Source organism: Bordetella genomosp. 4 (assembly GCF_002261185.1).
GTDB lineage: Bacteria > Pseudomonadota > Gammaproteobacteria > Burkholderiales > Burkholderiaceae_B > Bordetella_A.
The window spans coordinates 1-56,607 of the sequence record NZ_NEVQ01000016.1 but is presented as its reverse complement, the minus strand read 5'-3'; the positions used below and the strand labels follow the sequence as shown (position 1 = coordinate 56,607).

General features: G+C 59.5%; 52 protein-coding genes and 1 pseudogene (1 of these 53 only partly in view). 23 read left to right on the top strand and 30 right to left on the bottom strand.

Features of this window, described 5'->3' with window-relative positions:
• From CAL20_RS17010 to CAL20_RS16990, 5 genes are all read right to left on the bottom strand, one after another.
• Positions 1-771, bottom strand: partial view of a TonB-dependent siderophore receptor gene (locus tag CAL20_RS17010; RefSeq protein ID WP_254923969.1) — the start only. The gene continues 1,626 nt to the left of window position 1, outside the view; only the first 771 of its 2,397 coding nucleotides appear in the window; it begins with the start codon at positions 769-771; the stop codon falls past the left edge of the window.
• Between the two features lie 252 nt (positions 772-1,023).
• Positions 1,024-2,013, bottom strand: coding sequence for a FecR domain-containing protein (locus tag CAL20_RS17005; RefSeq protein WP_094820676.1), 990 nt, complete (start codon positions 2,011-2,013; stop codon positions 1,024-1,026).
• A gap of 8 nt (positions 2,014-2,021) precedes the next feature.
• The gene (locus CAL20_RS17000) at positions 2,022-2,549 is read right to left on the bottom strand and encodes a sigma-70 family RNA polymerase sigma factor (protein WP_094838460.1); all 528 of its coding nucleotides are present in this window, start codon (positions 2,547-2,549) and stop codon (positions 2,022-2,024) included.
• 222 nt (positions 2,550-2,771) lie between these two features.
• A complete protein-coding gene (locus CAL20_RS16995; RefSeq protein WP_094820678.1) occupies positions 2,772-4,889 on the bottom strand; it encodes a TonB-dependent receptor in 2,118 nt (705 codons plus the stop codon).
• Positions 4,890-5,167: 278 nt separating this feature from the next.
• Entirely contained in the window at positions 5,168-5,932 is a 765-nt protein-coding gene (locus tag CAL20_RS16990; RefSeq protein ID WP_217903914.1) for a GntR family transcriptional regulator, read from the bottom strand.
• Between the two features lie 161 nt (positions 5,933-6,093).
• Here CAL20_RS16990 and CAL20_RS16985 point away from each other — a divergent pair, with 161 nt between their 5' ends.
• The 4 genes from CAL20_RS16985 (at position 6,094) to CAL20_RS16970 (ending at position 10,607) form a co-directional block, all read left to right on the top strand.
• Positions 6,094-7,485 carry an NAD(P)H-dependent oxidoreductase gene (locus CAL20_RS16985; protein ID WP_094820679.1) on the top strand — a complete coding sequence of 464 codons (1,392 nt, stop codon included), beginning with the start codon at positions 6,094-6,096 and terminating at the stop codon, positions 7,483-7,485.
• Between the two features lie 70 nt (positions 7,486-7,555).
• Positions 7,556-8,566 (top strand): Bug family tripartite tricarboxylate transporter substrate binding protein, encoded by a 1,011-nt coding sequence (locus CAL20_RS16980; RefSeq protein WP_179266692.1) that lies wholly within the window; start codon positions 7,556-7,558, stop codon positions 8,564-8,566.
• A 19-nt stretch (positions 8,567-8,585) separates the two neighbouring features.
• Positions 8,586-9,089, top strand: a complete 504-nt coding sequence (locus tag CAL20_RS16975; protein ID WP_094838458.1) for a tripartite tricarboxylate transporter TctB family protein — start codon at positions 8,586-8,588, stop codon at positions 9,087-9,089.
• Positions 9,090-9,098: 9 nt separating this feature from the next.
• On the top strand, positions 9,099-10,607 hold the full coding sequence (locus CAL20_RS16970; RefSeq protein WP_094838457.1) for a tripartite tricarboxylate transporter permease: 1,509 nt from the start codon (positions 9,099-9,101) through the stop codon (positions 10,605-10,607).
• Between the two features lie 114 nt (positions 10,608-10,721).
• Here CAL20_RS16970 and CAL20_RS16965 read toward each other — a convergent pair whose 3' ends face one another.
• From CAL20_RS16965 to CAL20_RS16955, 3 genes are all read right to left on the bottom strand, one after another.
• Positions 10,722-12,104, bottom strand: a complete 1,383-nt coding sequence (locus CAL20_RS16965) for a tripartite tricarboxylate transporter permease (protein WP_094820683.1) — start codon at positions 12,102-12,104, stop codon at positions 10,722-10,724.
• 15 nt (positions 12,105-12,119) lie between these two features.
• Positions 12,120-12,581: a hypothetical protein gene (locus CAL20_RS16960; protein ID WP_094820684.1), complete on the bottom strand. Its 462-nt coding sequence runs from the start codon at positions 12,579-12,581 to the stop codon at positions 12,120-12,122.
• A 131-nt stretch (positions 12,582-12,712) separates the two neighbouring features.
• Complete coding sequence (locus CAL20_RS16955) at positions 12,713-14,002, bottom strand: hydroxymethylglutaryl-CoA reductase, degradative (RefSeq protein ID WP_094820685.1); 1,290 nt, start codon at positions 14,000-14,002, stop codon at positions 12,713-12,715.
• A gap of 203 nt (positions 14,003-14,205) precedes the next feature.
• On the opposite strand from CAL20_RS16955, the gene CAL20_RS16950 reads away from it, so the two are divergent.
• From CAL20_RS16950 to CAL20_RS16940, 3 genes are all read left to right on the top strand, one after another.
• Complete coding sequence (locus tag CAL20_RS16950; RefSeq protein ID WP_094820686.1) at positions 14,206-15,606, top strand: aminotransferase-like domain-containing protein; 1,401 nt, start codon at positions 14,206-14,208, stop codon at positions 15,604-15,606.
• 186 nt (positions 15,607-15,792) lie between these two features.
• Positions 15,793-16,050, top strand: a complete 258-nt coding sequence (locus CAL20_RS25785) for a hypothetical protein (protein WP_094820687.1) — start codon at positions 15,793-15,795, stop codon at positions 16,048-16,050.
• A gap of 14 nt (positions 16,051-16,064) precedes the next feature.
• On the top strand, positions 16,065-16,592 hold the full coding sequence (locus CAL20_RS16940; RefSeq protein WP_094838456.1) for a helix-turn-helix transcriptional regulator: 528 nt from the start codon (positions 16,065-16,067) through the stop codon (positions 16,590-16,592).
• Positions 16,593-16,597: 5 nt separating this feature from the next.
• Here the strand turns inward: CAL20_RS16940 and CAL20_RS16935 are convergent, their stop codons facing one another.
• Entirely contained in the window at positions 16,598-17,548 is a 951-nt protein-coding gene (locus CAL20_RS16935; RefSeq protein ID WP_094820689.1) for a LysR family transcriptional regulator, read from the bottom strand.
• Between the two features lie 113 nt (positions 17,549-17,661).
• Between CAL20_RS16935 and CAL20_RS16930 the strand changes: the two genes are divergently transcribed.
• Positions 17,662-18,780, top strand: a complete 1,119-nt coding sequence (locus CAL20_RS16930; protein ID WP_094820690.1) for an NADH:flavin oxidoreductase/NADH oxidase — start codon at positions 17,662-17,664, stop codon at positions 18,778-18,780.
• A gap of 186 nt (positions 18,781-18,966) precedes the next feature.
• Positions 18,967-19,350 (top strand): YbaN family protein, encoded by a 384-nt coding sequence (locus tag CAL20_RS16925; protein WP_094820691.1) that lies wholly within the window; start codon positions 18,967-18,969, stop codon positions 19,348-19,350.
• Between the two features lie 83 nt (positions 19,351-19,433).
• On the opposite strand, the gene CAL20_RS16920 is transcribed toward CAL20_RS16925, so the two are convergent.
• Positions 19,434-20,141, bottom strand: a complete 708-nt coding sequence (locus tag CAL20_RS16920; RefSeq protein ID WP_094820692.1) for a glutathione S-transferase N-terminal domain-containing protein — start codon at positions 20,139-20,141, stop codon at positions 19,434-19,436.
• A 179-nt stretch (positions 20,142-20,320) separates the two neighbouring features.
• On the opposite strand from CAL20_RS16920, the gene CAL20_RS16915 reads away from it, so the two are divergent.
• A complete protein-coding gene (locus CAL20_RS16915) occupies positions 20,321-21,577 on the top strand; it encodes a multidrug effflux MFS transporter (RefSeq protein ID WP_094820776.1) in 1,257 nt (418 codons plus the stop codon).
• Positions 21,578-21,608: 31 nt separating this feature from the next.
• On the opposite strand, the gene CAL20_RS16910 is transcribed toward CAL20_RS16915, so the two are convergent.
• The 3 genes from CAL20_RS16910 to CAL20_RS16900 form a co-directional block, all read right to left on the bottom strand.
• A complete protein-coding gene (locus CAL20_RS16910) occupies positions 21,609-23,480 on the bottom strand; it encodes a choice-of-anchor I family protein (protein WP_094820693.1) in 1,872 nt (623 codons plus the stop codon).
• 196 nt (positions 23,481-23,676) lie between these two features.
• On the bottom strand, positions 23,677-24,648 hold the full coding sequence (locus tag CAL20_RS16905) for a Bug family tripartite tricarboxylate transporter substrate binding protein (protein WP_094820694.1): 972 nt from the start codon (positions 24,646-24,648) through the stop codon (positions 23,677-23,679).
• 135 nt (positions 24,649-24,783) lie between these two features.
• Positions 24,784-25,677: a LysR family transcriptional regulator gene (locus CAL20_RS16900; RefSeq protein ID WP_254923972.1), complete on the bottom strand. Its 894-nt coding sequence runs from the start codon at positions 25,675-25,677 to the stop codon at positions 24,784-24,786.
• A 274-nt stretch (positions 25,678-25,951) separates the two neighbouring features.
• Here CAL20_RS16900 and CAL20_RS16895 point away from each other — a divergent pair, with 274 nt between their 5' ends.
• From CAL20_RS16895 to CAL20_RS16880, 4 genes are all read left to right on the top strand, one after another.
• Positions 25,952-26,656, top strand: coding sequence for a haloacid dehalogenase type II (locus tag CAL20_RS16895; RefSeq protein ID WP_094820695.1), 705 nt, complete (start codon positions 25,952-25,954; stop codon positions 26,654-26,656).
• 1 nt (position 26,657) lies between these two features.
• Positions 26,658-27,869, top strand: coding sequence for a CaiB/BaiF CoA transferase family protein (locus CAL20_RS16890; protein WP_094820696.1), 1,212 nt, complete (start codon positions 26,658-26,660; stop codon positions 27,867-27,869).
• Positions 27,862-28,281 carry a PaaI family thioesterase gene (locus CAL20_RS16885; RefSeq protein WP_094820697.1) on the top strand — a complete coding sequence of 140 codons (420 nt, stop codon included), beginning with the start codon at positions 27,862-27,864 and terminating at the stop codon, positions 28,279-28,281. Before CAL20_RS16890 ends, CAL20_RS16885 begins: the two co-directional genes overlap by 8 nt.
• 113 nt (positions 28,282-28,394) lie before the next feature.
• On the top strand, positions 28,395-29,363 hold the full coding sequence (locus tag CAL20_RS16880) for a Bug family tripartite tricarboxylate transporter substrate binding protein (protein WP_256981584.1): 969 nt from the start codon (positions 28,395-28,397) through the stop codon (positions 29,361-29,363).
• 135 nt (positions 29,364-29,498) lie between these two features.
• Here CAL20_RS16880 and CAL20_RS16875 read toward each other — a convergent pair whose 3' ends face one another.
• The 4 genes from CAL20_RS16875 to CAL20_RS16860 all read right to left on the bottom strand — a co-directional run bounded on the left by CAL20_RS16875 (position 29,499) and on the right by CAL20_RS16860 (position 34,252).
• Positions 29,499-30,479: a tripartite tricarboxylate transporter substrate binding protein gene (locus tag CAL20_RS16875; RefSeq protein ID WP_094820698.1), complete on the bottom strand. Its 981-nt coding sequence runs from the start codon at positions 30,477-30,479 to the stop codon at positions 29,499-29,501.
• 90 nt (positions 30,480-30,569) lie between these two features.
• Positions 30,570-31,823, bottom strand: a complete 1,254-nt coding sequence (locus CAL20_RS16870) for a CaiB/BaiF CoA transferase family protein (RefSeq protein ID WP_094838487.1) — start codon at positions 31,821-31,823, stop codon at positions 30,570-30,572.
• A gap of 83 nt (positions 31,824-31,906) precedes the next feature.
• Positions 31,907-33,046 (bottom strand): acyl-CoA dehydrogenase family protein, encoded by a 1,140-nt coding sequence (locus CAL20_RS16865; RefSeq protein WP_094820699.1) that lies wholly within the window; start codon positions 33,044-33,046, stop codon positions 31,907-31,909.
• Positions 33,047-33,055: 9 nt separating this feature from the next.
• Entirely contained in the window at positions 33,056-34,252 is a 1,197-nt protein-coding gene (locus CAL20_RS16860; protein WP_094820700.1) for an acyl-CoA dehydrogenase family protein, read from the bottom strand.
• A gap of 178 nt (positions 34,253-34,430) precedes the next feature.
• On the opposite strand from CAL20_RS16860, the gene CAL20_RS16855 reads away from it, so the two are divergent.
• Positions 34,431-35,363 carry a LysR family transcriptional regulator gene (locus CAL20_RS16855; RefSeq protein ID WP_094820701.1) on the top strand — a complete coding sequence of 311 codons (933 nt, stop codon included), beginning with the start codon at positions 34,431-34,433 and terminating at the stop codon, positions 35,361-35,363.
• Between the two features lie 172 nt (positions 35,364-35,535).
• On the top strand, positions 35,536-35,754 hold the full coding sequence (locus tag CAL20_RS16850; RefSeq protein WP_094820702.1) for a SlyX family protein: 219 nt from the start codon (positions 35,536-35,538) through the stop codon (positions 35,752-35,754).
• A 10-nt stretch (positions 35,755-35,764) separates the two neighbouring features.
• Here CAL20_RS16850 and CAL20_RS16845 read toward each other — a convergent pair whose 3' ends face one another.
• The 4 genes and pseudogenes from CAL20_RS16845 to CAL20_RS16830 form a co-directional block, all read right to left on the bottom strand.
• Positions 35,765-36,181: a DUF4168 domain-containing protein gene (locus CAL20_RS16845; RefSeq protein ID WP_094820703.1), complete on the bottom strand. Its 417-nt coding sequence runs from the start codon at positions 36,179-36,181 to the stop codon at positions 35,765-35,767.
• Positions 36,182-36,314: 133 nt separating this feature from the next.
• Positions 36,315-37,591 (bottom strand): annotated as a pseudogene (locus CAL20_RS16840) (RNA polymerase sigma factor).
• Positions 37,588-37,998, bottom strand: a complete 411-nt coding sequence (locus CAL20_RS16835) for a VOC family protein (RefSeq protein ID WP_094820705.1) — start codon at positions 37,996-37,998, stop codon at positions 37,588-37,590. Before CAL20_RS16835 ends, CAL20_RS16840 begins: the two are co-directional and overlap by 4 nt.
• Positions 37,999-38,198: 200 nt before the next feature.
• Positions 38,199-38,552 (bottom strand): YciI family protein, encoded by a 354-nt coding sequence (locus tag CAL20_RS16830; protein WP_094820706.1) that lies wholly within the window; start codon positions 38,550-38,552, stop codon positions 38,199-38,201.
• A 238-nt stretch (positions 38,553-38,790) separates the two neighbouring features.
• Between CAL20_RS16830 and CAL20_RS16825 the strand changes: the two genes are divergently transcribed.
• On the top strand, positions 38,791-40,458 hold the full coding sequence (locus CAL20_RS16825; protein WP_176456471.1) for a SulP family inorganic anion transporter: 1,668 nt from the start codon (positions 38,791-38,793) through the stop codon (positions 40,456-40,458).
• Between the two features lie 114 nt (positions 40,459-40,572).
• On the opposite strand, the gene CAL20_RS16820 is transcribed toward CAL20_RS16825, so the two are convergent.
• On the bottom strand, positions 40,573-41,193 hold the full coding sequence (locus CAL20_RS16820; protein WP_094820707.1) for a DUF937 domain-containing protein: 621 nt from the start codon (positions 41,191-41,193) through the stop codon (positions 40,573-40,575).
• A gap of 202 nt (positions 41,194-41,395) precedes the next feature.
• Between CAL20_RS16820 and CAL20_RS16815 the strand changes: the two genes are divergently transcribed.
• Positions 41,396-42,253 (top strand): hypothetical protein, encoded by an 858-nt coding sequence (locus tag CAL20_RS16815; RefSeq protein ID WP_094820781.1) that lies wholly within the window; start codon positions 41,396-41,398, stop codon positions 42,251-42,253.
• A 123-nt stretch (positions 42,254-42,376) separates the two neighbouring features.
• On the opposite strand, the gene alkB is transcribed toward CAL20_RS16815, so the two are convergent.
• The 4 genes from alkB to CAL20_RS16795 all read right to left on the bottom strand — a co-directional run bounded on the left by alkB (position 42,377) and on the right by CAL20_RS16795 (position 46,635).
• Positions 42,377-43,027 (bottom strand): DNA oxidative demethylase AlkB, encoded by a 651-nt coding sequence (gene alkB / locus CAL20_RS16810; protein ID WP_094838455.1) that lies wholly within the window; start codon positions 43,025-43,027, stop codon positions 42,377-42,379.
• Between the two features lie 178 nt (positions 43,028-43,205).
• Positions 43,206-43,535 carry an I78 family peptidase inhibitor gene (locus tag CAL20_RS16805; RefSeq protein WP_094820709.1) on the bottom strand — a complete coding sequence of 110 codons (330 nt, stop codon included), beginning with the start codon at positions 43,533-43,535 and terminating at the stop codon, positions 43,206-43,208.
• A 208-nt stretch (positions 43,536-43,743) separates the two neighbouring features.
• Positions 43,744-45,828 (bottom strand): acetate--CoA ligase family protein, encoded by a 2,085-nt coding sequence (locus CAL20_RS16800; protein ID WP_094838454.1) that lies wholly within the window; start codon positions 45,826-45,828, stop codon positions 43,744-43,746.
• 3 nt (positions 45,829-45,831) lie between these two features.
• Positions 45,832-46,635, bottom strand: coding sequence for an enoyl-CoA hydratase/isomerase family protein (locus tag CAL20_RS16795; RefSeq protein ID WP_094838453.1), 804 nt, complete (start codon positions 46,633-46,635; stop codon positions 45,832-45,834).
• 184 nt (positions 46,636-46,819) lie between these two features.
• On the opposite strand from CAL20_RS16795, the gene CAL20_RS16790 reads away from it, so the two are divergent.
• The gene (locus CAL20_RS16790) at positions 46,820-47,620 is read left to right on the top strand and encodes an IclR family transcriptional regulator (protein WP_094820712.1); all 801 of its coding nucleotides are present in this window, start codon (positions 46,820-46,822) and stop codon (positions 47,618-47,620) included.
• 99 nt (positions 47,621-47,719) lie between these two features.
• Here CAL20_RS16790 and CAL20_RS16785 read toward each other — a convergent pair whose 3' ends face one another.
• Positions 47,720-48,847, bottom strand: a complete 1,128-nt coding sequence (locus CAL20_RS16785) for a 3-deoxy-7-phosphoheptulonate synthase (RefSeq protein ID WP_094820713.1) — start codon at positions 48,845-48,847, stop codon at positions 47,720-47,722.
• Positions 48,848-48,910: 63 nt separating this feature from the next.
• The gene (gorA, locus tag CAL20_RS16780) at positions 48,911-50,269 is read right to left on the bottom strand and encodes a glutathione-disulfide reductase (RefSeq protein ID WP_094838452.1); all 1,359 of its coding nucleotides are present in this window, start codon (positions 50,267-50,269) and stop codon (positions 48,911-48,913) included.
• A 216-nt stretch (positions 50,270-50,485) separates the two neighbouring features.
• Here gorA and CAL20_RS16775 point away from each other — a divergent pair, with 216 nt between their 5' ends.
• The gene (locus CAL20_RS16775; protein WP_094838451.1) at positions 50,486-50,782 is read left to right on the top strand and encodes a hypothetical protein; all 297 of its coding nucleotides are present in this window, start codon (positions 50,486-50,488) and stop codon (positions 50,780-50,782) included.
• A 59-nt stretch (positions 50,783-50,841) separates the two neighbouring features.
• Here CAL20_RS16775 and pdxR read toward each other — a convergent pair whose 3' ends face one another.
• Entirely contained in the window at positions 50,842-52,347 is a 1,506-nt protein-coding gene (gene pdxR / locus CAL20_RS16770; protein WP_094838450.1) for a MocR-like pyridoxine biosynthesis transcription factor PdxR, read from the bottom strand.
• A 71-nt stretch (positions 52,348-52,418) separates the two neighbouring features.
• Here pdxR and CAL20_RS16765 point away from each other — a divergent pair, with 71 nt between their 5' ends.
• Positions 52,419-53,141: a GNAT family N-acetyltransferase gene (locus tag CAL20_RS16765; protein WP_094838449.1), complete on the top strand. Its 723-nt coding sequence runs from the start codon at positions 52,419-52,421 to the stop codon at positions 53,139-53,141.
• 35 nt (positions 53,142-53,176) lie between these two features.
• Here the strand turns inward: CAL20_RS16765 and CAL20_RS16760 are convergent, their stop codons facing one another.
• On the bottom strand, positions 53,177-53,512 hold the full coding sequence (locus tag CAL20_RS16760) for a thioredoxin family protein (RefSeq protein WP_094838448.1): 336 nt from the start codon (positions 53,510-53,512) through the stop codon (positions 53,177-53,179).
• A 292-nt stretch (positions 53,513-53,804) separates the two neighbouring features.
• On the opposite strand from CAL20_RS16760, the gene CAL20_RS16755 reads away from it, so the two are divergent.
• Together CAL20_RS16755 and CAL20_RS16750 are read left to right on the top strand one after the other, a co-directional pair.
• Positions 53,805-55,661 (top strand): phosphoenolpyruvate carboxykinase (GTP), encoded by a 1,857-nt coding sequence (locus CAL20_RS16755; protein ID WP_094820719.1) that lies wholly within the window; start codon positions 53,805-53,807, stop codon positions 55,659-55,661.
• A 140-nt stretch (positions 55,662-55,801) separates the two neighbouring features.
• The gene (locus CAL20_RS16750) at positions 55,802-56,344 is read left to right on the top strand and encodes a DNA-deoxyinosine glycosylase (RefSeq protein WP_256981580.1); all 543 of its coding nucleotides are present in this window, start codon (positions 55,802-55,804) and stop codon (positions 56,342-56,344) included.
• Positions 56,345-56,607: the final 263 nt, after the last annotated feature.

The following is a 56,607-nucleotide window of genomic DNA, read 5'->3' as shown; positions in this document are numbered from 1 at the left end:
CATGAGTTTGACGCCCGCCTGGAATTCTGGGGTGGGACGCTTACGGACGAGATTAACGGTGGCCGACGGGTTACCCGATCCGCGCAGAATGCCGGCGGCGCCGCGCAGTACCTCGACGCGATCGAGGACGGCTGTATCGGGTTGGATAAAGGTCGAGCCCGATTGGTAGACGTTCAAACCATCGATCTGCAGAGAGTCGATCTGAAATCCGCGCGAATAATAGGTCACGCGCTCGCTGTCGGTGTAGTCCACCGTGACGCCCGGCGTATTCTGCATGACGTCGTGCAGGTCCGGCATATCGCGATCGTCGATGAACTGACGCGAGATGATGGTGACAGGCTGCGGCGTTTGGCGGATCGATGTTTCGCCTTTGAATACCGAGGTCGTGTGGCCGCCGTAGTTGCCGGAATTTTCGGTCGAGGCGAGGGACGAGGCAGTTACTGTGACGGGGGCCAGCGTGACATCACCGCTGCTGCGAGGCGCAGGCTTTCGTTCAAGCACGTAGGCGCCATTGGCGCTGCGCCGTGCTTGCCAGTTCGAGGCAGCGAGTACCTGCCGCAGGCCTTCGTCCACCGTGTAGCGTCCTTGAACGCCTGGCGAAGTCTCGTTCTGCAGCGCATTGGCGTCGAATGTCAGCGCAATGCCAGCCTCGGACGCAAACTGATTGATGGCGGGCAGCAATGGGCCCGCCGCGACGTGATAAGTCCGCACGGCGACCGATTCGGTTGCTGTGGCAGCGTGGACGGCGAGCGGTGCGACGTTGAATGCCATGGCCGTGCTCAGCATGAGCAAGAGCCGGGCTTTGGGGAATACGCGTGTGGATGAAGACGAGAAAGTTGGCTTCGTGGGCAGGTGTCGGAGCGGCATATTGGACGTTGATCGTCAATGTTCACGGATATCAAGGAGGCCGAATGACGCCGCGATTTCTTGCAAGCTAATTTGTTTCCGGTTGAAACTGCGCCACGGCTTTTTTCACCAGAATGGCGTCACGAAGCTCGAAATGCGGTGGGTGCGAGAGCCTATTCAGACCCGGGGCTCGATCCAGGTGAGATAGCGCGTCAGCCGCCGTACCTGCACGGGATAGCTGTTTTCCAGGGCAGCCAGCGCCAACTCCGGTTTGAATAGCGGAAATATGCCGGAGACCTCTACGTTCGCCAGACTGTCGTCCAGGAACAGATAACCGCGCTGATAAGCCTGGAACCGCTCGACGAATTGCGACAGGCGCATATTGGTAGCGACCAGCGAGCCATTGCGCCAAGGTGCAAAATTGTTCGCACTCAGCGCATCATGCTTCTCTACAGGCCCGCTTTCCAGGCCGCGATCCTCGAATGTCGCGCGATGACCCGCCTGAATGATCATCGGGTTGTCGGGCGCACCCTTCGGCGTAACGCGCACTGCATGCTCGTTGACCCAGACCTTGCTGTGCGTGTCAGTGACGCGGACCATGAACTCGGTACCCAATGCTTCGACCTCGCCATGGCGGGTCTGCACAACAAAGGGCCGCGATCGTGCGGCGTTGTCGGCATGGGTTTTGGTGTAGAGACGGCCGGCGCGCAAGACAATACGACGGACATCGGCAGTGAAATCTACATCTGCCGCACTGTTGGTATCCAGGACGGCCACGGTGCCATCAGTGAGGGGCAGGGGAGCGACCTCGCCGACAGCAGTACGAAAATCAGCCGTCCATCTGGCACGGTGAGCGTCTTCACTCATCCATATCCCCAGCGGCAGTAGCGCCCCGCTTGCAGCAGCCCAACCGAGTAGCCGGCGTCGACCGTGACCGACGTTCTGTAATGTCGGCAGCGCGACATGGCCAGGCACTGCTGCGAACTGTTGCTGCACTGCCTGCACTTTGGACCACGCGTTGCGATTCTCGGGGTGGCGCGCCAACCAGGCCGACCAGGCTGCATGTGCGGCCTCATCTGACTGTGAGGCTTGCAAGCGGGCGAACCAGCGAGCCGCTTCCTTGATGGCGGCGCGTTGTTCGGCAGTGGAGGAGAACGAGACGGTCATGATTGCGCTCAATCCATCAGCAGGCAGCAGCGTTCCATGGCCCGCGTCATATAGTGACTGACGGTCCGCTCCGAGATGCCCAGGCGCTGTGCGATGGCGGGATAGGTGGCGCCCTCGATGACCGATAGCAAAAAGGCTTGCTTTACTTTGGCTCCCAGGCCGTTGAGCATGCGGTCGAGCTGGGTGAGTTGTTCCTGGATCAAGGCTTGGGCTTCGAGCGACGGTTGGTGCTCGACCGGTAATGTCTGCAGAACTTGCAGATAGGCTTGTTCCAACGCACGTCGCCGCCACAGGTCCACGACCAAGCCGCGAGCGATCGTAGTCAAGTAGCTTCGTGGCTCTTGTATGCGGTCAGCCAGGCGCGATTGCATTACGCGCACGAACGTGTCGTGCGCGACGTCGGCCGCATCATGTTGATCGCCCAGTTTGCGACGCAGCCAACTGTTCAACCATGGATGATGGCTTTGATATAGCGTGCCGACGCATTCAGTGGCTGAGGGAGGCGACGATCGTGCAGGGACGGCAGGCAAGGACATCGGGCATGCGCGGTTAAGTTTTGTAATGAGAACGTGTCTTATTAGTGATTATATAGAGGTTCATTGCGCAGGTGCTGACTCTGTGCCCAACCATGCAGCAGCCCTGGCTGCGCCATGTTGCGGGGTAACCAGTGAAGCGAGAGGAAATCGTCGAATATGCACCGTATTGGTGCGCCGGCAGGCCACAAGAAATTGAACGGCGCGTTGCGGCCGGGCCCGGCGTCAGAACTGATAGCTGACGCTCAAGCCTGCGCTCCAGTTGCGGCCCGGGGCGGGTTCAAAATAACGGTCATTGCCATCATTGACGATGACTGAGCCTACGTAATCGCGGTCGAACAGGTTGTCCACGCGCGCATAGGCGTTCCATTCCCACGGGCCTTGGCGCCAGAGATAGCCAGTAGACACGGAGGCGACGAAATAGCCAGGAGCTGTGTCGCTATTGGCGTCGTTTACGTAGATCTTGCTGAGGTATCGGCCCTCGATGCCGGCGCGCCAGCCTTCGTCGGGAGCCCAGGCGAGGGCACCGTATAGCATTTGGCTGGCGATGCCGGGGATTTTGTTGCCGGCGCGAATGTCCGAGTTGTCGACGCTATCGCGGTAACGCGCATTGATCCAGGTATAGGCCAGATCGGCACGCCAGTTCGAGGCGACAGTGCCGCTCCAGCCCAGTTCTGCACCATCGCGGCGAGTCCGTCCAGCATTGCGATACGAGGTCCGTCCATTCAAACTGCCTGCTGAAACGATTTCGTCGCGGGTGTCGATATGAAAGGCGGCGAGAGACAGAATGCCATTGCCGAGCTCGGTCTTTATCCCTGCTTCGTAGTTATTACTTAATGCGGGGCGCAAGCCCAGATTCAGGCCCGATTCGCCATCAGGGCGATAGGATAGTTCGTTGGTGGTCGGCGTTTCGAAGCCGCGGCCATAGGAAACATAGGCCATGGTTTTCGGCGTGAACTGATAACGCAGCGCCGCCATGGGCAGCGCCTTGCGGTAACGCGCCGAGCCGCTGTCGTCACCGTTGGCCGCGTTTACGTAATGGTCGTCGGAGTCAAAGCCGACGGTGCTGTATCGAAGTCCGGCGTCCAGCGTCCAGTCTGGTGCGAATTGCCACGAGGCCTGTAGATACGGATCCAGGCTGTCGACGTCGTTGGTCTCGTTGCGACGCAGTGCGCCTTTGACGCCGAGCTCAGTCGGGTTGCTGGCGCTGCCCAGGAAATTTTCATAGCCTTTGCGCCGTTCGCTCAGCGTGTCATACGACACACCGCCGATCAGGGTAAAGGGTTGGCCTGCCAAGCTCAGATGCGACGTCCAGCGCAGATCAGCGCCAGCGTATTCGCGCCGCAGATCGATGACGCCGCCGGCTTGTTGAGGATTGGCTTGGACGATGGCTGGAATGGATTGATATTGCACGGTGTGGCGTTGGCCGTAATACACCATCGCGCGCAATTCGTTGTCCGCGTCCATTTGCCGTTCGTACACCAGGCCCCCTTGGGTTTGCTGAACGGTTTTGCGAGTGTTGTACAGGTCGGCTTGCGGCGTGGCCTGCCGCGGATCGGATTCGTATTGCTCGCGAGTCAAGCCCAGGGGATCCTGAGCCGTCAGGTCGACACTGTTGGCCACGACCGTCAGACGGCTGTCGTCATCGAGTTGGATACCCAGCTTGGCATTACCCAGGTTCTTGCGTGAGCTGCTGTGATCGCGATAGCCGTCGGTAGTAAAGCGGTTGGCGCTGACCACGTAGTCGAACTGGTCCGTTGCGCCGCTGGCCTTGACGCCATAGTGATATGTGCCGTAGCTGCCAGCGCCGAAGTTGGCTTGGAGAGTGGGAGGCGCTTTACCCGTTTCGGTTTCTACCAGCAGCACACCGCCGGAGGCATTGCCATAGAGCGCGGAAAATGGCCCTCTCAGGACTTCGACGTGATCCGCCGATGCAATATCAATGTTGGATGTCTGACCTTGGCCATCTGGCATGGTGGCCGGAATCCCGTCGACAAAGATCTTTATTCCTCGTACTCCAAAGGTCGAGCGCGCACCAAAACCGCGTATCGAGAGCTGCAGGTCCTGGGCGTAATTCTGCCGGTTCTGGATCTGCAATCCGGGGACGCTGCCCATGCTGTCGGATAGATTGATCTGTAAATTGTCTGCACGTAATTGAACGCCGTCGACAATATTGACCGAGGCGGGCGTGTCCAGCACATTGGTGTCATAGCGGGTGCTGGTCGTGATGACCGGCTCCAGTGTAGGCGTCTGTGCCAACGCGGCCGAAGCGCTGAACCACAGTGTGCTGTGGCAGGCTAATCCAAACCATGAGAATCGTTGGGCTGACGGTGAATGAGGCATGTGTGGATGCGTGATGACACCAGGCACTGCAGCCTAGATATGAGACGGCCGTATGTCCAAAAAAGACGAGCATCCGCAAGAGACGTGCCCGGTATTTTTCTGGATGAACGGAAATCGTGAAGGGTAGAGCCGAACAGCAACTCTACAGCGAGTCAGGCGATACATGAGACTTGCCAAGCGTCAAATTGTGCCTTTGCACCGAACTCATTCATGGGAAAACCATGCAACCCATCTGGTTATTGAGTGTGCGTTAGATAACGCTGGCACATCCAACGTTGCTATTTGCTTCGCTTTGACGCTGTTGCGTTACGGCGTTGCTGTCGGGTGCCGGTCGTTGAGACGTCAGTGGCCGACAGTGTTTCTTCCAGCACGCCGCGCGACACGACCCAACCTGCTTTGTGGTGCCTGCGCAGCATTTCGCGCAAGACCGGTCCCGCACGGTCGCGCAGGGCGTTGAGCATCTCGCCATGTTCGCGCACGGCTTGATGCCAGCGTGCGGGCTGTTGATTGCCGGCGTAGCGATAGCGGCGTATGCGCGCGCATTCCGCGGCGTAGATACGAGAGAGAACGGGGTTACGTGCAGCATCCACCATGTGCTGGTGAATGGTCTGATTGATCTGAAAGTACGACATCAGGTCGCCTGCGTCGTGGGCCGCCACCATTTGCGCGTGCAGCGCCTCTATTTCTGCGACCTCCCTATCTGTGATCAATTCACAGGCGGGCTCGGCGGCCAGAGCTTCGAGCCCGCTCAATACCTCGATCGCGGCTTCGACTTCGAGCAGCGACAGGGCGGTGACTACTGCGCCGCGATTGGGCTCCAGGGTCAACAGTCCTTCGGCCGCCAGGATCTTGAATGCCTCGCGTAGGGGGGTGCGGGAAATCCCCTCGAATTGCTCTGACATGACGCGTTCGGACAGGCGTTGTCCTGGCGGCAGGGCGCCTGACACGATCAGTTTGCGCAGCTGTGCGGCGACCTGGTCGGTGCGCATGCCATCCCGGCTGGAAGGTTTCGCCGGCGCCAGGGTTTCAGTATCTGGTTTCATCTCGTAATCAGCGTTTTTCTGCAAAGTGCATGCAATCAATCAATTTTTGGCCTAATATTCGGCCTGTCATTCAACTGAAATGCCAAGATTACATGCAAAAGTGCATGTAATTTGCGTTTCCTTAGAAGCGCATTGTCGCTTAAGCGTGCTTATTTCACTCCATGGACTATCTGCATCGTTATCACGGCGTCACTCAGCCTATCGAAGTTTGCGTCATCGGAAGCGGCGGCTTCGGACGGAGTTTCCTCGCGCAATCCCGGCGCGTGCCGACGATCAGTGCTCGCGTCGCCGTCGATCTGACCTCGGCCATCGCGGCAGATGCCTGGATTTCGATCGGCGTCGACGCTGCCCAGATCGCGCAGTGTGACACGGCAGAGCAGGCCGTGAAAGCCTGGGAGCAGGGGTTGTTCATCGCAGCGAGCGATGCCGCTGCCGTCGTGGGTTTGCCCTTGCAGGTCATGGTGGAAGCGACGGGTCACCCGGAGGCGGGTGCCCGCCATGCGCGTCTGGCTATCGAGGCGGGCCTGCATGTGGCGCTGGCCTCGAAAGAGGTTGATAGCGTGGTCGGCCCGGAGCTGTCGCGCTTGGCGCGCGCCAAAGGCCGTGTCGTGACTCCGGTCGATGGTGACCAGCCGTCCTTGCTGATCGGCTTGGTGACCTGGGCGCAGGCGATGGGCTTTGAAGTCCTCTCTGCGGGTAAATCCAGCGAATACGACTTCGTTTTCAACGCCGAGGCGAACCGCATGGACAGCAATGGCGTGTCCATCGATGTGCCCGGCTTTGGCGATCACTGGGTGATGCCCGAGGGCAAGGCGGCTGAGTGCGTTCAGGCGCGCGCCGCTATTTGCTCGGCATTGCCGCAGCGGGCTGTGCCTGATTTGTGCGAACTGCAGGTCGTGGCAAACAGCACCGGCCTGGGCGTGGATACTGCAGCCTTCCATGCGCCTATTGCGCGCCCGAGCGAAGTCCCCGATTTGTTTGCCACAGAGGCCGAGGGTGGACTGTTCCAAGCCAACGGCGTAGTTGACGTATTTCACTGCCTGCGCAAACCTGACGAGTTGAGTTTTGCTGGCGGCGTGTTCGTCGTGATTCGCTGCGACGACAAGCCGACCTGGGATCTGCTGTTGGGCAAGGGACACGTCATGAGCCGCGATCAGCAGCGCGCCATGATGTACATTCCCCGACATTTGCTGGGCCTGGAGGCCTTCAGCAGCGTGTTGGATGCAGCCGTTTATGGGTTGTCGAGCGGCGCCCAGGCACCTGAACCGCGCCTGGATCTGGTAGCTCGCAGTACACGTGCGCTGGCTGCCGGCACTGTCTTGACCATGGGTGGCCATCATCACACGATCGACGGCACTACGGCCGAGTTGGTATCCGCGGCTCCCTTGGCCGCGGGCGTGCCCGCACCGTTCTATCTCGTTGGCAATCGTAAGCTCGTGCGCGATGTGGCTGCCGGGCAATTGATCTGCTTTGACGATATTGAGATCGACCCGGCGTCGGAGTTGCTGCTGTTGAGACAGCAGCAGGATGCTGCTTTTTTCCCGGCGGCCTGAGCCGCTGCACGTTTGCAAGCAGTACGACAAGACTTTGTTTTCATTAATAAATCGCTATACAGGAGACAACATGCGTAGCGCATTTCGTTTTGCTTCTTTGGCTGCCGCCTCGATCGGCGCCTTTGCTGTCACCATGCCGGCCATGGCCGCGGATTGGAAACCCACGCGTCCCGTAGAGTTCGTCGTGACGGCGGGGCCTGGTGGCGGTACGGACCAGTTTGCTCGCGTGGTGCAGGCGGTGGTGCAAAAGCACAAGCTGATGCCTGTGCCCATCATCGTCACGAATAAAGGCGGCGGCGCCGGTTCCGAGGCTTTGGTCTATTTGCAGTCGTCTGAAGGTGATCCCACTCGCCTGGTGTTCTCGACCAATCTGGCTTACCTGATGCCGATGATCACCAAGGTGGGTTATCAAATTGAAAACATGACGCCGATCGCCATCATGGCGGCCGACGAGTTCCTGCTGTGGTCGAATGCCGACGGCCCCTATCAGGACGTCAAGAGCCTGTTGGACGCTGCGCGCGCCAAGCCGGGTTCGATCAAGGTGGGCGGTGCACAATCCAAGGACACGGATCACATCCTGACCCGCCAGATCGAAATGGCGACCGACGTCAAGGTCACCTACGTGCCGTTCAAGTCCGGTGGTGAAGTGGCTGCGCAACTCTCGGGTGGCCACGTCGATGCCAACCTCAACAATCCGTCGGAGAACGTGTCGCACTGGCGCGCTGGCAAAGTGCAACCGCTGTGCGTGTTCACCAAAGAGCGCATGACCATTGCTGGCAAGGTGCATGGCGACAAGGGCTTTAGCGATGTGCCGACCTGCCATGAGTCGGGTATTGCGATCGAGACGTTCAATATGCCGCGCACGGTCTGGGCAGCAGGCGGATTGACCCCGGAGCAGGTCAAGTACTACGAGGACGTCATGGCCAAAGTGCGTGAGCAGCCCGAATTCAAGGCATGGATCGAGCGCGGCTTGCAGACTGAGATGTTCCTGACCGGACAGGCATTGAAGGACTACATCGTCGCCGACGGCAACAAAAACAAAGCCCAGTTCGAAAAAGACGGCTGGTTGGTCAAAGACTAAGCCCCGCGGGTGACTCAGCATGAATGGCAAGTCTATATCGATTCAACGCCAAGCCATGGAGGTCACCATGGCTGGCCTGCTGGCTGCGTTTTCCGCAGTGGTCATCTACGGCAGTCTGCAACTGAACTCCGGCTGGAGTAGCACGGGGCCTGAGGCGGGTTATTTCCCGCTGCGGTTGAGCGTGTTGCTATTGATCGTCAGCGTACTGCTGCTGATCCAGGCTGTGCGCAAACCCGTGCAGGAAGTGTTCGTCACGGGCGAGCAGTTGCGCCGCGTCATGTCGCTGTTGATTCCTACGGTGGTGCTGGCGGTTGCCGCACCGTTTCTGGGTTTCTACGTGGCTTCGGCCATCTTTCTGGTCTACATGTGCCGGGCGCATGGCGGTTTTGGCTGGGGGCGTTCGCTGTTGGTCGGTGTAGGCGCCGTGCTCGTGCTGTACGCCGTATTCGAACTGTGGTTCAACGTGCCGCTGGCACGCGGGCCACTGGAAGACTGGATTGATACCTGGCGCATTGCCGCCTAGAGATTTGCCATGCTAGATCAACTGAGCTATCTCGCGTCGGGCTTTGACACTGCGCTGAGTCTGTACCACATTGGGTTAATGGCGGCGGGCGTGCTGCTGGGCATTCTGGTCGGCGTGCTGCCCGGCCTGGGTGCGCCGAACGGCGTGACGCTGCTATTGCCGTTGACGTTCACGATGGAGCCGGTGGCGGCCATCATTCTGTTGTCCTCCATGTACTGGGGCGCGCTGTTTGGCGGGTCGACAACGTCTATTCTCTTTAACATTCCGGGCGAGCCATCGTCGGTGGCGACGACCTTCGACGGCCATCCGATGGCGCGCAAGGGTTTCGCGCCAGAGGCCCTGGCTACCGCGTTCATTGCGGCGGGCTTCGGTGCCATGACAGGGGTGGTTGTCGTCACCCTGATTGCCAACGCCATCGCGGATTTTGCGCTGAAGTTCGGTCCGCCCGAATTCTTTGCCGTGTATCTGTTGACGTTCTGCAGCTACCTGGTGAGTGGCGGTTCTCCGCTGAAAACCCTGGCCTCGTTGTTGATCGGCTTGATTCTGGCAACCGTGGGTATGGACACTGTGTCGGGCGAAATGCGCCTGACCTATGGTTCCAACACGCTGGTCAGCGGCATCTCGTTCCTGGCTGCTGTGGTGGGCTTGTTCGGCATTGGCGAATTGCTGGTCACGATTGAGGAAGGCCTGAAATTCAATGGTCTGCGGGCGCGTATGAGTTGGGGCGTGGTGTGGCAAGCCATCAAGAAAATGCCCAAGCATGGCGTAACGCTCATTCGTTCGACGATCGTGGGATGCTGGATGGGGATCACGCCCGGCGGTCCGACGGCGGCATCGTTCATGTCGTATGGCTTGGCCAAGCGTTTTTCCAAGTATCGCAACAACTTTGGCAAGGGCGAACCGGATGGGGTCGTGGCTCCCGAGGCCGCAGATCACTCGGCGGGTGTGTCGGCGTTGCTGCCCATGTTGGCACTGGGTGTGCCCGGCTCGGCAACCGCTGCAGTGATGATGGGCGGCCTGATGATCTGGGGCCTGCAGCCCGGACCCATGTTGTTTATCGAGCAGCCTGATTTTGTCTGGGGCCTGATTTCGTCGATGTATGTGGCCAATATTGTGGCTGTGGTGTTGGTGTTGGCGACGATTCCGCTGTTTTCGTCGATCCTGCGCGCGCCATTTGCCGTGATAGGGCCGTTGATTATTGTCATCTGCCTGATCGGCGCCTACACGATCAGCGGCAAGATGTCGGATGTGTACATCGCGTTGGTGTTCGGTGTGGTCGGCTATGTCTTTAAAAAGCTGGACTATCCGATTGCACCCTTGATTCTGGCCATGGTGCTGGGCGACAAGACCGAGGACGCTTTCCGTCAGAGTATGCTGCTGGCAGATGGCTCGCTGGGTGTGTTCTTTGAAAATGGTCTGGTCGGCACCATCATGACGGCAGCGCTGCTGTTGTTGGTGTGGGGTTTGGTAGGGCGTCTGTTTACCGGACGCAGCAAGCAACCGATTGCCGAACAGTAGTGCCTTGAATCGCTAATGGCAGATGAAAGGACAAAGCCCCAGCTCAATGAGCTGGGGCTTTTGCCATGTGCGGGATGATGTTTTGGGGCACGCGCTGGATGGGCCCCGGTTGGTCTACAGCAGCTTGACCAACGCGGGCACACTCAGCACAGCGGTGTAATACCCCATGAACTGCACGCCGGTGTTAAAGCCGAAAATACGCGACAGCAAACCGCCCATCAGGCCCATGGTCAAGATGACCAACAAGCCTAGCAGTTGCCCTTCCCACACACTGATGACGATGATCAGGCCGACAAAGGTAGCAATGATGGCCTCGTGGCTCACTTTGCGCGAGACGAACAAGGCTGCGCGGCGCGCATAATTCATCGCGAACGGGTATGACACGACCGCTGCCAGAATCACGGCCAGCATGCCATAGCCCAGGAATTCCCAGTGGTTCATCAAGTTGTGCAGATTGTGTGTCTGACCCGTTGCGGAATCCACGGTAAATCGGGGCGGAGCATTGAACAGCGGTGCGGCAGGGCCCGCGGCGACGGGGCTTAGCGGCAGACCAAATGCGATCAGGGGGATCAAAGCCTCGGCAATGTAGGTGGCCTCGGTGACGCCATTACGCGCGCTCAATACGGTGGTGAGCCGGTGGTAAGCGTGTTTGATCCGCGATCCGACGATTTCGCCCAGTACGACCGTCATGGCCACAGGGCTGAATACAAAGGTCGCGCTCGATACGAGTGCCGTGCTCAACGTCCATCGTGTCTGGCTGCGATCGAGCACTTTGAAGGGGTTCGGGAAATATCCCGACCAGCCTTTGACATCTGGCGCCAAATTGAATTTGCGCACATTGTCGCGTGACATCCGTTGACGGCCCGCAGGCGACAGTACCGTGAACAGGTCGGCGATCAACGGCCCGATGGCAATGCCAAGGAAATAGCTGATGCTGAGTTTGACGTCATATTTCGCGGTCAGACTCTGCAATGCCAGAATCACTACGACAAATGGCACCAACAGCGCGACAGATGCCCAGCGGCCTGCGGAAAAATAGGCGATCAATATCGCGGCGGCCAGGAAAATCCAGGGAGCCGTTTTCGTGATGAACGCACCAAAAGGCGCCAGCATGACGGCAAACAGGACAGCCAGGGGCACCGCGACAAATGCCGCGATGATGGCGCCAGAAACCATTTTGCGCAGGGCGATATGCGGCACGCCCAGTTTGCGTAGCAGGTTCGCGTCCTGCAGCAGCGGCATCGCCATGGTGTCGCCGGGAATGCCCAGCAAGGCCGTGGGTACCGCGTGCGTCATGTGTTTGGCGACGGCGCCAGCCAAGAAAAAAGTGAATACGCCGGCGGGCGGTACGCCCAACAACACCGTCAGCAATGTCAGCGGCGCGAGCGTCGTTGTTTCATCGGTGCCAGACACCAGGCCGATGGCTGCAAAGACCACGGCGCCGATCAGGCCCATGCCCGCGGCTACTGCAATCTGTTCGATCAGATGAGGATCCATGAAGTGATTCCTTGTTCAGCGGCTGGCGGGGACGTTGCGCACCGAAGACTCGGCGTCGGCAAACAGGTCGTAGAGTTTGAGTTCTTTCAACTCTTTGGTGACCGTAGGCGGCAGGTCGGCGATCGAGCCCATGCCGCCAGAGGTCATGGCTAGCTCGTCCAGGACTTCTTGACGCCATTGCGGGTCAATGGAAATTTCCGTCTCAGTGACTTCCCGTTTTGGGGGAAATGCTTTTGCGCAAATCACGCCGGCGATGATGCAACCTGCCAGGCCCGCCAACATGGCGTAGGCATGGGCCAGTTGTTTGGACTCGACGACCGATGTCAGCCAGTGGCTGGCGACGTAAAAACCAAAGATGCTGATGCCAATGCCGATGCCGATTGCCCAGGCTAAGTGTTTCAGGTCTACGGTGTCGCCCCAAACTTCGGCGAACCGGCCTTGCGGGGCGGGCTGAGAGCCTTGATGCTCGGATGTCATGGATAAGTCTCCGTGAGTGTCAGTTGAGCCGTTACGCTGGCGGCTCTTTTTCGTTTTCGATGCGAGTGGGTAATAACCGCCACTCGAATGCGGGCTCGCAGGGCTATGAACCCGAGCCCGCATCAGGGTGTCTAGCCTTTGGCGCGCAGTTCTTGCAGAACCTCAAGCGCACGGTCAGTGCGTACGTCGTGTTCGGCAGCCAGGCGTTTTGCAACTGCGTCGACCTCGTCGCCGACCGCGCCCGCCACCAGCGCGATATTGCGCGCGTGCAGCGCCATGTGGCCGCGCTGGATACCTTCGGTCGCCAACGCTCGCAGCGCACCCAGGTTTTGCGCCAATCCGACCGCTGCGCAGATTTCGCCGAGATCTTGCGCCGATTTGACTTGCATGATCTTGAGCGCCAGGCGGGCGAGGGGATGCGTTTTGGTGGCGCCGCCGACCAAGCCGACAGGCATGGGCAACTCGATCGTGCCGACCAACGCGCCGCTGTTGTCCTTTTCCCAGCGCGTCAGCGAGGTGTAGCCGCCTTGGCGGCTGGCGTAGACGTGTGCGCCGGCTTCGACGGCGCGCCAATCGTTGCCGGTGGCGACGATGATGGGATCAATGCCGTTCATGATGCCCTTGTTGTGCGTCGCAGCACGATAGGGATCGATGGCGGCGAAAGTATAGGCGTCCAACACGCCTTCGATGATGGCTTCGCCGCTGCGTTCTTTGGTGGCCAACGTTTGCGGAGTCAGGCGGACACGCGCGCGGGCCAGGCGCAAGTCAGCCAGGTTCGACAGAATGCGCAGGCGCACTGAGCCGCCGGTCAGTTCCTCGACTAGCGGTGCGACCGATTCTGCCATGGTGTTGACCGTGTTGGCCCCCATGGCGTCGCGCACATCGACGATCAAATGCATGACGATCATGGGCCCACGCGGCGATTCGGGGAATACATGGACTTCGATGTCCTTGCAGCCGCCGCCTAGACCGATGAGCACTTTGTCGCGGCTGTTTGCACGCTCGATGATTTGATCGCGTGCTTGCAGCAGCGCGATGCGCGAGCCGTAGGGATCGGAGATACCCAGGACTTGTACCTGCGCGCGCATGAGAGGCAGCGTACTGGACGTCTGAAACCCGCCATCTTCGCGTGCCAGTTTGGCCATGTACGACGCGGCCGCGACGATCGAGGGTTCTTCAACAGCCATGGGGATCAGGACATCCCGGCCATTGATCTGGAAATTGCTGGCGATTCCCATGGGCAATTCAAAGGTGCCGAACACATTTTCAATCATGCCGTCGGCAATGTTGACGGGCAGGGCGCCTGGTTGCTTGAGCAGCGCCCGATCGTCGTCTGTCAGGCCGCAGGCGTTGGCGAGGAAATCCCAGCGCTGGGCAGGATTGAGGGCACGGAAATTAGGCAAGCGGGAATCGGCAACCACGACAGCACTCCAGAGGATTGAGGCCCCGTCCGCGTCTTTGGCTGACGCAGCCCGGCGACCCAAAAAGTAGACAATGCGAAACAATGGAGCGCACTGTATTAAAGGTGCTGCATTTATAAAAGGTACAGTTTGCACAAACAGTATCATTGCAATGCAACATTCAAGGCGTTGCGGCGCCAGGAAAAATAGAGGATCAACGAGACATGCGCGTGCAACGTTCCGCCACGATTGCCCAGAAACTCGCCGACGTCATCGGCCAACAGATTTCGGACGGGGTATATCAACCCGGGGACAAACTGCCGTCGCTGCGCGAGTTGGCACGATTGCATCGCTACGCGATCAATACGGTGGTCTCTGCGTTCGACATCCTGGTCTCGCGCGGCATGATCGAGCCTCGCCGAGGTGCAGGTTTTTACGTGTCGGCCCAATTTCGTCGAGCGGAGGAGGCCGAGGACGAACCCGGGCAGCTGCATCGCGCCATGGACACGGTATGGCTGATGCGTGAACAGCTCAAAACCCATCCCGATACGACGGCGGTCGGAGATGGATTTCCGCCTATCGAATGGTTGGCGGATATGCGTATGGACCGCTATCACCAAAAAGTCGTGCGTACGGGGTTGAGTTCCTTGTTTCGTTATGGACATCGTTATGGGTACGCTCCGTTGCGCGACAGCCTGGTTCGCAAGCTGGGCGTGCTGGGACTGGAGGTCAGTACCAATCAATTGGTGCTGACGCAGGGGGCGAATCAAGCGCTGGATCTGGTGATTCGTTATTTCGTTCCGCCGGGCGCCACGGTGCTGGTGGATGAACCTGGGTATTACCTGTTGTTTGGCAAGCTGAAGCTCGCCGGCGCGCGTGTCATCGGTGTGCCGAGGTTGGCCGATGGGCCGGATCTGGCCGCGTTGGAAAACATCTTGACGACGGAGCGGCCCAGGTTGTTCTTTACGCAATCTGTCGCTCACAATCCCACAGGATCCGATATCAGTGCGGCCAAGGCTTATCGCGTGTTGCAGTTGGCCGAGCGCCATAATCTGTTGATCGTCGAGGACGATCCTTTTGCCGATTTCAAGCCTCCGTCCACCGTGCGTCTGTCTACGTTGGATCAGCTCGAGCGTACGATTTATATCGGCAGCTTTTCCAAATCATTTTCCGCGGCGCTACGGGTCGGGTTCATTGCCTGCAATACGGCATTGGCCAGTGATCTCGCGGATCTCAATGCCCTCATTCACGTCAGCGGCTCTGAATATTGTGAGCGGATGGTTGACATCATGCTGCGCGAAGGGCATTACGAGCGTCATCTCGTCAAGCTGCGGCAAAAGTTGAGCACGGCATGCGCATCGGCGCAGCAGTGGCTGGACGAACATGATTGCGAAGTCTTTGCCCGTAGCGGCCAGTCGCTTTATTTGTGGGTAGCTTTCCCGGGAGTTCATGATTCGTTGCAGTGGGCGGAGGACCTGCTGGCGCGTAACGTCAAGATGGCGCCCGGGCGCGTGTTTCATCTGGACTCGGCCGCTATCTCGCGCTGGTCCCGCTGCAACGTTGCCGCCATGCTGGACCCTCGATTTCAGCGGGCGGTGGAGGCATTGCTAGGCACAGTGAGATGACGGATTTATCACGTATGGCGTTGTGAACACGCCGGACGACACATACACTATTCCAACGGATTTAAGAGCTCGCGCGGCGAGACCGCACCGGCGAAAGCGGTGCGTGCTTCTCGATAGCCAGCCGTTGTTTGTTTGTTAGGTTGTCAATTGACAACTTATTGATGTGCTTGTACAGTGGGAGCATTGATGGTTCGTCGGATTCACCCCAAAAAGGAAATCGAACAAGTACTCAGATACGCAGAGCAACAAGGCTGGCGAATCGTCGTCGGGGGCGGTCATGCTTGGGGCAAGATGTATTGCCCCTATAACGACGACGAGTGTCGTTGCGGCGAGTTCTGTATTACCTGCATATGGAGCACACCCAAAAGTCCGGCCAATCACGCACACGCTTTATGCCGTGTCGTAGAAAACTGTTCAACGCATCGCAGAATGCTTTTGTCTTGAGCTAAGGAATCTTGATGGAATATGTTTTTACCTTGAAATATCAGCTCGCGAGAGACGATCGAGATATGGACGACATCGTCGAACGCCTCGGAGAGGCGGGCTGCGATGACGCGTTGGTCGGTATCGGTTTGCCTGGACGATTGGCCTTGGAATTCACCCGTGAGGCAGAGAGCGCTGAGGCTGCCGTCCGCAGCGCGTTGGCTGATGTTCAGCGGGCGATCCCTTCGGCACGACTGATCGAGGCCACGCCGGATCTGGTCGGGTTGACCGACGCAGCCGAACTGGTGGGTGTGTCTCGACAGAACATGCGCAAATTGATGCTGACGCATTCGGGGACTTTTCCGGCTCCCGTTCATGAGGGCAGCTCGGTGCTGTGGCATTTGGCCGATCTGCTGACGTGGCTGCAATCAAGGGGGGGATATACCTTGTCGCAGCCCATGATCGAGGTGGCGAAAATGACCTTGCAGGTCAATATCGTTAGACAACAGCAGCGCGTGTCGCGCCGGCTCGCGACGGGGCTGCGTACCTTGATCGCCCGTTAGTTTTTTTAGCGTTTCGCGCTGCGTTTGGCGAGTTCAGTCTTGGCCCGAGAGCCAGATGGTGCGGGGTGGCGATTTCGGGGGCGCTCTGACGCGATGTGTCTTTTCAAGTAATCGACTATATAGGCCGCGCGAGCCGACAGTGGCCATTCTGCGCGGTGGATCAACCACAACGTATCGACGACAGGTGCGCCGCATTCAACGACTCGGATAGCCTCAGGGCGGGGGAATGCCTGGCGAGCATGACGATGCAATACGGTGAATCCGAGGCCGCGTGCCACCGGTTCCAACATCAAGCCAATCTGATTGCTGAAACCGTGTATGGATAGGCTGTGCATTCCTGGATTGCCGGGAAACCGACGCGCCAGCAGGCGGGTGGCCATGGCTTGGCCCTCAGGGTGGTCAATAAATCCCAAGCCTGCCAAATCTGCCCAACTGTCTACGCGTGCAGAGGCCGGCACGATGAGTTCCAACGGTTCTTCTGAAAATTTTTCCGATGCCAGGCGAGGGTCGTCCGGGCGCAGCGTGACCAGTCCCAATTCGAATTGTTTGCGCAATATCGCATCGAGCGTTTCCCAGTCAGGCGCGAAACGATGGCGAATACTCAGGCCTGGCCGCGCACGTTGCAAGTCCAGCAATACGGGATAGAGGGACAGGCCGATACTGCCGGGCGTGATCAGGCTGATTTCACCATGCTCTGTGTCGCCATCGCTCAATCGTGCCTGCAGGCGGCGGTCTGCTTGCTCAATGTCGTTGCAATATTCCAGCAGTGCCATCCCTGCCGGGGTCAACTCGATCTGACGAGGACGCCGGATCAACAACGGGCCGAGTTCAGTTTCCAGATGACGAATGTGTTGACTGATGGCGGCCTGGGTCAGACCCAGCTTAATGGCAGCGCGGGTAAAGCCCCCCGCCTCGCTTACAGCCGAAAAGGTCCGGAGCCATTGCGGATTTAGCATAACGATATTTTATCGAAGGGATAATGATCCATTAGATCAAATTTCGGTGTGCGGAGGGTAATCTAGCAGCGTTTCCTATCTATCTAGTTACCGTCTTTTTAAAAGAGAATCTGATGTCGTCTGCATTATTCACGCCTTTCACACTCAAGGACGTCACACTGCGCAACCGGATTGCGATACCGCCCATGTGCCAATACAGCGCCGAGGACGGATTCACGAACGACTGGCATCAGGTGCATTACCCCAGCATTGCGCGTGGCGGTGCCGGGCTGGTGATTGTCGAAGCGACTGCTGTGTCGCCCGAAGGGCGGATTACGCCCGCCTGCACAGGCCTGTGGAATGACGAGCAGGCGGAGGGGATGGCACGTATCGCGGCCAGTATCAAGGCCGCTGGGGCCGTACCTGGTATCCAGATCGCTCATGCCGGCCGCAAGGCGAGCGCCAATCGTCCCTGGGAAGGCGACGATCACATCCCCAATGATGCTCCGGGCGGCTGGCAGACCATCGCACCCTCGGCAGTGGCGTACGGCGGCGAGTTGCCCAAGGTGCCGACAGAAATGAGTCTGGCCGATATTGAGCGGGTCAAAACAGACTTCGCGGCCGCCGCTCGCCGTGCCCGCGATGCCGGATTCGAATGGCTGGAGCTGCATTTTGCACACGGCTATCTGGCGCAGTCGTTCTTTTCGACCCATTCCAATCGGCGTACGGATCAGTATGGAGGCAGTTTCGACGGGCGCAGCCGCTTCTTGTTGGAAACGCTGGATGCCGTGCGTGCAGTATGGCCGGAGCACTTGCCGTTGACGGCGCGTTTTGGCGTGCTGGAATACGATGGGCGCGATGAGGAAACGTTAGCCGAATCGATCTCGTTGACGCGCGCAATGCGCAGGGGTGGGCTGGATCTGTTGAACGTCAGTGTCGGCTTTACGATTGCCGAGGTCGATATCCCCTGGAAAACGCCCGCATTTCTGGGCCCGATCGCAGAACGCGTGCGCCGTGAGGCCGAAATCCCCGTGGCTTCGGCTTGGGGCATGGACGATCCTCTCATTGCACAAGGCTTGGTTGAGAAAAACCAAATGGACTTGGTGATGATGGGGCGTGCGCATTTGGCAAATCCGCATTACACGTATCATCTGGCTCAGGTGCTTGGCGTACAGGATCCGGACTGGGTGTTGCCAGCCCCTTATGCCCATTGGTTGTCCCGTTATCGCGGCGCAGGCAAGAAATCGGCTTGAAGCCGGGGCAGGGCCCGTCATTGGTATGATGTCGTGGATGACGTTTCGAACGTTATTGAGGTCACGTTACTTCTCCCGATCAAGAACCCATGACGCCCTTGCACTTCCTGAGCCCGCCTGCGATACAGCAGCCTGAGTACCAGGTGGTGGCAGTCGAGGGCGGCGTGCAAACGTGGCCGCGTTTTTATGGTCGCTAGGCATCGCTGGGTACGCCGCTTGTACTGGGCGTTGGGCATGCTGATGCTCGTGCTGGCTGTCATCGGAGCCGTATTGCCGGTGATGCCCACGACAATTTTCGTGATTCTGGCGGCGGCATGCTTTGGCCGTGCCTCGCCGCGCTGGGAAGCCTATTTATTACAGCATCCCCAGTTCGGACCGTCCTTGGTCGCGTGGCGAGAGCAGGGTGCTATTTCTGCGCGCGGCAAGGCGTTTGCTGTGACAGGGATCGCCGTGGGGGTGGCCGTGTTTTGGCTGACCGTTGATCCCGTCTGGTGGTTGGGCGCAGTGGTCAGCCTGTTTATGGTGGGCTGCGCGGTGTGGCTGCTGACCCGTCCCGCGCCGAAAGCGTAGCGGCGTTTCGCGCTCCTCACTTCACGCCGAGAGCTGCGCGATGATAAGCGCCCTCCCGACGTGCTGTGTCCGAATGCAATGGCTCAGTTCGGCGCGGCGGGAATGGTCAGCCCCCGCTGAACGGCGGGACGCGCGACGAAAGCATCCAGCACACGTTGTACGTTGGCAAAATCGCCAAAGCCCACCAGATCGCCAGCCTCATAGAAACCCACCAGATTGCGTATCCATGGGAACGTGGCGATATCGGCAATGCTGTATTCGTCGCCCAGGATCCAGGCGCGATCGGCCAAGTGCCCATCCAGAACCTGCAGCAGGCGCCGCGATTCCGCGACGTAGCGATCGCGTGGACGCTTGTCCTCGTATTCCTTGCCGGCAAATTTGTTAAAGAAACCCAGTTGGCCAAACATCGGGCCGATGCCGCCCATCTGGAACATCAGCCATTGCAGTGCCTGAAAGCGGCCCGCGGTGTCCTGCGGAATGAATTGCCCGGTCTTGCTGGCCAGATAAACCAGGATCGCGCCCGACTCGAACAGCGCCAGAGGCTGGCCATCCGGACCGTTGGGGTCCAGGATCGCGGGAATCTTGTTATTGGGGTTCAGTGACAAAAACTCTGGAGAAAACTGATCCTGCGTGTCGAACGCGACGCGATGCGCTTCGTAGGGCAGGCCCGTTTCCTCGAGCATGATCGATACCTTGACGCCATTGGGCGTGGGCAGGGAATACAACTGAATATGGTCCGGGTGGCGGGCAGGCCATTTGCGGGTAATGGGGAAAGCGGACAGGTCAGCCATGGATCGATTTCCGTAGTGATAAGGGGCGTTGGAATCGTACCCGATGGCGGGCGATTTTCTGTATTGGCACGGAGGCCTTTTTGTCAGATATATGATTTGCGAGACGGCCTTCCTGATAGGGCCCAAGACGGCGACAGATTCTTTGATATACAATTAATTGATATGTCATGTATTTGCCGATGGACTCTACTACGTTGCCACGCGGTGTGACGCACGACGAACGCTCGCCGTCGCCAGCCTCCGATCTCTCTGATGTACCCGCTGTGGCGCATGTGCCGCTCTGGTTATTAGCCCTGTTCACCTTTAGCGGTACGCTGGCGATGCATATTTTTGTGCCGGCGCTGGCGATGGCGGGTCAAGATCTGCAGGCGGGTAGCGGCGCGATGCAGATGACGGTCAGTCTCTACATCATCGGGTTGGCGGTGGGACAACTGATCTATGGCCCGCTGTCCGATCGGTATGGGCGCCGCCGCGTGTTGATGGCGGGGCTGGTGATCTATACCTCGGCGGGACTGGCCGCAGCGTTGGCGCCCGATGTCTATGCCTTGATCGCCGCGCGTCTGTTTCAGGCTTTGGGAGGTTGCGCAGGTCTGGTGTTGGGTCGTGCCATCGTGCGTGATACCGCGGCGCCTGCCGAGGCAGCAAAACGCTTGGCATTGATGAGTTTGATGGTGACGGTCGCGCCCGGTGTTGCGCCCATTGTGGGCGGAGCTTTGGCCACATGGCTCGGTTGGCGCGCGGTGCTGTTGAGCCTGTGCGTACTAGGCGTGGTGAATTTCCTGCTGGCTTGGCGCATGCTGCCGGAAACGGGAGCACGGCTGGCGCAGGTGACAGCAGCAACACTGATGCGTCATTACCGGCAATTGCTCGCCTCTCGCGTGTTTATCGGCTATTCGATCGGGGGCGGCTGCGCCACTACCTCCATGTTCGCCTTTGTCGCCTCGGCGCCGTTTATTTTTGTCAACGAGCTGCATCGGCCCGCGAGCGAAGTCGGTCTTTATCTGGCTGTGCTGGTGTCGGGCGTGTGGCTGGGGTCTATGGTGACGTCGCGATTGATCGGCAAGGTGCCTATGGATCGTGTGATGGTCGCCGGCAATGCATTGAGCGCCCTATCGGCGGTGGCGTTCTTGGCGTTGGTGTTGTCGGGCTATGCCTCTGTCGCACCGATCGTGGCGTTGATGTTTTTCTATACGTTCGGCTGCGGTATGGCAGGCCCGATTTCTCTGACGCTGGCGGTCGGCGTGAATCCGTTGGTGATCGGCTCGGCGTCGGGTTTGTATGGCGCATTGCAGATGGCGGTAGGCGCGCTGTGTACCGCGTTGGCAGGCTTGGGCTCGTCTCCTGCACTGTCGACCGCGTTGGTGCTGGCTGGCGCCGGCCTGACGGGGCAGTGCATGTTCTGGATGGCGTCGCGAGGGCGTACGTCGCGGAGTTGAGCGATGCTCAACCCCGCGATGCGCTCTACGATCAGTTTGCGTCGTCGGCCAGGACAATGCGATAGATCGAAGTAGTGCCGCTGACTTCGTTACCCACGATCAACAGGGGCTGGCCGTCAGGCGAATCCTCGGCGGATACGAAGGCCAAGCCCTCGGGTCCCAGGTCACCTGCGCTTGCCGGATTTTCGGCCGAATCCACGCTGAAGTCGCGCGAGTTCACATAGGTGGTGAATACAGGATTCGCGGGATCGCTGATGTTGTAGACCATGATGCCGCCCATACGCTCCAGACCGACGAAGGCATAGGTTTTTTCACCGATCTTGCCCAGCGTGACGCCTTCGGGTTCCGGGCCCTTGTTGTCGCTGCGATCGTCGAAGATCGTTTCGTCATGGCCCGAGTTGAACCATTCCGGGTATCGTTCGGCCGTGATTTTTTCGAATTGATCGCCCGAGTCCCAGACCAGTTTGCCGTTGGCATCGCGGATCGAAAAGGACCGCGCGCCGTAGGCGTATAGCGTGTCATAGACGAGGCGGCCATCGGCGCTCAGTTGCGGTGTGCCGTCGGCGTTCTGTTTGTAGCCCATGGTCCAGGTCACGGTCAGACGGCCCAGGTTTTCGTCTTCGCGGCAATCGCCCGGATCGGTGTCGGCGGCGCCACAATAGGCAAAGACAGTGGGGTCAAGCAGGCCGCCCGGTGCGAGTTGACGCAGTTGGGGTGGCAAATCGTCGCCAGCACGGCGATCGAAACCGCTTTTATGCACCAGGTGTTTGACGCGGAACTCATCGACAAAACCGGGCGCTTCGGAGGCATCGAGGCCCAGCCAGTTGCCGTCGGCATCGCGGCCCCAGTTCCAGTAGGCGTCGTTGTCTTCGCCCCAGGCGCGGCCATCGCCCTCGTTGGCGGTGACGATGTACGTGGCGCCGCCTACGGTATAGGACGCGATGCCGTCAGGCATGTATAGGCCCTTGACGCCGGCCCACGGACGGATGTTGATGGCTCCATCGGTGTCGCTGACGTCCAGGCCATTGCCTTCCACCCCATGGTCCTTGGCGCCCAATGGCAGGATGTCTGTGATGCGGGCGCTGGCCACGTCCAGTTTGGCCAGTGCGTTGTTTTCCTGCAGAGCGACCCAGGCGGTGGCGCCGTCGTCCGATACCGTGATGTATTCGGGCTCAATATCCTGTGCAGCTGTCGCGCGCGGACCCACCAGACGCACACCCTGCGTGCGCAGTGCGGCCTCTTTGCCATTCCATTCCGTGAATCCAGCAGTGCGTGCCGTCAGTGCTGCAGGGTTAGTTACATCGATGACGCTGACCGAGCCTTCGGGGTCGATCGTGTAGTCATCGGAGGGTTCGCCTTCGTTCGCAACGAGCACGGTCTTGCCGTCGGGGGTAAAGGTCACCATGTCAGGCAGGGCACCGACTCTAACTGAGCCCAGCAGAGCCAGCGAGGCGGCATCGTACAAGGCGACATAGCCCGGATCGGTCTTGACCGGCGCTTGGACAGCGACGGCTACCATGCCGTTTTTGACGGCGACGCTGTTGATTTCGGCGCCTGCCAGCACGGCTTCGGCATCGAGCGTGCCGATATGGCTGGGCGTTGCAGGTATCTGCAGATCGAGGATGTCGATTTTGCCGGAGAGGGCGTTGACGACAAAGACGCGCTTGGTTGCCGGATCATAGGCGGGAATCTCGGCAGCACTGACGCCATAGCTGCCGGCCTCATAGCGACCGAGGAAATCTACCGAGGTGATGTGTTGAGCGACTTCGGCGGCGGGCGGTGTGGGAGGCGGGACCTCGGTGTTATCACCATTATTGTCGTCGCCGTCGTCGCTGCTGCTGCCGCAACCCAGCAGGGCTAGAGGCAACAGGGCAGCTGCCGCGGCCAGTTTCCATGTTTTCATTTTCTTGTCGTCCACTTCAGGAGTTCGTAAGAGCGGACAGACTAGGGGCGGTTTGTTTCGGCTTTGTTACAAAGAGATGGTCAGTCGGCAAAAACGGCGGAGGGCGATGTGAGCCTGCCGCATTCGGGAAAAATGCGACAGGCTTACATCGCCCGCTTCATGCGTATTACCAGCCGCAGTGGCGGCATTGGGGCGTTTAATCCAGTGTGATTCCTACGCTCTTGACCACTTTGGCCCAACGATCGCGCTCAGTCGTGTAGAACTTACCTAGCTGCGTCGGATCGTAGGTGACGACTTCTGCGCCCTGTTGGTTGAGCTTTTCGACGATCTCGGGTTGCTTCGCAATGTCGGCCAGGATTTTGGCCAGACGCTCCGCGGTCGCAGCGGGCAGGGTGGCCGGGGCCATGATGCCTTGCCAGGTGCCTGATTCGAATCCGGCAACGCCTTGCTCGGCGATCGTGGGGATGTCCGGAATCAATTGCATGCGTTCGCGCTTGGAAATGGCGATAGCGCGCAGGTTGCCGCTGCGGATGTGCGGCAGGGTCGCCAGCAAACCATTCATGATGACTTCGGTCTGGCCGCCCACCGTATCGGAGATCGCCTGTGCGCCGCCCTTATAGGGGACGTATTCCCATTTGGCGCCGGTGGCTTGCTGCACGGCGACCGCGGCCAGGTGAGGGGCGCTGCCGATGGCAGTGACAGCGAAATTGACGCGCTGCTTTTTCGAGAGCTCGACAATCTCGGGCAGCGTCTTGGCGGGGAAGCTGGGGTGAACGGCCAATACGTGAGGTGAATACGCCAGCATGCTGACGGGGCGCAGATCTTTCGACGGATCAAAGGTGAGTTTGGTGTAGACCGACGGCGTAATCGCCAACGCGCCGATGTCGCACAGCAGGAGGGTATGACCGTCGTCAGCCTTGGCCACGATGCCGGTGCCCAGGTTGCCGTTGGCGCCCGGACGGTTTTCTACGACGACGCTTTCGCCTAAGGCTTTGCTCAGCTCAGGCGAGATCAGGCGCGCGATGATGTCTGATGACCCACCGGGGGTGTAGGGCACCACAATACGCACGGGACGCGTCGGCCATTTTTCCTCGGCCGCATGGGCGTGGGCAACAAGGCCCGTCAGGGGTAGCGCTGCGGCGGTGCGCAGAAAATCACGGCGTTGCATTGTGTAAATCTCCTTGGGGCATAGGCCGAACAGCCTAAGTGCCCATCTCGTTATGGTCGTATGTTGTCGTACAACTTATCGTAGTGGAAGATTAACCGGGAGATTACCGTTTTGCAATCTTTCCGAGACCGGTACTCATCGCAGCGATGCGGCGGCCGCATCAATAATGAGTTGCATCATCCAGAAGTGCGCTTTGCTGTGCGCATTCCTGTGATGATAATAAATTCGCCATTCGAACTCCGGAGATTCAAACGGCAATGGCTTGCAGACAATGCCTTGTGACGTAAACCGATTTCCGAAGCGTTCTGAGACCACTCCTAGAAAGTCTGTCTGTCTTAGCATCTCGGGTACCAATAGCCACTGGGGAACATTGACAGCAATCTTCCTGCTAAGGCCTCGCATAGCCAGCTTGCTATCGACAAATCGCAAATCTGTTGGGCTCATTGCAACGCGCAGGTGGCGCGCATCAAGAAAGCGCCTTAGCGTCAGGCGTCCTTTGCTCAATGGATGTCCTTCCCTCATCGCGCAAACCATTTTGTCGGGTAACAGGGACTCCGAGCGAATTGATCGTCCATGAGCAAGCTCAAAGCTCACTGCGAAATCAAGCTGCCCTTCCTCCAGCGCACGAATGGAGCGCTCGGGGGCTATATGCAGCACATCGAGCGAAATTCCAGGAGCGAGCGATGCAAGCCGATGCATGCAGCCAGGAAGCAATAGCGTTCCCACCAGATCCGACATACGGATGGTGAATGCACGTTCCGACGTTGCCGGCTCGAAGAGCGCAGCACTATGCATCAATCGCTCAGCTTGCAGCAAGATCTGGTGAACGGATTCACCGAGTTCCAGCGCCCTTGGAGTGGGTTCCATGCCCTGAGCCGTACGTACGAACAACTCGTCTTTGAAGAGCGCTCGCAGCCGGGTCAAGGCATTACTCATCGCCGGTTGGCTCATCGCGGCACGGGCGGCCGCGCGTGTGACATGACGCTCCAACATCAGCGCGTCGAATATGACGAGAAGATTCAGGTCCACAGAACGGAGATTGATTCGCAAGAGATACCGCCATTCATGAGATCAATAAAATGATCCTTCCATATTCATTCCACCAGCCGCTTTCGTCAATGCCGACACCGGCCGCTACTTTCGAGCGGATATCCAATATTGAGCCGTGAGGCCAGCCGGTGTCTGTATTATTGATTTAGTCAATAATTCTATTCCAATCATCCATTGGACCGATTGATCTCCCGATCTTAAATTTGATTTCAAGCGAACAACGCTTGTTTTCTCTATGAATCGGAGTACTTCAATGGCATCTGTGGACGTTCTGAAGAACAAAATCAAAGTCGTCATGTTCGACCAATACGGTACGGTGGTCGACATGCAAAAGGGCTTGACCGAGGCATTCACGCCTTTCCTTACGGCCAAAGGCTGGCAGGGGAAACCTGGTTCCCTCGTGACGTGGTACCGCCGCACGCACTTCGAGAACTCGATGATCGACGGTTTGCTGCATAAGGAGCACACCCCGTACCGCGAAATCGGCGAACGTGCCTTGGACTACACCCTCGAACGGGCCGGCATCGAACACACTGACGCCGAAGTTAAGGATCTGATTAGCAACATTGAGCGTCTCAAGTGCTTTCCGGACGTGCCGGCTGCGCTGGCCAAGCTGCAGACCAAATATAAGATCGTCGTCTTGTCCAATGGCGATGTGGACATGCTCGAAGCCGCCAGGGAACATCACGGCATACCCTTCGACAAGGTGATTTCCGTGGCCGAGGCCGGCTCGTTCAAGCCTCATGTCGCCACCTATACCAAGGCCGCCGAGATCATGGGCGTGCAAATGGATGAAGTGCTGTTCGTGGCGAACCACGCGTTCGACTGCCTAGGCGCCAAGGCGGCGGGTATGCACAGCGCCTTTATCGATCGCCGTAAGCGTCCGTTCGGCCGTAGCCCCCATCAACCAGACATATGGGTTGACGACATGAAGTCGCTCGCCGACGTCATGGTGTGACATGGGAGCGCTTACCGGTATTCGTGTCCTTGACCTGAGCCGGGTGGTGTCCGGTCCCTTCTGCAGCATGCTGCTAGGGGATCTGGGCGCCGAGATCATCAAGATCGAAGAGCCCGAGCATGGAGATGATAGTCGAGCATTCGGACCTCCGTTCGTCGGGGGCGAAAGCGCATACTTTCTTTCCATCAACCGCAACAAGCGCAGTTGCGCTATCAACCTGCGGGATCCGGCTGGCGTTTGGCTAACCAGGCAACTTGCTGAGCAATGCGACGTACTGCTCGACAATTTCCGCCCCGGGACAATGAAGCGCCTGGGTCTGGATCACCGCGAGTTGCGGGCGATCAACCCCAAGCTGGTCAGTTGTTCCATCACGGGATTTGGAAGTACCGGCCCGGACGCCCAGCGCCCGGGCTACGACCTGATCATTCAGGGCGAATCAGGGGTCATGGACATAACAGGAGATCCGGACGGGCCGCCGACTAAAGTCGGGACGTCGATCGGCGACCTGCTCACTGGCCAGTTCGCCACGCAAGGGATCATGGCCGCATTGCTGGAGCGAGTGCGCACCGGCGTAGGCCGTCATGTGGACGTATCCATGCTAGACAGCATGGCGTCGCTCCTGACGTTCAATGCCGGCATTTACTTCACCACGGGCCAGAGCCCGAAACGCCGCGGCAATACGCATGCCACCATCGCACCCTACGAGACGTTCCAGGCATCAGACGGCTGGGTCAATATCGGCGTGGCCAATGACAAGTTCTGGCAATTGTTCTGCAAGGTGATTGAGCGGCCTGATCTCTCTGCCGAATCACGGTTCGCCAGGGCGGCGGATCGCGTCAAACTGCGAGGTGAGCTGGTTCCCATTGTGGCCCAAATCATCTCAACCAAGCCCCGTCGCCATTGGATTGAAGCGTTGTCCCGGGCTGGTGTGCCCTATGGCGACATTCGGTCGGTGCAGGAGGTATGCGAAGCCGAGCAGCTCGTTACGCGGAACATGATTATCGAGATGCAGCATCCTACTGCGGGGATGGTCAAGAACATCGATAGTCCCCTCCGCTTCGATGACAAGAACGACGACGTCCATTCGGCTCCTCCCCTGTTGGGGCAACACACAGCGGAAATCCTGATCGATTTACTCGGGCTGAATCAAGCCCAATTGGATGATCTAGCCAACAGACGAGTTATTCGCTGTGAGGAGGTAAAGCATGAATAAAGTCGCAGCGAGGCAAGCGTTTGAACAAGCGCTGAACAATCATCGGCCCGATTTTGAAGCGTTTTTCCTGGCGCGATTGCTGAACCTTCGCTTCGAGTATCCGGATCAGCACTGCGTGATCACGTTCGAGCTCGAGGATTTCATGTTCAACCCTCAAGGCTCATTGCATGGAGGAATCATCGCGACCGTCATGGATATATCAATGGGCCACCTGCTAAATCGATTGCAAGGCCCCGGCACCACTCTAGAGATGAAGACGCAGTATGTGAAGGCGGTGCGGACCGGAGCAATACGTTGTTGCGGCGAGTTGATCAAATTGGGGCAGGGAATTTCTTTCTTGCGCTCGACGATGACTGACGCTGAGGCAGAGGTAGTGGCGTTCGCGACCGCTACTTGGAAGCGTCTGAAATAGAAGCTCAGCGCGTCCTAAAAAACTGATGAATTTGCTGCCAGAGCGACGATCACGGCATGGTCCATCGCTGACGGCGGCTTCCTCATCTATTGATATCAGTGAAGGAGACAAAAATGAAATGGATAGTAAATGCTGCTGTTGCGGGTGCATTGTTAGCTGCGTTGCCAGGCATGGCAATCAGTGCAGATTGGCCCGACAGACCAATTAGGGCCGTAGTGCCTTATTCGCCCGGAGGAGGCGTCGACGTATTCACGCGTCCCCTCGCAGCCGCGCTGTCGAAAGAATTGGGTCAGTCCGTGGTCGTCGAGAATCGCCCTGGCGCAGGCGGCATCATCGGCGTTCGGTATGCCGCCTCAGCCGAAGCAGACGGTTATACATTTCTGTCCGGCGGCGTACATCAGCCGATGGCTGAAGGGTTGTACCCAGATCGCAACTACGATCTCGGCAAAGACTTCACGCCAATAGCGCTTACCGCGCAGGTCCCAACCGTTTTGGTGGTCAACATGCAGGCACCCTTCAATTCGGTCGAAACGCTAATTTCCTACGCGAAGAAAAATCCCGAAAAAATGAACTATTGCTCATCGGGCGCGGGTACGGCACAACACATCGTGGCAGAGTCGTTCAAGCGGTTGACGGGGCTCAATATGACGCATATCCCCTATCGCGGTACTGCGCCGGCCATGACTGATCTTATCGCCGGTCAGTGCCTGCTCATGTTTGATGGGCTCGGTACGTCTGCCCCTCAAATACAAGGGGGGAAAATTCGTCCCCTGGCGGTCCTGACCGCTCGCCGCAGCTCGCTGTTTCCCGATATTCCGACGATCAACGAGGCCGGCGGTCCGGATATGGACGCTACGATCTGGTACGGTTGGTGGGCTCGGGCAGGAACACCGTCCGCAATTGTGGAGCGCATGGCCAAGGCCATTGGCGTGGCGCTGAATGATCCGGCCGTAGCCGAAGCATGGAAGCAGCAAGGGGCGGAAGTCCCCGATATGTCATTCGAGGACACCGGGCCATATGTGCGCTCCGAGATTTCCCGATGGATGGAGGCTGTCAAGGAGCTGGGGATTTCGTTGAATTGAGAGATCTCCCCGGAGAGATGGCGCAGGGGCCTCGCGAGTGGATGGCCTATTCGGATCCTTTTCCGTTGTCGGGCGTAGAGTCCGAATAGGAGGTGGCGTCAGTACGTCGCGCCGCGTTGCGGGACGATGAGCGATCTATTTCGCCATCAGGCCCAGATGCTCAATCAGGGTCTTGTCTTTTGCGTAGGTGGCGATGGCCCATTCGCGGTAGTCGTCGCTATTGCGATAGACGGGCTCTTGGTTGAGCTGCTTCATGATCTCCATGCTTTGTGCGGAAAACAGGGCGGTTTTAAAGGCATCGTGCAGTTTCTTGACCACGGCGGGATCCATGCCTTTGGGGCCAGCCAGGCCATAAGGCGACGTCGATGTGACGCCATAGCCCAGTTCCGCTGCTGTCGGGACATCGGGCCAACGCGTGGTGCGTTTTTCGCCAAAGGTCACCAGCAAACGCATTTTGCCGCTATCGACAAATTGATCCCATCCGCTGGCATCGCTTTGCGCCATGACGTGTCCGCCCAGCAGCGCCTGTTGCATGTCGGCGTTGCCCTTGAAGGGTACGTGCGTCAATTTCACTTTGGCATTGATGGCGAGTTCTTCCATCAGGAGGTGGGGGGACGACCCTACGCCTGTGGATCCATAATCGATTTCGCCCGGTTTGGCGCGAGCCGCGGCAATGTAGTCGTTAAAGGTCTTGAATGGCGAATCTGCACGGACTGTGAAGCCAAAGGTATAGCCGGACAGGCCCACGATGAAGGTGAAGTCTTTGATCGGGTCCCAGTCGGTTTTGTGCATGTAGGGCATGCGCAGCATGCCTAATGGATAGAGGCTGATCGTATAGCCGTCGGGCTTGGCCGATCTGGCCATGTTGCCGGGCGCCATGGTGCCGCCCGCGCCCGGACGGTTTTCGACGACGACGTTCTGACCCAGCGATTTGCTCGCCTCCGCCGCGACAGCGCGCAGATGGCGATCTGTGGAGCCCCCAGCGGGAAAGGGCACAATCAATGTGATGGGCTTGGTGGGAAAATCGGTCTGCGCCATGGCGGGCCATGCGATGGCCAGGTTCAATAGGGCAGCCAGTGTCAGCCGAAAGCAGGCACGGCGGGTAGTCGATGGCATGATGGGTTGTCTCCGTTAGCGGTACTGATGGAATGCCGCGTTGGACCGGGTCTGATCTTTGTCATGATCCCGAGTTCGCGGTTTGCTTTGTCATTCAGCCGGGGTTTCTCCCGGCAGGGTCAACACGCCTTTGGCTTGCAAGGCGCGTAATTCGGATTCGGATAGCTGCAGCAGCCGCTGTAATACGTCTTTGGTGCCTTCGCCCAAGGTCGGCGGCGCATGACGGATGGGCAGGCGCTGGCCGTCGAGCCGATAGGGTGGGGCATAGACGTGGGTGGATCCCGCGACGGGGTGCGGCAGGTTTTGCAGCAGGCCGCCCTGGCGTGTACGTTCGCTGGTGAGTGCTTCGTGCAAGCCCAGCACCTTGCCGCAGGGAATACCGCATTCGTTCAGGCGTTGCAGCAAGAGATCGCGGGGAAATTCGCGGAGCAAAGCCGTCACCATGGGCAGCAGGGTCAAGCGATTCTTGGCGCGTTCGATATTCGTGGCATAGCGTGGATCCTCGACGATGTCGGGGCGTATGACGACTTGGCGGCAGAATTTGTCGAACTGCGTATTGGTGCCGACGGCGATGATAAAAGGACCATCGGCGGCCTCGAACATGCCGTAAGGCACGATGGACGGATGCGCGTTGCCGTAGCGTTGCGGATCCCGTCCTAGCAGCAAGGCGTCGAGCCCGTAGTAGCTCGTCACCATGATGCCGCAGTCGTAAAGCGCCATTTCGATCAGGCGCCCTTTACCGCTGCGTTCACGCCGGAACAGCGCTGCCAATACGGCTTGTGCGGCATACATGCCGGTCATCATGTCGACCGTCGCGACGCCGAATTTCAAAGGCGGCTGGCTGGCTTCGCCATTGAGGGCCATCAATCCGCTTTCGCCTTGGATGACGAGGTCGTAACCCGGTCGAGTGGCTTCTGGGCCGGCGCTGTTATAGCCGCTGATCGCGCAATAGATGAGGTCCGGTTTGTGGGCTTTGAGTTGCTCGTAGCCCAGGCCTAATTTGTCGGCGCCGCCGCATTTGAAGTTGTGCAGGACCACGTCGAACTGGGGCAGGAGATCGTAGATGAGGGCCAGGCCTTCGGGACTTTGCAGGTCCAGCGTGATGGATCGCTTGTTGCGATTCATGCTGTTGTAGTAGGTCGTCTCGGTTTTGCCGATGCGCATACCCCAATCGCGCGTGTCGTCGCCGCGGACGGGATGCTCGACCTTGATCACCTCGGCACCAAAGTCGGCCAGGGCCTGGCCGCACAGCGGGCCGGCAAAGACGCGCGAGAGGTCCAGCACGCGTATGCCTTCCAGCGGCAGGTCTTGATCGTAGGTGTGGGCGGTATGTGTGTCTGGCATGGCATCAACTCGGTTGGCGGGCCGCTGCGATGCATTGGCCCAGGTGATGGTTTGTGTCAGCACAGTCTGTGCATGGCATGTCGTCAACCGGACTGGTTAGCCAAGGCGATATAGCGATTCAGGTGATGATCTTCGTCACCCAACTGATGATCGATCATGATCAGCCGTTTGGCGTAGTGCGCGAGGGGCAGTTCCCATGTCATGCCGATGCCTCCATGCAACTGGATGCATTCTTCGGCGACCAGCGTGCCAACGCGGCCGATGGTGTATTTCGCAGCGGACAGGGCGCGTTCGCGTGTGATCCGGTCGGCGTGATCGAGTTGCGCGGCCGCGTTGATGACTGCGGAGCGGACCTGCTCGATTTCCAGCAGGACGTCGGCCATACGGTGTTGCAGCGCCTGGAACCGACCGATAGGGACGCCGAATTGTTTGCGCGTTTGCAGATAGTCCAAGGTTGCGTCCCGGGCTGCGTCCATGGCGCCGAGGGCCTCTGCGCACAACGCGAGGACGCCTTTGCCGACGCTGCGTTCCAGGGTGGCGTATCCCTGATCGATCGTGCCCAAGACTGCATCGTCCCGTAGTGCGAGGTCGCGTAACGTGATATCGGCCGCACGTCCGCCATCGATCAATGGGTAGCCGTTGATATGCAGGCCGGGCGTGGTTGCCGGTATCAGAAACAGGGTGATGCCTTGTTCGCTTTCTGCGTCGCCGGACGTGCGTGCCGATACGACGAATACATCGGCATGTTCGGCTTGGGCGACGACGGCTTTGTGGCCGTTCAGCGTCCAACCGTTCTCGTTACGTACCGCATAGGTGTCAACGTGGGCCAGCTCGTAATAGGCTTGCGGTTCCGTGTGCGCCAGTGCGATTCGCGTTGCGCCGGTTTGCACGCTTTCCAGGATGTCTTTTTGGGCCGAGGTTCCTACGGCAGCGATAGCGTCGCCGGCCATCAGAGTATCGAGAAATGGCTCGACAACGAGGCCTCGCCCCAATGCTTCAAACACCACAGCGATGTCAAAACCATGGCCGCCAAATCCACCATTGGCCTCGTCGAACAAGGCGCCGATCGCACCTAGTTCAGCATAGCGTTGCCAGAACTCCATGCTGTAGCCTTCGGCGGAATTCGCAATACGGTCGCGCACGGCAAAACCGTATTGCTCGGCCACAAAGCGCGTGAGCATATCCGACAGCATGCGCCGGTCTTCGGTATGGTTGAAATTCATGGCGGCTCCTTACAGGCCCAGAATCATCTTCGAGATGATGTTCTTCTGGATTTCGTTTGAGCCGCCAAAGATCGACAGCTTGCGGTTGTTGAAGTACTGCGCAGCGGCGCTGTCCGCGCCTGCCGGGCCGATGCTCAGATGCTGGTTGCCATCCTCGAGCGCCTCAGCCACATAGGGGCGTGCATAGGGGCCCATGGCGCGGCGGTTCAGCGATGAAATTTCCTGGCGGATCTGCGTGCCGCGGATCTTCAGCATCGAGCTTTCTGCGCCGGGTGCGCCGCCGTTGGCTGCGGCAGCCAGGACGCGCAGATTCGTGATGCGCATGTTGTCCAGGTCGATTTCGATACGCGTCAGACGGGTTGCGAAGGCGGGATCTTGCAGCAGGGGACGGCCGTTTTTCTGTTGTCGAGCGGCGACTTCCTTCAGCTGTAGCAAGGCCGCTGTCGAGAAACCGATCCCTGCAATATTGGTGCGCTCGTAGGTCAGCAGGTACTTGGCGCAGGACCAGCCACGATTTTCTTCGCCCACCAGATTTTCGACGGGGACGCGGACATCGGAAAAGAAGACTTCGTTAACCTCGTGACCGCCATCCAGGGTGACGATGGGGCGGACTTCGATGCCAGGGGTGTTCATGTCGATCAGCAGAAAGCTGATGCCTTCTTGAGGCTTGCCGTCGGTGCGCGTGCGCACCAGGCAGAAAATCATGTTGGCGTACTGGCCCAAGGTGGTCCAGGTTTTTTGGCCGTTGACGATGTAGTGATCGCCATCGCGTACGGCGCTGGTCTTCAGCGACGCGAGATCCGAGCCCGCACCGGGCTCGGAATAGCCCTGGCACCACCAGTCCTCACCATTCAGGATGCGCGGCAGCCAATAACGCTTCTGTGCTTCGTTGCCGTATTTGATCAGCACTGGCCCCAGCATGCTCAGGCCGAACGGCACGATCCGCGGGGCGTGGGCGAGTGCGCATTCGTTTTCGAAAATGAATTTCTGCACAGCCGTCCAGCCCGTGCCGCCGTATTCCTGCGGCCAGTGGCTGGCGAGCCAACCTCTGGCGTTCAAGATCGCATGCCAGGCCTCCATATCGGCTTTGTGCAGATGGCGGTGTTCACGCACCTTGCGAGCCAGGGACTCGGGCAGTTCGGCGGCCAGGAATGCACGCACCTCGGTGCGAAAGGCCTCTTCTTCGGGAGTGAAAGTCAGATCCATCAGGGATTCTCGCGATCAGTAAATTGCAAACAAGCCGGCGCGGCTACACGCGTACAAACCTCCTGACGGGAAGAGGGATATAGGCCGCGGCAGCGTTCTATTCTTCATCAGTAAGCAAGGCTTGACAATTACATCTACAGTTGACATTGCGTTCAAAAAAATTTGACAATTAGTCCTTATGGACACGAAATCACTGACGCTGCTGGTGGAAATACTCGACGCGGGTAACCTGAGCGAGGCCGCGCGTCGCCTGAAAATGACGCGAGCCAATGTGAGCTATCACCTGAGTCAATTGGAGCGGGCAGTAGGGATGCAACTGGTGCGGCGTACGACGCGCCGCGTCGAGCCCACCGAGATCGGGCTCAAGCTCTATCAGCATGGTTGCAGCATCCGCGATGAGCTCGCCGCTGCTCAGGAGTCCGTAGAATCATTGGGTAGAACGCCGCAGGGGCGCGTCCGCTTGAGTGTGCCCAGCGGCTATGGCCAGTTCGTCATGACGCCGTGGTTGCTCGAGTTCAAACGCAGCTACCCCGATATTGTGTTGGACGTTCTGTTCGAGAACAGTGTCGAGGACCTGCTGCGTGACGAGGTGGATATCGCAGTGCGTATCATGTCAGAGCCTCCCAGTCACCTGGTGGCGCGCGAGCTGGGACAAGTGCGTTACGTGGTCTGCGCGTCGCCGGCTTATCGGGCACGTCATGCTCTGCCGCGTAACCTCGATGATCTGTCGGGGGCGCCAGTAATCAGCGCGGCGGTGATCGGCCGGCCATTGAGGCTGTCGGCTTATCAGGGCAATCAACGCCAGCAGGTCACTCTGGACCCGACGATTGTGTCACGCAACTACGCGTTTTTGCGGGATGCCGCGCTGGCTGGCTTGGGCGTAGCGATTGTCCCGGACTATGTCGTGTATGAAGATATTGTCCAGGAGCGCCTGCTGACGGCGCTGGATGACTGGCGCTTGAGCATTTTTGGACGGGGAATGTATTTGCTGGCAATGCCGAGCCGGCATCAACCTCGCGCATTGACGCTATTGATCGAGTTCATTATGGACAAGGCCCATGCCGCGCATGTCGGGCGGCCGGGATTGTTGCTGCCGCGGGCGAGCAGATGAGGTATGGGCCGAGCCAGACCTGCGATAATGTCCTTCAGCGGCGCGCTAGTGGACGCGGACGCTCGAAGTGAGCCTATGGGCGTTGATGTCGATGACTGATGCATCGATAGCAGGTCATCGGATTATCGATGCGCACAGAGCACATGCCGCAGACTGTTTAAAGTGAATCAAGATGAATGCTGCTACTGATACCGACCGTCGTCTGGCGGATCTGGAAATCAAACTGGGCTTGGCCGAGGATATGCTCGATCAGTTGAACCAGTCGCTGTTTCGCCAGCAACAACTGATCGAGCGGATGGCGCGTGAGCTGGCGGATTTACGCCAACAAGCGCCAGATAATGCGGGCGGGTCTTTTCGGAGTCTGCTTGACGAGATTCCGCCGCACTATTGAGCGCGAGGGCTCACCGAGGCGCCGTACCGCCTGCGGGCGCGTTTTTCTGAGCCATGTCGATCACGCGCTGGCGTAGTTGCGGATCTTGTTCGACGGCTTGACCGATGCCGTTGAATTCATCCACCGTCAGACCATCGGCTTGCACCATCTTTACCATTTTGTCATCGGCTTCGCGATAGACCTGTTGGCGAGCGGGTTCGTCCTTTGCGGCTTGCAGCTTCGGGCGATACTCGTCGGCAACCATGGCGACCTTTTGCGAGGCGCTGGCGAATTTCTGCAGCTGTGCTTCAGTCGGCTTGATGGCAGGCTGCATTTGAGCAGGGGGTTGCGCAGCCGGTGCCTGTGCCGTTTGGGCCAGAACCGCTGCGGGCGACAGGCTCGCGGCGAGTACGGCTGCGGCAAAGAATGCGTATGTAGAACGCGGCATGGAGACCTCCTTCATAGTTTGAACGTCGTACCCCTCCATGATGACAAGCCCACCGAGTATGGTTCAAGCTTTCGGATGTTTGCGCATGTGACTGTCCGCAGGGACCTCGCGTTACGGGGCGTTTCAAGGCGGTTCAGGACTTGAGCGCACGCGCTCGGGACAGTAGAAACTCACGTTCACGCGCGTTGCGAGTGAGGGCGGCGGCGCGGTGGAATTCCGCGTCAGCTTCGTCGCGGCGGCCCAGCTTCTCCAGGAAATCGGCGCGTACGCTGGGCAGCAGGTGATAGTCGGCCAGAGACGATTCAGTCAGCAAGGCATCGGTCAGCGCGAGCCCGGCCTGCGGGCCGTACGCCATACCTACCGCGACCGCCCGGTTGAGTTCGACGATAGGCGAGGGGGCGGTTTGCACCAATGCGTCATACAGCGCAACGATCTGCGGCCAGTCGGTGTCCTCGGCACGAGCGGCGCGTGCGTGGCAGGCAGCGAGCGCTGCTTGCAGGGCGTACGGGCCCAATGTGTCCTGCTGGCTCTGTGCGCGATGCAATGCGGCCAGGCCGCGTCGAATTTGCAGCGCATCCCAGCGGCTGCGGTCTTGGTCCATGAGCAAGATCGGGTGGCCTTGTTCATCGGTCCGAGCCGCCAGTCGCGAAGCCTGCAGTTCCATCAACGCTACCAGACCGTGAACCTCGCTTTCTTGTGGAGCAAGTGAGACAAAATGCGGCCCAATCGCAGGGCTTCATCGCAAAGGGTGGGACGCGTCCAGTCCTCGCCTGCCGTGGCGGCGTAGCCTTCGTTGAAAATCAGGTAAATCACTTCCAGCACTGAAATCAGGCGCGCCGCCAAGTCCTTTCCACGAGGAACTTCGAATGGGACTTGTGCCTCGCGCAGGGTCCGCTTGGCGCGGACAATGCGCTGGGCGATGGTGGCTTCGGAAACGAGGAAGGCGCGGGCAATTTCATCGGTACGCAAACCACCCAGCAGACGTAGCGTCATCGCGACACGTGCCTCGGCTGACAACACAGGATGGCAGGCCGTAAAGATCAGTCGCAGCAAGTCGTCGCCGATCTCGTCTTGGCGGGCCTGGTCCAGTGCGTCGACGAAATCGGGTTCGACATGGGTTTGCAACGCGTCCATTTCATAACCCAATTGCTCGTGCTTGCGTTCATGCAATGCGTGCTGCCGCAATCGGTCGAGGGCGCGGTTCTTGGCCGTGGTCATCAGCCAGGCTCCTGGTTTGTCAGGAATGCCGTCGCGGGGCCAGTGCTCCAAGGCCGTGACCAGCGCATCTTGAGCGAGTTCTTCGGCCAGGCCCACGTCGCGCACGACGCGCGCGACGCTGGCGATGACTTTGGCGGACTCGCTGCGCCAGACGGTCTCGATGGCCCGGTGGACGGCGTCGCGTGAACTCATTGCTGCGGCATTTCCGCGTTGGGATCCATATACATCAGTTCCCAGATATGGCCGTCCAGATCTTCGAACGCATGCCCGTACATGAAGCCATAGTCTTGGGGTTCGCGAGGTACCGAGCCGCCCGCGGCGACGGCGCGAGCGACCAGATCGTCAACCTCGGCGCGGCTCTCGCACGACAGGCAGATCAGAACCTCTGTGCTTTGCTTCGGGTCGCACAGGGGTTTATTGACAAACGTCTTGAAGTAGTCGCGCGTGAGCAGCATGGCGTATAGGTTTTCACCCAAAACCAGGCAGGCTGCGTTCTGATCGGTGAACTGGGGATTGAAGTCCAACCCGAGTTTGCGGAAAAAGGCCATGGCTGCGGGCAGATCAACAACGGCGAGATTGACGAAAATTTGCTTGTGCATGGTGGACTCTCAAAGTGGGAGGTCGAGTTGGGAGGTACGTGGCAGCCAGGTTGATTGCGGCTGTTATGGCTACGACGAATCAGATTTCCTGCAATCGACAAGAAAATTGAATTTAAGGGAAAACCCTAATCAATCTGTATGCAATCGGCATCGCAACGCCAAGTGGCAACTCAAACTTCCCGCAGGCCCGTTGCCGCAAGCTAAGCAAAGCAGGGGCCTAGTTCGCGTATTTCTACCGTGCACCACTGGGCGGCGGGGCATTCGGCAGCGATAGCGATCGCCTGCTCGCGCGTGTCGCAGTTCAGCAGAAAGAAGCCGCCGATCATTTCCTTCGCCTCGGCATACGGGCCGTCCAGCAGGCGTTGCCGGCCATCTCGCACTTGCAGTCTCACGCCTTCTCTTTCTGACTTGAGGGATTGTGCGTCTTGCAGCAAGCCGCGTGATTTCAGATCCGCTGCGAATTGCATCATGCTGTCGTAGGCGGCATGACCTTCCTCAGGCGAGCGTTGCGCCCGTTGGCCGATCGGCTCGACGATGAGCATCATAAAAGACATGACAGTCTCCTGAATAGGCGAAGAATCGCAGTCTAGCCGGGCAGTGGGGCGAATGGAAGTGTCATCTGTGCCGTGCTGGAAAGCGCTGCCCGCGGAACGCTGAATGCGCGTTGTTTGCGCTTTGTCAGTGCCCGTCCTGTCGTGGCAGTAGAGCATCGCACGGCCATAGCAGTAGACTGTGTCATTCTGTATTTGCCCCCTGGGTGGGGCGTGCTGTTTATTCCAAAGGATCGACGTCGTGATCGCGTTGCGGGAAGCTTATCGGGCGGGGCTGTTTCAGCGGCGGCAGTGGTTGCCGAATATCGTGTCTGGAGTGATTGTCGGGGTAGTGGCGTTGCCATTGGCGATGGCATTTGCAATCGCGTCCGGCGTGAAGCCCGAACAGGGTTTGTACACCGCGATCATTGCCGGGTTATGCGTATCGATATTTGGGGGGAGCAGGCTGCAGATTGCGGGTCCCACCGGCGCGTTCATCGTGATCCTGGCTGCCATCGTGGCCGAGCACGGGGTGGCAGGGTTGCAGATTGCCACCCTGATGGCGGGCATCATTCTGCTGTTGCTGGGCGTGGCTCGTATGGGAGCCGTGATCAAATTCATTCCGGCGCCTGTGATTGTGGGCTTTACGGCCGGTATCGGCGTCATCATCTGGGTCGGGCAGTGGAAGGAGTTTTTCGGTCTGCCCAGTATCACGGGTACGCATTTCCACGAGAAATTCTGGCAGCTATTGCAGGCTTTGCCCCAGTTGCATGTGGCGACGACGGCGCTAGCCTTGATCAGTCTGGCGATCTTGATTGTGTCGCCTCGGGTGCCATATCTGAGGCGCGTGCCAGGCCCCTTGATTGCGTTAGTGGCTGCCACGGTGCTGCAGGCCTTGTTTGGTTTCGACGGCGTTGCAACGATAGGGTCAGCCTTTGGCGGCGTACCTCAGGGGTTGCCCTCGTGGCATTGGCCGGAGCTCACCTTGTCGCGTGTGGTCGAGTTGATCGGTCCGGCGTTTGCCATTGCCATGCTGGGGGCGATCGAGTCGCTGCTGTCGGCGGTGGTGGCCGACGGGATGGCGGGCACGCGCCACAATTCCAACCAGGAACTGATCGGTCAAGGTATTGCGAACATTGCCGCACCGCTATTTGGCGGAATTGCGGCGACAGGCGCGATCGCGCGCACGGCGACCAACATCCGTAATGGTGGCACCAGTCCCTTGGCGGGCATCGTGCACGCCGTGACCTTGGTCGCCATCGTCGTGCTGCTGGCGCCGTTGGCAGAGTATGTGCCGTTGGCAGCCTTGGCGGCGATCTTGTTTATCGTCGCCTGGAATATGAGCGATTTGCGGCATTTCGGCAAAATGCTGCGTCGCGCGCCTCGGGCAGATGTGGTGATCTTGCTGGTGACCTTTGTCTTGACGGTGTTCGCCGATTTGGTCGTAGCCGTCAACATTGGCGTGATCCTGGCGACATTGCATTTTCTGCGTCGCATGGCGTCCAGTGTGGGGGTTCAGCAAATGGGCCGCGATGAATTGAGCCGGGAGCTGGCAGTCAATGCAGGCATCGATGTCCCGGATGGGGTGCTGGTCTATACCATCGAAGGGCCATTGTTTTTCGCAGCGGTAGAGAATTTCGAACGAGCTCTCGACAACACGAATACGGATCCCCGCGTCCTCGTACTTTGCCTGCGCCGCGTGCCGTTTGTCGATGTGACAGGATTGCAGGTGCTGGAGGACGTGATTGTCCGGTTACGTTCGCGGGGGGTGCGTGTGTTGCTGGCTGAGGCAAATACCCGCGTGCAAGGCAAACTGCGTAAAGCCATGATTGCCGATTTGGTAGGGCCGCAGGGGATGTTCGATACGCTGCCACAGGCCTTGTCGGCTGGGGGCGCACCGCAGATGCGGGACGCTGTCGCGAGAGCGTAATAAAGCTGGGCAGAAGCGTCAGGCGCTGGACGGCGCGTCCAGCGCCTGACGAAGGCCGCAAGGGGCAATCCGGCAGGTGCAGTAGAGGCCGGGCTGCATGCGCGCTTACGGAATCTAGTTTTTACCGAAGAGTCCGCCGCCCATTTTCAGCAGGTCACCCAAGCCGACTTGGCCATCGCCGTCTTGGTCCAGTAGCGAGCCCAGCAGGCCACCACCCACACCGCCTTGTTGTTGGGCGGCGTCGCGTTCCTGGCCGAGTTGGGCGCCGAGTCCGCCGGCGTCCAGGTTGTTGCCCTGCATGCGATTGGCCAGAAAGGCCATGACGATCGGGGCCAGGATCTGGAGCAGGTTCGACGCATTGCCGCCGCCCAGGCCGGTGGCTTGGCCGAGGTTTTCTTCGGCGCGTTGCTGGTTGCCGCCAAAGATGTTACCTAGAATGCTGGCGCCGTCGGACTGGCCTGTGCCGGCAGCACCGCCGCCTAGCAACGAACCCAACAGTCCACCCAGATCGGCGCCACCGCCGGCATGGTCACGCTGCAGTGCGCCAAACAGGGCTTCGGCGCCTCCGGGTTGCGAGGCGTTCTGGCCCAGCGTGCCCAGCAGCATAGGCAGCGCGGCGCTGACCGCGTCTTGCGTTTGAGCCGTATCGGTCCCCAGTTGTTGAGAGATTTGTTGCATCGGCCCGCCTTGTAACTGCGCGAGCAATTCGTCGGAAAGCGTAGTGGGGGAGTTCATGGTGTGTTCTTCCTGGTTAAAGGTGGACTAAGCGTACCACCGGATAGCGTCGCAGGTGTGTTCTTGACAGTTGTTGATGATTGGTCCGGGCGCAGGGGAGCACCATCCTTTGTCGGACGCATCTCGCCAGGCGGCAGCCGTATCGCGAGGCCAATGTTCTAATAGCGGTCGCGCAGACGAAATACACGCCAAAATCGCTACGATGACGATCCAGATTAACGAAGAGTTACGAACTTATATCGACCCGCTGAGCGCGGATGAATACGAGGCGCTCGAGCGCAGCCTCCTGGCCGAAGGGTGCCGCGATGCGCTCGTGTTGTGGGGCGATGTCCTGGTCGACGGACATAACCGCTATGCGCTGTGCACCAAACACGGCATCGAGTTCAAGACCACGCAAAATACCCGCTTTAAATCGATGGACGATGTGCGGTTATGGATGATTGAAAATCACCTGGGCCGACGCAGTGTCTCGGATTTCCAGCGAGGGGTGTTGGCGTTGCGCAAGAAAGAGATCTTGCAACAGCGGCAGCAGGAGCTGGAGGCACAGCAGCAGGCGGACGCTGGCTCAACCGACGAGGCGGCAACTTCCGCACCATCACCGGCCGAGCCGGTGGTGATTCCCAATCGCCAGGCACTGGCACGCGCGGCACGAGTCAGCAGCAATACGCTGGGCCAGATCGAAAAAATTCAAAAAGAAGCCGCGCCAGAACTGGTGCGTGCGGTCAAGTCCGGCGAGATTTCCATCAATGCCGCTGCAGCCGTTGCCGAAATGCCGGTCGACAAGCAGATCGCCGCCGCAGCCGAAGGGCGCAAGGCATTGAAAGAGCTCGCGCGCCAAGCTCGCGAGGCGAAAGCCAAGGCAAAAGCACCGTCAAGCGACACAGATGTCGGGGAAGGCGAGTCGGAAACAGAGCCCCCCGTTGAGGCCATCGAGGACTATCCCGCCGAGGTGGCACGCCTGCGTCGATTGGTGGCGGCATTGACTGAGGAGCGTGACAGTCTGAAAAAGAAAGTCATGCACTTGACCGTGGCATTGTCTGAGGCGCGTCAGGACAAATAAGAGGAACGGCGCGGCGCCTCGAACGAAGGCAAAACGAAAGACGTCAGGTCGCGGCCGATCCATGGGGCGCAACCTGGCTTGGCAGACGAGCCTGCAGCTATCCCGACGAGCGCGTTAGCTGTTTCAGCCTGCCCGGCGAAACGTCAGATTGATACGCATGGCGCCCAACAAGGGGTGCGTGGCGTCTTTCAACTCGGACACGCCGTGATATCGCAGTCGATCCTGGCCTCCCCATACAGCAACATCTCCGTGCTGCAGCGGCACGCGTTGCGCGCGGTCACCGCGTTGGTCCCCGCCGAACAGGAAGGTCGCGGGGATTCCCAGCGACACCGATACGATGGGTGCGCTGAAATCCCGTTCGTTCTTGTCTTGATGCAAGCTCATGCGGGCCCCCGGCAAATAGCGATTGATCAGGCACGCATCGGGCAGAAAATCCGGAAAACCGGCAGTTTCTGCCGCCTGCTGCGCCAGCCGCACAAACGACGCGGGTAAGGCGGGCCAGGGCAGGCCGGTTTGCGGATCCAGTTGGGTATAACGATAGCCACTCAGATCTGTTGTCCACCCGAGCGAGCCGCAGTTCGTCAGCGCGACAGACATCCGAAATCCCCCGGGGGTCACCATATGGCGTAAAGGCGCCGCCGCGAATATGGCCTTCAGCTCGGCCAATATGGCATCAACATAAGGCAGCGCCAAGCCTCGCAATACAACGGCTTGCGCACCCAGTTGCACGTTGGCTGGGGCGAAGTCTTCGGGGGCGAACAGGTCCAGGTTCATGGCACGGCTGCGTCGGCGTGGGATTCGTGTTTTGTCGTGCTGGCCGGCGGCTGGCCATGGCAGTCACGCGGCCATGGGCGGCGGGGCCGGAGTGTGCGTCAGAGTCGGGTATGACTCCAATGTAGGCATCCTTGCGATGCTCAACACTCCGGCTTTTGCGCTTGAACTCGTTTGGTGCTCAGCCGCAGCGCAATGCGCTGATCGAGCCGTCGCTTTCGACGATTACGTTCAAGCGCGTGGGGTTGTATTCCATAGTCATGACCTCGCCGGGCTTCAGCACACGCAGTTGCGTCGCATTGGCGCCCGAACTCAGCGTGCGGTTGAGCGACTCCGAGTATTTCTTGCCCACCTGATCTTGTACCGATTGCGCATCGCAGGTGGTGGCCGTGCCGGACGACGCGCCACTGCCGCCATACGTACTGGTATCCGATGAAGTGTGCTGCGTTCCAGAGGAGGCGCAGGCGGTGAGGCCGGCGACGAGGATAACGGGAAACAGCTTGCGCATCATGAGAGAAACTCCTTCTTGCAAATTAGTCGTCAATGATAGACCAGCTTGATCATCGATTTGTTTGCATATGATTCCACGCCGGGCCGGCAGTTCTGTTATTCGCCGGGTGTGTCAGGATCAGAAGGCTGTCATTGCACCTGAAATTTCCATTGTATGGAATTTCAGGTGGCGGAACGCAAGCTGGTCTCGTTTCTCCGTCTCTCGGTGCTCAGGCAAGCACGGCAATACCGTCCGCGGCACGTACGCCTTGAGCTGCAGGCAGAACGAACAGGGGATTGATTTCGGCCTCGATCAAGCGGTCGCCCAATTGTGCGGCCATTTGCGAGAACGCAACGATGGCGTTCGCCAGCGCGTCGAGATCGGCCTTGGGCCGGCCGCGAAAACCATCGAGCAGGGGCCAGGTCTTTAATTCGCGCACCATGTCGAGGGCATCTTCGCGGCTGAGGCCTTCATTGCTCGATGGCAGCAGGCGCATCGTGGTGTCCTTGAACAGTTCGGCGGTGACGCCGCCCATGCCGAGCAGTATGGCCGTGCCGAGCGGATCACGATGCGTGCCGAGAATCAGCTCCGTGCCGCCGGCGACCATTTCTTGTACAAGAAAGCGCTGAGGCTCGATGCCGGTCTTGCTTTGTACTTCGTCCTTCATTGCCTTCAGTCGATCACCGATCTGCTCGGCAGTGAGGTTGACGGCGACGCCGCCGACGTCGCTCTTGTGCGTAATTTCACTAGAGAGGATTTTTAGCGCGACACGCGAATTAAAGGCACGCGCAGCTTGTTCTGCGTCGGTGGGCGTTGTCACCACGGTTTCTTGCGCGCAGGGCACGCCAAAGCGCGCGAACAATTGCTTGGCTTGCGATTCGTCCAGCGAGCCTGCAGGCAGATCTGCTACGTCAATCGGCGCGGCAGGAGCCGAATGTGTCGGCTCCCTCCACTGCGCGTGCTGCAGCATGCCGGACAGCGCGACGGAACACGCCTCTGGGATGGCGAAGGCTGGGACGCCCCGTTGCGTGAGAAGGGCGCCGACATTTGGGGCGTGAGGGCTGACGAAGGCGATCACGGGCTTGTCGCTTTCGGGTAGGCAGTCCTGGATGGCGCCAGCCATCAGCTCCGGCATGGCGAGGCCCGAAGACCCCACAATGATGGCGAGCGCGTCATAGCTGGGACTTGCCAGCAGCGTTCGGATAGCGCCACGTAACAGATCTGGTTGCAGGCCGGCCAGGGTGACATCGATGGGATTGCGATCCAGCGCGGCGTGATCGCCCGTCTGTAGCGCGCGCAATTGCGCAGCGGTATCGGCATCCGGGGCGGGCGTCTCAAAACCCGATACGCCCAGGCTGTCGGATACCAGTGTGCCGGCGCCACCGGTCGAGGTCAGTATCGCGACGCGATTGCCGCGCAGCACGCGGTTTGTGGCCAGCGCAGCAGGAATATCCAGCAAGTCGCTAAAAGTCTGTGCACGAATAACGCCGACCTGTTTGAACAACGCGTCGTACATGCGATCGGCGCCAGCCAGCGCGCCCGTGTGGGACACCGCCGCTTTTGCGCCGGCTTCCGAGCGGCCGATCTTGAAGGCGACGACCGGCTTGCCGGCGCGTGCAGCCTTCAGGGCTGCAGCGCGGAATTTTTCCGGATTGCGCACACTTTCGACATACAGCGCGATGACTTTGGTGGCCTCGTCGCCAGTCAGGTAGTCAATAAAATCGGCCAAATCCAGATCCACCTCATTGCTGGTCGAGATGAGCTTGGACAAGCCGATTCCGCGAGAGGCCGCGCGGGATAGCAGTGCACCCAGGATGCCGCCGCTTTGCGAGACCACGCCGATGGAGCCAGCGGGAAAATGGTCCATCTCCAGCGCACCGCTGGCCGACAGCACGATGTTGTCGGTCAGATTGACCAGCCCAATTGTGTTAGGTCCGAGGATGCGCATGCTGCCTGCGGCCTCGATGAGCTCGGCTTGCCGGCGCGCGCCTTCTGCACCGACTTCGGTGTAGCCGCTGGCCAGGACGATCGCTGCCGCTGTACCGAGCTGTGCGAGCTCTCGTACGGCCAAGTGCGCGCGTTCGGCGCCCAACAGTACGATGCCGACATCGGGGACCGACGGCAGCGATGCGATGTCGGGATAGCAGGGCAGGCCGTCGATATTGTCGACTCGAGGATTGACAGGATAAATATGGCCGGTAAAGCCGTGTTTGCGCAGATAGGCGACAGGGCGGCCAGCGGTCTTTCTGCTATCGGCGGAGGCGCCGATGACGGCTACGCTGCGTGGATTGAGGAGGCGGGAAATGGGGCTCATGCGTTACTCTTTGCTGGTGCGCTTTTCGGCGGCCTTGGCCAGGAAGGCCATGACCGATTCACGGTGCTCAGTGCTCGTGTAGCAGATGCCTTGGGCCTGGCTGCCTTGTGCGAACACTTGCTCAGCCGACATTTCGAAGCTTTGGTTGAGAATAGTCTTGCCCAGAGCCAATGCGGTCGCGGAGCCTCGGCTCAGCTCGGCAGCCCAGGCCTGCGCATCGGCCAACAACTGTGCTGCGCTGGTGGTGCGATCCACGATACCTAACTGCAGGGCTTCGTCGCATTCGACTTTTCGGCCGGTGAAAATCAGCTCTTTTGCCTTGGACAAGCCCACTCGGCGCGGCAGGAAATACATGCCGCCACCGTCAGGGACGATGCCGCGATTGATATACGACCAGGTAAAGCTCGCGGCATCGCTGGCGATGATGAAATCGCAGGCCAGTGCGGTGTCTGCGCCCAGGCCCGACGCAGCGCCATTGACGGCAGCAATGGTCGGCTTGGGCATGGTGTGCAGCAATGATTGCGTATAGTGCACGCGCTGCTGGCGATGCCAGCCGTTGAAGGCGATTTCCCCTGCGGGGGCGTTCATACGCCGTTCCATCCCCGCTACATCGCCGCCGGCGCAGAATCCCTTTCCGTTGCCGCTGAGCACCAATGCGCGGATCGCTTTGTCGGCACTGATGCGTTCCAGCGCCGCGATGAATGCGCTGCGCATATCGTCGCTCATGGCATTGCGTTTCTCAGGGCGGTTGAGCAGCAGTGTGGCAATGCCGTCGGTAACGGTCAGTTCGATCAAATCCGTGGTCATGTCGCGAGTTTTCCTTGAGTCGGCTCAGTCGTTGGCAATGTGGCTTTTCTTGATGCGTTTTGCGTCAAAACACTGGTTGCCTTGTGCTGGGTAGTTTAGGTGTCCAAGCCGGAATATGTATCCCCGAAATTCCATTGGGTGGAAATGGTGCTAAGCTGCTGCGTCGCTCTCATTTCGCTACATCATGTCCGATTCTTCTCCCCAGGCCGTGCGCCGCCAGCATCACGAAGACCCTGTGTTGAACCGTTCGTTGGTGCGTGGGGTTGAGATCCTGCGCGCGTTTCGCCCAGGCGCGGATCAACTCGGCAATGGGGAGATTGCAGAAAGGACTCAACTTTCGCGCGCCACGGTCAGCCGTCTGACGCAGACGCTGGTTGAATGCGGGCTGCTGGAGCATGATCGCGTGAGGCGGACTTACCGTTTGGCCACGCCGGTGTTGAGTCTGGCCCACGCGATGCGTGCAGGCTCGCCGGTGTTGAATGCGGTCGCGCCGTTAATGCGTGCCATGGCCGAGAAAATGCGGATCAATGTGGGGTTGGCAACCGCGGATCGCGACGAGATGGTCTATCTGGAATCCTTTCGGTTTAACCGCAAGGTGGCATTGCGCAGTGTCGTCGCGGGGCAGCGTGTGCCGATGGAGCTCACCTCGCTGGGCAGAGCCTATCTGGCAGTCGTGGATGATGCGCAGCGGCAGGCGTTGCTGGAGCAGTTTCGCCAACGGCGCAGTACTGACTCGCGCCGCCTGCTTGAGGAAATCGACGCCGCCAAGCTCAGCGTCGATACCAAAGGCTATTGCGCCGCTTCATGGCAGCCGGAGGTCGTGGCAATGGCAACGCCGCTCGTGCTGCCGGACCGCCCCGTTTATGTATTGAATGTCAGCGTCAGGACCACGGCCAGTATGTCAGAGACGCAGAAGCAGCTGGGTGGCCCGTTGCTGGAACTCCGCGAGAAGGCGACAGCCGCATTGCTCACTGCCGACGGGTGAGCAGTGCGGCGGCGGCTGCAATGGCAACTGCTACTGTGTCAACGCCGCTGCGCTATTGCGGTGTGGACCACAAGCACAAACCGGGCGCAATGACGTTGATCAAGCTGCCTTGCGCGCACGCCGTTTGCGTACAGCGTCAGCCAGATCGGCCAGCACCGGCTCGGTTTGTGTCCAGCCCAGGCAGGCGTCGGTGATCGACACGCCATGACGCAACGGCACGCCGGGTTTCAGGTCCTGGCGGCCAGCCTCCAGATGGCTTTCGATCATGACGCCAATGATGCGCGAATCGCCGTTGGCGAGCTGCGTACCGATATCGCGCGCCACGTCGACCTGACGCTCGTGCGATTTGTTGGAGTTGGCATGTGAACAGTCGATCATGACTTGTTCGCGTTGGCCTGCGGCTTTCAGGGCGGCGCAGCTGGCATCGACGCTGGCTGCGTCGTAGTTGGGACCTTGTTTGCCGCCACGCAGGATCACGTGGGTATCGTCATTGCCCCGTGTCTCGAAAATCGCGGCCATACCCATTTTGGTCATGCCCATAAAGGCATGTTTGGCGCGTGCAGCAACGATCGCATCGGCGGCGACCTGCATACCACCGTCGGTGCCGTTCTTAAAGCCCAACGGGCAGCTCAGGCCGGACGCCAACTGACGATGGCTGGGGCTTTCCGTGGTGCGTGCGCCGATTGCGCCCCAGGCCACCAGATCGGCAATGTATTGCGGGCTGAGCAGGTCCAGGAATTCGGTGGCGATGGGCAAGCCCAGTTCGCTGATTTCCAGCAGCAGCTCGCGCGCGCGGCGAAGACCCTCGTTGATACGGAAACTGCCATCGAGGCGCGGGTCGTTGATGTAGCCCTTCCAGCCGACGGTGGTGCGCGGCTTTTCAAAGTACACGCGCATGACGATCAGCAGATCTTTGCTCAGTGATTGCGCGGCGCTTTTTAGCTGGCGCGCGTATTCGATTGCCTGATCATGGTCGTGGATGGAACAGGGGCCTACCACCACGACCAGACGGTCGTCGCGGCCATGCAGCACGTCGGCAATCTGCCTGCGGGCGTTTTCGACCAGGGCCAGGGTCGCGGCGGGAATCGGCAGCTCGTCCTGCAGCAGCGCCGGGGAAATCAGGGGACGTACTGCACCGATGCGAACGTCATCAATGCGAGTCGTGTCTTGGGTGGAGTCGGCTTGGCCGACTTCACGGTCATGTAAGGAATCGTCGATACGGGTCATGGTAGGGAAGGGAACAGCCAGAGCATGCTTTGATGGTGGGGCTGAGCAATTATCGCATTGCGCTCAATCTTGGACGGGCGTGCGCAGCGTGACGAATTCCTCGGCGGCCGTCGGATGAATGCCGATGGTCTCGTCAAAGACCTGTTTGGTCGCGCCCGCTTTCAGCGCGACGGCCAGGCCTTGCACGATTTCGCCCGCGTCGGGGCCGACCATGTGGCAGCCCAAAACACGGTCGGTATCGGCGTCGACCACCAGTTTCATCAAGGTTTTTTCCTGGATGCCGGTCAGTGTGAGCTTCATCGGGCGGAACCGGCTTTCGAAACGCTTGATGCGGTGGCCGGCCTCGATCGCTACCTCGGTCGTCAGGCCCACGGTACCGATATTGGGCAGGCTGAATACGGCCGTCGGAATCAGGTCGTAATCGACTTTGCGATATTCCTCGGGTTTGAATAAACGGCGGGCTACTGCCATTCCCTCGGCCAGGGCCACCGGGGTCAGCGGTACGCGGCCGATCACGTCGCCGATGGCCAGGATCGAAGGTTCGCTGCTGCGATATTCGTCGTCAACCGCGATAAAGCCGTCTTCGTTGAGTGTCACGCCGGTGTTTTCCAACCCCAGATTGTCCAGCATGGGGCGGCGGCCGGTGGCGTAGAACACGCAATCGGTCTCGATGATTTCGCCGCTTTTCAGGGTGACGTTCAGTGTGCCGTCATCGCGTTTGTCGATGCGGGCGATATCCGCGTTAAAGCGTAAATCCAGGCCTTTTTTGATCAACTCGTCGCGCAGGTGCTCGCGTACGCTGCCGTCAAAGCCGCGCAGAAACAGGTCGCGCCGATACAGCTGCGTGGTTTGTGCACCCAGGCCGTTGAAAATCGAGGCGAATTCCACCGCGATATAGCCCCCGCCCACGACCACGACGCGGCGCGGCAGTTCAGGCAGGAAAAAGGCCTCGTTCGAGGTAATGGCGTGTTCTTTACCCGGAATATCAGGGACTTGTGGCCAGCCGCCTGTGGCCACCAGGATATGCTCGGCCGTGTGGCGCTGGCCGTTGATTTCCACTGTGTGAGGATCGACCAGCCGGGCATGGCCCTCGTGCAGCGTTACGCCGCTATTGACCAGCAGGTTGCGATAAATGCCATTGAGACGTTCGATTTCGCGGTTTTTGTTGGCGATCAGGGTCGCCCAGTCAAAACCCGGGGTCCCCAGGGTCCAGCCAAATCCCGAGGCTTGCTCGAAATCCTCGTGAAAATGCGCGCCGTACACCAGCAGTTTCTTGGGCACGCATCCCACGTTTACGCAGGTGCCGCCCAGATAGCGGCTTTCCGCAATGGCTACACGAGCGCCGAATCCCGCGGCAAAGCGCGCGGCCCGCACGCCGCCTGAACCTGCGCCTATGACGTATAAGTCGAAATCGAAAGCCATCACGAATCCTTGTTACGAGTCTGCATGGTGGGACGCAGCCGCCCACATAATTTCTGAAAAGAACAGTATTAAACCGCTAATCTTAAACCGCCATGCGGCGGGTATGCTGCGGCCTGGCCGGTGGCGCCTTCAGCACAGGCCTTGCAGATGGGATACATTCTGACGGTGGTGCCGCCGTATCGGGCGGTGTTTGGGGTGATTCCGTGATGGGAATGCATGCAGACTGAAACTAGTTTTTTTGGCTCGGTGGGCGCCGTATTGGGCGAAGTGATCCGCGCCATTGTGTCGGGCATCCGCTATGTCTTTAGCGGCTTGGGCTCGGCGATTGGGGATTTTTTCACAGGCTTGGCCGGCGCGTTGGGCATGAGCTCGTCGATATTTCATTTCGCGCTCCTGCTCCTGGGCCTGGTCTTGCTGTGGTCCGCGGTCAAGGCCTTTATGGGGCGCTCCATTGTGTCGGGATTGTTCTGGCTGCTATTGGCCATGCTGTTGTTGTCCGGCCTGATCAGTTAACAGGGCAGGGTGGCTGCTTCCGGCAGCCTCGGTTCTATCGGTAGGGTGGGCTTTCCTCTCTATGCCGGGCGCCGCGCAGTGGTTTGCGCGATCAGCTTGGCGAGCCGCTTGATGAGCGGCTCAAACAGATCCGCTGAGGTGTTGCCATAGCCCAGCACCAGGCCGTTGTCCTCGGTGGTCGGCTGCAGGGCAAAGGCCGACAGGGCAGTGGGCGCCATGCCTGCCTGCCGCGCTGCGGCGGCCAGTGGCCGGTCCTGAATTTCAGGCGGCAGCTTCACGGTCAAATGCAGGCCGCCTTGTCCGCCTAACACCTCGTGCGAGACGGGCAGGTGGCGCGCCAGGGCCGATCGCAGGGCGGATTGCCGCTCGCGATAGAGACGCCGCATGCGACCCAGGTGGCGAGCAAACTGACCGCTTTCCATGAAGTCCGCCAAGGCGAGCTGTTCATGTCGATGGCCGCCGCGCAGCAATTCGTGCACGGCAGTGTGTAGCGAGCCCGTCAGCGCCTCCGGCAATACTAGAAATCCGATGCGCAAGGCGGGAAACATGGTCTTGCTGAATGTGCCGATGTAGACCACGGGCGCGTTATCGGCTAGCCCTTGCATGGCGGGGATAGGATCACCCTGGTGCCGGAATTCGCTGTCGTAATCGTCCTCGATGATCCAGGCGTTGGTCCGGCGCGCCCGTTCCAGCAGGTCCAGGCGGCGACCGGCGCTTAGCACCGCGCCCGTCGGATATTGATGCGAGGGCGAGGTGTAGATCATGCGTGGCGTATGGGTTTGCCAAAGTGTGGCAGGCGCGGCGAGGCCCTCGGCGTCGACACGCACCGGTATCACTTGCAGGTCTCCTGCCTGGAGCGCTGCTTTGACCCCTCGATACCCTGGGTCCTCCATCCAGGCGATATCGCCTGGATTGCTCAGCAGCCGTACGCACAGGCTCAACGCCTCCTGAGCGCCTTCGGTAATCAGGATCTGTTCCGCCTTGCAACGCACGCCGCGGGATAAGCCCAGATGCCGGGCGATGGCTTCGCGCAGTGCTGGCTCGCCTGCGGGTTCACCGTAGCCTAGCGTGCTGATGGGCACATCACGCAGCGTACGGTCCAGCGTGCGGCGCCACGCACTGAGTGGAAAATGGTTCAGCGCCGGGGTTCCCGGGCGCAACGCCATACTGGCTTCGATGTGGCGGGGCGATGGGGCCAGACGGCTGACGCGTTGCGCGGCGCGGGCGTGCGTCGGGGCTAGGACGACGCGTGCAGCAGGGGCCGCCGGCAGCGAGGCGACCCGCGTTCCCTGACGATCCGCCTGGACATAGCCCTCTGCGGTCAATTGGCCATAGACCAGCATCACAGTATTGCGCGAAATGCCGAGTTGTTCTGCCAAGGCACGCGACGCAGGCAGCCGGCTGCCCGCGGGCAACCGGCCGTCCAGAATGGAGGCCTTCAGTCGTTGCAACAATTGCCGCTGCAGCGTGTGGCCATCCCGAGGCGGCGACAGCGGGCTGTCCAGTAATGGGGCTGGCATATCCATGGCACCATCAAATAGGCTGATATTGGATCTTTTTACCATGCCACGATTCGGCTAGCCTTGTGGGCTTGTGCATGACACCGTTGTCCACCGATCATCAGAAGGAACTACGTATGCCGTCGACCACTGCCTTGACTCAACAGCCCGTGGGCGATCCTCTCCCGAACTGGAAGGCGCGTCCGCGGCCGCCGCATGAGGTGATCGTGGGACATTACTGCCGGCTCGAGCCGCTGGACGCGGCGCGCCATGGAGCCCAACTGTATGCCGCGTTTCGTCAGACGCCTGACGATGCAGATTGGACGTATACGCTGGCCGGGCCATTTGCCGACGAGGCCAGCTATCTGGCCTATGCGCGTACGGTGCAAACCTCTGAGGATCCCCAGTTTTTTGCCGTTATCGACTTGGCTACGGGACAAGCGGTCGGCACCTTGGCCGCCATGCGCATTGATCCGGCAAATGGCGTGATCGAGGTGGGCAATGTGGCGTACTCGAATTTGCTCAAACGCACGCCTGCCGCCACCGAGGCCCAGTATCTGCTGATGCGCCGGGCGTTTGACGAACTCGGCTATCGCCGCTATGAATGGAAGTGCGACAGCCTGAACGCGCCGTCACGCGCCGCTGCGTTGCGTATGGGATTTCAATTCGAGGGGATTTTCCGTCAGGCCGTGGTTTACAAAGGGCGCAATCGAGATACGGCCTGGTTTTCCATCATCGATTCGGAATGGCCCGCCGTGCGTAGCGGCTTTGAGCAATGGCTCGCGCCGGACAATTTCGATACAGACGGGCATCAACGCCGCCGGCTGTCGGATTTGATTGAATCGGCGCGGACGGCGTGACCGCGCAGGCTACGGCGTAACTGCCAGCCCGAGCGTCACGGTAACTCTGCGGGATAACTATCCAGCGCCAGGCTGATCTGCTGGCGGAGGTCCCATTCCGCCAGCGAGGCATTGACGGCGCCGTAATAGGCGCCGTCGCGCACCAGAAACAGGGCGGGCAAATGAAAAACCTCGTAGCGTTCGACCAGTCCCCCATTATCGCCCGCATCGATCCAGCACAGGCGCTCGACCGGCAGATTCAGCTCGGGCAGCTGTTCCCGCGCGACGCGGCACGTGCCGCAGGTACGGCTATGAAAGGCCAGCAGTGACAGGCCGGGGGCATCCAGCAGATAGCGGTCGGCAGTACTATCGTTGAGTTCGATTTGTTGCATGGGATACGGGCGGCTGAAAATCGATATGTTATCGGGGTTTACCCTGTTTTTGCGAAACGAATACCGCGGAATGCAGTACGCTCGACGACTTCTGAATCCGCGCCAAGACATTCGTGCATCTGTTCATCCTATTCTCGTCGACGATACAACAGACATACGATGTTGCATTCCTGATGCCCCGAATTGGTTCGGCGGGCGTGTGGGCAAGTAATATTGCGAAATCAGATAAATAGATGAAATGCGGGTCCTCATGGGGGCCCGCATCGTTTTTTTATTAAAGGAGATGGTCCCGATGAATAAGCCGTTCGACGGAGAAGTCGCCTCGCTTAACGTACCCGAGTACGTCAAGCACAAGGGGTTGGTCGAGTGGGTAGCGCGTGTGGCTGCGCTGACAAAGCCGGACAATGTGGTCTGGTGCGATGGTTCCCAAGAAGAATACGACCGACTGTGCGAGCTGATGGTGCAAGCAGGCACCCTGCGGCGATTGAATCCGGAAAAGCGGCCCAATTCGTATCTGGCCTGGTCCGATCCCTCCGATGTGGCGCGCGTCGAAGACCGCACCTTTATCTGCTCGCAGCGTGCAGAGGACGCCGGCCCTACGAATAATTGGGCTGATCCCGCTGAAATGCGCGCCACGCTGAATGGCTTGTTTGACGGCTCGATGCGTGGACGCACGATGTATGTGGTGCCGTTCTCGATGGGTCCTTTGGGCTCGGATATCGCCCACATCGGTGTCGAGCTGTCTGATAGCCCCTATGTTGTGGTCAACATGCGCATCATGACCCGCATGGGCCGCGCCGTGTTTGACGTGCTGGGCAGCGACGGCGAATTCGTGCCTTGCGTGCACAGCGTGGGCGCCCCGCTGGCAGCAGGCCAGGCCGATGTGGTGTGGCCGTGCAATCCGACCAAATACATCGTTCACTATCCCGAAACGCGCGAGATCTGGAGCTTTGGCTCGGGTTACGGCGGCAATGCCTTGCTGGGCAAGAAATGCTTTGCCTTGCGTATCGCATCGACCATGGGCCGCGACCAAGGCTGGCTGGCCGAACACATGCTGATCCTGGGCGTGACCTCGCCCAAAGGCCGCAAGTATCACGTCGCTGCGGCATTCCCGTCGGCGTGCGGCAAGACCAACTTTGCCATGTTGATCCCGCCTGAGGGCATGGACGGCTGGAAGGTCTCCACTATCGGCGACGACATCGCCTGGATCAAACCGGACGCCGAAGGCCGCCTGCGTGCCATCAACCCCGAGGCAGGCTATTTTGGCGTGGCGCCTGGCACCAGCGAAAAGACCAACTTCAATGCCATGGCCACGTTGAAAGCCAATGTCATTTTCACCAACGTGGCGTTGACCGATGACGGCGATGTCTGGTGGGAAGGCATGACCGATACGCCGCCCGCGCATTTGATCGACTGGCAGGGTCAGGATTGGACGCCTGCGAGCGCGAAGGAAACTGGCCGCAAAGCCGCTCATCCGAATGCGCGCTTTACTGCGCCGGCTTCGCAATGTCCGTCCATCGATCCCGAATGGGAAAACCCCAAAGGGGTCGTCATCGACGCGTTCATCTTTGGCGGCCGTCGCTCCACCACCGTGCCGCTGGTCACCGAGGCCCGTAATTGGGTCGAGGGCGTCTACATGGCAGCCACCATGGGCTCTGAGACCACGGCTGCGGCCGCAGGCCAGCAGGGTGTCGTGCGCCGCGATCCGTTCGCCATGCTGCCGTTCTGCGGCTACAACATGAGCGACTACTTCGGCCATTGGCTGAAACTGGGCAAACGCCTGCAGGATGCGGGCGCCACGCTGCCTCGCATTTATTGCGTCAACTGGTTCCGCAAAGGGCCGGACGGCAAATTCGTCTGGCCGGGCTTTGGCGACAACATGCGTGTATTGAAATGGATGTTGGGCCGCATTGACGGCACGGCCAACGGCGTCGAGCAAGTGTTCGGCGTATCGCCCACGTATCAGGACATCGATTGGACCGGCCTGGAATTCAGCCCGGATCAATTCCAGCAAGTCATCTCGGTCGATGTGAAATCGTGGCGTGATGAGTTGGCGCTGCACGATACCTTGTTCCAGCAATTGGCGCAGCGACTGCCTGGTGAGTTGCCGGGTGTGAAGTCGTCGATCGAGACGCGTCTGGCTGCTTGAAGCAGGGCATGTTTCGGTATTAGCCGGACTTGGTGTTTTGCTGCTGACGCAGCGCTAAAAGCTTAGGCTGAGGACGCGGTCATCGGGCTCTATCGGAGTCGGATGGCCGCGTTTCTACGTATTGAATGAAGGTTTTAACGGTGTCAGTCTTCTCTGATCGGATTGAGCCGACTGCCCCTCGTGTGCAAGGGTTCGCTCCATTGATGGCATCGGGCGCACGTATCATCGTGCTCGGCTCGATGCCTGGCGTCGCGTCGCTGCGTCAACAGCAATATTACGCACATCCGCGCAATGCGTTCTGGCCCATTGCTGCGTCGGTTTTCGGCTTTGATCCGCAGGCCAGCTACGCTGCACGCAGCGAGGCATTGATGTCGTCGGGGATCGCGTTATGGGATGTGCTGCAGGCGTGCGAGCGCCCTGGCAGCCTGGATGCGAACATCAATCTCAATAGCATTGTGCCGAACGATTTTGAGTCGTTTTTCCGGAAGAATCAGGGCATCGTGCGTGTCTGTTTCAACGGTGGAAAGGCTGCAGCGTTATATCGACGCTATGTGTTGCCCGCATTGACGATCGCGTGTGAGTTGCAATACGTTGAGTTGCCGTCTACCAGCCCGGCTCATGCTGCGATGAGGCGGGAAGAAAAGTTGGCGGTGTGGGAGCGTGCGTTGACGATTTCGCGGTGAGCTTCGTGCGTGGCGGGGGATGAATGCTATTGGACGTCGAGGCGGGGCAGTGACCGTGTTGGCGCTTCACGTGGCCGGTCGGCCGCCTGCGCGTCCGACACCGCTTCGTTCGTCTCGTACGGCCCCTTCGGGCCTTCCTTCGTACATGGACGCCCCTGGTTTGCCAAGCCTTCACTTCTTGATGACGCCACGGTAGGGATTGCACCCGTACATTCGGACTTGCTGTGCAACACCCGCTGCACGGTCCCTGATGGGTAATCCGC

Excerpts from the sequence above, each read along its gene's own strand:
- CAL20_RS17005 (WP_094820676.1), bottom strand. The coding sequence starts at position 2,013 with ATGACCGTCTCGTTCTCCTCCACTGCCGAACAACGCGCCGCCATCAAG.
- CAL20_RS17000 (WP_094838460.1), bottom strand. The coding sequence starts at position 2,549 with ATGTCCTTGCCTGCCGTCCCTGCACGATCGTCGCCTCCCTCAGCCACT.
- CAL20_RS16995 (WP_094820678.1), bottom strand. The coding sequence starts at position 4,889 with ATGCCTCATTCACCGTCAGCCCAACGATTCTCATGGTTTGGATTAGCC.
- CAL20_RS16990 (WP_217903914.1), bottom strand. The coding sequence starts at position 5,932 with ATGAAACCAGATACTGAAACCCTGGCGCCGGCGAAACCTTCCAGCCGG.
- CAL20_RS16985 (WP_094820679.1), top strand. The coding sequence starts at position 6,094 with ATGGACTATCTGCATCGTTATCACGGCGTCACTCAGCCTATCGAAGTT.
- CAL20_RS16980 (WP_179266692.1), top strand. The coding sequence starts at position 7,556 with ATGCGTAGCGCATTTCGTTTTGCTTCTTTGGCTGCCGCCTCGATCGGC.
- CAL20_RS16975 (WP_094838458.1), top strand. The coding sequence starts at position 8,586 with ATGAATGGCAAGTCTATATCGATTCAACGCCAAGCCATGGAGGTCACC.
- CAL20_RS16970 (WP_094838457.1), top strand. The coding sequence starts at position 9,099 with ATGCTAGATCAACTGAGCTATCTCGCGTCGGGCTTTGACACTGCGCTG.
- CAL20_RS16965 (WP_094820683.1), bottom strand. The coding sequence starts at position 12,104 with ATGGATCCTCATCTGATCGAACAGATTGCAGTAGCCGCGGGCATGGGC.
- CAL20_RS16960 (WP_094820684.1), bottom strand. The coding sequence starts at position 12,581 with ATGACATCCGAGCATCAAGGCTCTCAGCCCGCCCCGCAAGGCCGGTTC.
- CAL20_RS16950 (WP_094820686.1), top strand. The coding sequence starts at position 14,206 with ATGCGCGTGCAACGTTCCGCCACGATTGCCCAGAAACTCGCCGACGTC.
- CAL20_RS25785 (WP_094820687.1), top strand. The coding sequence starts at position 15,793 with ATGGTTCGTCGGATTCACCCCAAAAAGGAAATCGAACAAGTACTCAGA.
- CAL20_RS16940 (WP_094838456.1), top strand. The coding sequence starts at position 16,065 with ATGGAATATGTTTTTACCTTGAAATATCAGCTCGCGAGAGACGATCGA.
- CAL20_RS16935 (WP_094820689.1), bottom strand. The coding sequence starts at position 17,548 with ATGCTAAATCCGCAATGGCTCCGGACCTTTTCGGCTGTAAGCGAGGCG.
- CAL20_RS16930 (WP_094820690.1), top strand. The coding sequence starts at position 17,662 with ATGTCGTCTGCATTATTCACGCCTTTCACACTCAAGGACGTCACACTG.
- CAL20_RS16925 (WP_094820691.1), top strand. The coding sequence starts at position 18,967 with ATGGTCGCTAGGCATCGCTGGGTACGCCGCTTGTACTGGGCGTTGGGC.
- CAL20_RS16920 (WP_094820692.1), bottom strand. The coding sequence starts at position 20,141 with ATGGCTGACCTGTCCGCTTTCCCCATTACCCGCAAATGGCCTGCCCGC.
- CAL20_RS16915 (WP_094820776.1), top strand. The coding sequence starts at position 20,321 with ATGGACTCTACTACGTTGCCACGCGGTGTGACGCACGACGAACGCTCG.
- CAL20_RS16910 (WP_094820693.1), bottom strand. The coding sequence starts at position 23,480 with ATGAAAACATGGAAACTGGCCGCGGCAGCTGCCCTGTTGCCTCTAGCC.
- CAL20_RS16905 (WP_094820694.1), bottom strand. The coding sequence starts at position 24,648 with ATGCAACGCCGTGATTTTCTGCGCACCGCCGCAGCGCTACCCCTGACG.
- CAL20_RS16895 (WP_094820695.1), top strand. The coding sequence starts at position 25,952 with ATGGCATCTGTGGACGTTCTGAAGAACAAAATCAAAGTCGTCATGTTC.
- CAL20_RS16890 (WP_094820696.1), top strand. The coding sequence starts at position 26,658 with ATGGGAGCGCTTACCGGTATTCGTGTCCTTGACCTGAGCCGGGTGGTG.
- CAL20_RS16885 (WP_094820697.1), top strand. The coding sequence starts at position 27,862 with ATGAATAAAGTCGCAGCGAGGCAAGCGTTTGAACAAGCGCTGAACAAT.
- CAL20_RS16880 (WP_256981584.1), top strand. The coding sequence starts at position 28,395 with ATGAAATGGATAGTAAATGCTGCTGTTGCGGGTGCATTGTTAGCTGCG.
- CAL20_RS16875 (WP_094820698.1), bottom strand. The coding sequence starts at position 30,479 with ATGCCATCGACTACCCGCCGTGCCTGCTTTCGGCTGACACTGGCTGCC.
- CAL20_RS16870 (WP_094838487.1), bottom strand. The coding sequence starts at position 31,823 with ATGCCAGACACACATACCGCCCACACCTACGATCAAGACCTGCCGCTG.
- CAL20_RS16865 (WP_094820699.1), bottom strand. The coding sequence starts at position 33,046 with ATGAATTTCAACCATACCGAAGACCGGCGCATGCTGTCGGATATGCTC.
- CAL20_RS16860 (WP_094820700.1), bottom strand. The coding sequence starts at position 34,252 with ATGGATCTGACTTTCACTCCCGAAGAAGAGGCCTTTCGCACCGAGGTG.
- CAL20_RS16855 (WP_094820701.1), top strand. The coding sequence starts at position 34,431 with ATGGACACGAAATCACTGACGCTGCTGGTGGAAATACTCGACGCGGGT.
- CAL20_RS16850 (WP_094820702.1), top strand. The coding sequence starts at position 35,536 with ATGAATGCTGCTACTGATACCGACCGTCGTCTGGCGGATCTGGAAATC.
- CAL20_RS16845 (WP_094820703.1), bottom strand. The coding sequence starts at position 36,181 with ATGCCGCGTTCTACATACGCATTCTTTGCCGCAGCCGTACTCGCCGCG.
- CAL20_RS16835 (WP_094820705.1), bottom strand. The coding sequence starts at position 37,998 with ATGCACAAGCAAATTTTCGTCAATCTCGCCGTTGTTGATCTGCCCGCA.
- CAL20_RS16830 (WP_094820706.1), bottom strand. The coding sequence starts at position 38,552 with ATGTCTTTTATGATGCTCATCGTCGAGCCGATCGGCCAACGGGCGCAA.
- CAL20_RS16820 (WP_094820707.1), bottom strand. The coding sequence starts at position 41,193 with ATGAACTCCCCCACTACGCTTTCCGACGAATTGCTCGCGCAGTTACAA.
- CAL20_RS16815 (WP_094820781.1), top strand. The coding sequence starts at position 41,396 with ATGACGATCCAGATTAACGAAGAGTTACGAACTTATATCGACCCGCTG.
- alkB (WP_094838455.1), bottom strand. The coding sequence starts at position 43,027 with ATGAACCTGGACCTGTTCGCCCCCGAAGACTTCGCCCCAGCCAACGTG.
- CAL20_RS16805 (WP_094820709.1), bottom strand. The coding sequence starts at position 43,535 with ATGATGCGCAAGCTGTTTCCCGTTATCCTCGTCGCCGGCCTCACCGCC.
- CAL20_RS16800 (WP_094838454.1), bottom strand. The coding sequence starts at position 45,828 with ATGAGCCCCATTTCCCGCCTCCTCAATCCACGCAGCGTAGCCGTCATC.
- CAL20_RS16795 (WP_094838453.1), bottom strand. The coding sequence starts at position 46,635 with ATGACCACGGATTTGATCGAACTGACCGTTACCGACGGCATTGCCACA.
- CAL20_RS16790 (WP_094820712.1), top strand. The coding sequence starts at position 46,820 with ATGTCCGATTCTTCTCCCCAGGCCGTGCGCCGCCAGCATCACGAAGAC.
- CAL20_RS16785 (WP_094820713.1), bottom strand. The coding sequence starts at position 48,847 with ATGACCCGTATCGACGATTCCTTACATGACCGTGAAGTCGGCCAAGCC.
- gorA (WP_094838452.1), bottom strand. The coding sequence starts at position 50,269 with ATGGCTTTCGATTTCGACTTATACGTCATAGGCGCAGGTTCAGGCGGC.
- CAL20_RS16775 (WP_094838451.1), top strand. The coding sequence starts at position 50,486 with ATGCAGACTGAAACTAGTTTTTTTGGCTCGGTGGGCGCCGTATTGGGC.
- pdxR (WP_094838450.1), bottom strand. The coding sequence starts at position 52,347 with ATGGTAAAAAGATCCAATATCAGCCTATTTGATGGTGCCATGGATATG.
- CAL20_RS16765 (WP_094838449.1), top strand. The coding sequence starts at position 52,419 with ATGCCGTCGACCACTGCCTTGACTCAACAGCCCGTGGGCGATCCTCTC.
- CAL20_RS16760 (WP_094838448.1), bottom strand. The coding sequence starts at position 53,512 with ATGCAACAAATCGAACTCAACGATAGTACTGCCGACCGCTATCTGCTG.
- CAL20_RS16755 (WP_094820719.1), top strand. The coding sequence starts at position 53,805 with ATGAATAAGCCGTTCGACGGAGAAGTCGCCTCGCTTAACGTACCCGAG.